The sequence below is a fragment of the Tenacibaculum sp. 190524A02b genome (genome assembly GCF_964036645.1).
GTDB classification, from domain to species: Bacteria; Bacteroidota; Bacteroidia; order Flavobacteriales; family Flavobacteriaceae; genus Polaribacter; species Polaribacter vairaonense.
This window is the reverse complement of the sequence record NZ_OZ038525.1, coordinates 1,323,530-1,381,200: the sequence shown is the minus strand read 5'-3', so window position 1 is coordinate 1,381,200 and position 57,671 is coordinate 1,323,530. Positions and strand designations below refer to the sequence as shown.

The following is a 57,671-nucleotide window of genomic DNA, read 5'->3' as shown; positions in this document are numbered from 1 at the left end:
CTTGATCGTCAATTCTACCATAATGTATTAACTCACCTTGCTCATTCCATCTTCCTAAATCTCCTGTATTAAACATAATGCTTCCATCATTTAAGAATGGATCAGTTGTATATTTCTTTGTGTTTAGTTCTTTGTTGTTGATATAACCTTTAGTAACACAGTCTCCACCAGCCCACATTATTCCTACTTCACCAATTTTAGTTGGTGATAGATCTTCGTTTAGTATGTATACAGTGTTGTTAGGAGTTGGTTTGCCAATAGAAAGTTCACTAGTGCCAGGTATACATTTTTTCATGGTGTTTACAATGGTAGTTTCTGTAGGACCACAACAGTTATAAAAATTGCAAGCTCTTGACCAAGTGTCTGCTAAAATAACTGGGCAAGGTTCACCAGCAACGGCTACAGTTTTAATTTGCTTACATTTAGTAACATCAATAGTTGTTAAAACAGTTGGAGTTGCAATAATTACATTTGCTTTTTGAGCTGTCTCAGCAATGTCTTTACCTCTTATAAGTAGTGTGCCACCATTTCCAAGACAACCTAAAATTTCCCATGCAGCCATATCAAATGAAATATTTAGAATTTGAGCTACTTTCAATCCAGGTTTTATGCCTAGATTTCCAGGAGAACTATATAGAATGTTGCATAGATTTTTGTGAGTAACTTGTACTCCATTGGGAATACCCGTAGTTCCTGATGTAAATAAGATAAAACAAGTTTTATTGGTATTACTATTTTTATAATTAATAAGTTTAATATTACCATATAGGTTCCTGTAAATTTTTCTGTTGAGTTCTTTATCAATTAATACGGTTTGTTTGCTTTGAAAGTATGTTACTTGCTCTTTGTAATCAGATAAGGTTAATATAAATTTTTGATTACTTAAATTACTAATTTCTTCTAGCATTTTCGGGGGAACAATTCTAGGATCTTGTGGTACATAAATGGTACCTAGTTTCAAAGAGGCAACAATACCTATTAATAAATGTAAAGATCGATGAGTGTAGAGGCCTATTGTGTCGCCAGATTTTACTCCTTTTTGTTTTAGTATCAAAGCTAAAATTGTAGCTTCATTATCTAACTCCCTATAAGTTATAGTTTCGTTAGCAAATTCTGCAGCTATTGAATTAGGAGTTTTTGATAACCAATATTCAAAAGCATTTAATACATTTTTAAACGATGGTGCTATTTTTTGAGCAAAACCATATTTAATGAAAAGATGCTGATCTCTAAGGGACAGTTTTTCAATAGAGTTAAAATTTATTTCACTTTTAACTACATCCTCTTCTTCATTGTTCTTGTATAGCTCTAAAGAGTTAGAGCTAGTTGTAAAAGCTGATTTTTTCATGAAATAGTTTTTAGGTTAATATTTATTTGTTACGTATTAAAATGCTGCAGCTAAATTTTAATGATGTAAAGAAATCTGATAAGTATCACAGAAGTGTCACGAAAAAATCATTTTTATATCACACCTAAATTTTATATGTTAGCAATAACCCGTCTTAGATATTTTGATAGATCAATTAATGAAGAAAGTACTTATTATAGAGGATGATGCTTCCATAGCACAATTATTAGAAATACACCTTAAAGATTTAGGTTATACTATTGTAAAAGCCTTTGAAGGAGATAAAGGATTAGACATTGCTTTAAAAGAAGAGTTTTCTTTAGTAGTTTTGGATATCACTTTACCTAAATTAGATGGAGTTGAAGTTTGTAAACAAATACGTTTAGTTAAACAAACACCTATTATTATGCTAACAGCTAAGACAGAAGAGTTAGATAAAGTTCTAAGTTTAGAGTTAGGAGCTGATGACTATATGACCAAACCTTTTAGTGTTAGAGAGTTTATAGCTAGGGTAAAAGCTGTTACTAGAAGGTTTGATAATGCAAGAAATAATAAAAAAATTGTACAAATAAACAATGAATTAACGTTTAAGGAGTTATTTATTAATAAAGAGAAACGGAAGGTTTTAATAAAGAATAAGGAAGTGAGTTTATCACCTAAGGAATTTGAGTTGCTTGTTTTAATGGCATCAAATCCAGGTAAAGTATACAGTAGGGAAAAACTTTTAGAGTTAGTATGGGGGTACGATTTTGAAGGGTATAGACATACTGTGAATTCACATATTAATAGATTACGAAGTAAGATCGAAGAAGATATGATAAATCCTAAGTTCATAAGAACTTCATGGGGGGTAGGGTATAAGTTTAATGAAGAACTAATAATTCCCACCTATGAAAAAACACAAAACGGTATCGAGTAAATTAATAGCTAAGTTAGGAACTTCTTTCCTATTAATAATCTTAGTAATTGGTATAGTGTATATGACGCTTACCTTTTTTTTGGTGAAAAAATTTTACAGTCAAACCACACAAAGACTTAATTCTAATATCGCAAGTCATTTAATTGAAGAAAAGTTTAAAGATAATTCTCCTTTTCTGGAAAATGGAGCTGTAAATAAGCCTTTATTTGGTGATATAATGCATGATATGATGGCGGTTAATAGAGCTATTGAAGTGTATTTATTAAATGAGACAGGAGAGATTTTGTACTCAGTAGTTTTAGATCATGATAACCCAAATAAACCATTAAAGAAAATAAGTTTAACACCAGTTAAAAAATTTATTAAAAATAAGGAATGTTATGTTTTAGGTGATGACCCTAGGATTGCTGGAAATAAAAAGATATTTTCAGCAGCATCATTTGAGAAAGATGGAAAAAAGGGTTATATCTATATTATTTTAGCAAGTCAAAAATTTGAAGAAATTTGTGAAGCACTTTTTTCAGAATATTTTGTGAAGTTAGGCGTTAGAGGAACTTTGTTAACCATGCTGTTCGCAGTTTTAATGGGGTGGTTAAGTATTTGGTATTTAACAAGGTGTCTTAGGTCAATAATATACTATGTAAATAAATTTAAAGAAGGGGAGTATTGTAGTAGAATACCAAACCCATATGAATCTGATTTATCTGTTTTAGCAGTCACTTATAACAATATGGCACAGACTATTGCTGAAAATATTAAAGAAATAGAAACGGTTAATAAGTTTAGAAAAGAGTTAATAGCTAACGTTTCTCATGATTTAAGAACTCCTTTAACGGCTATTAGAGGGTATGTAGAAACTTTGAAAATAAAAGAACATAATATTGATGCTAACGATAGAAAAGAGTTTATAAATATTATTGAAAAAAGTGCCTGCTATCTTTCTAATTTAGTTAATCAGTTATTTGAGTATTCTAAATTAGAAACTAAGCAAATAGAAGTGCATGAAGAACCTTTTTATATATCTGATTTAGTATGGGATTTAAAAGAACGTTATGAGATTTTGGCAAAAAAGAAGAATATTTGTTTGTTTATTGATGTAGAAAAACCTGTTCCTCCTGTAATTGCTGATAGTGGTTTAATAGAAAGAGCACTACAAAACATTCTAGATAACGCTATAAAATTTACCCCTAAAAATGGGCAGATAACTATAGGTTTATCAAATAATTTAGAAAAAGTAATTATTAGAATAAAGGATACGGGGCCAGGTATTGAAAAACATGATCAAGAATTAATATTTAATAGAAACACTCAAACGCAAACAACTTTAACTCATAAAGAAGAAGGAGTTGGTTTAGGTTTAGCTATTGTTAAAAAGATTATGGAATTACATAAAACAGATATAAAAGTAAATAGTTTTATTAATAAAGGAAGTGCTTTTGAGTTTAGTTTACCTAGCTATAAAATACAATAAAACCACTCTAAAGGTAATTAATTATCTTATAGTAAGTGGTTTTATTATCTTTTGTTTTTTATAAACTAGATAACTATAAAGTTGAGTAGTAACAGTTTTTATAGTATTAACAAATTAATATCTCTATAAGGTAAATCAAACCAGTCAGCTACAGTTTTATTAGTTAAAATTCCATGATAAAAATACATGCCATTTCTCAAGCTTTTATCAAATCTTGCAGCTTGTTCAAAGCCACCTTCTTCTGCTATTTGTAATAAATAAGGAGTGAATATGTTGCTTATTGAAACAGAGGCGGTTCTAGCATATCTTGAAGGGATGTTTGGTACGCAATAATGTATAACGCCATTATCATGTGTAAATGTAGGTTTACTATGAGTGGTTACTTGAGAAGTTTCAAAACATCCACCTCTATCAATACTTACGTCAACTATTACAGCACCTTTTTTCATTTGGTCAATCATTCCTTCAGTTACGACAACTGGAGAACGATCTTTACCTCTTAAAGCACCAATAGCAACATCACAGCGCATTAAAGCCTTGGCTAATGTTTTTGGTTGAATAGTAGAAGTATAAATAGGAGCATGTATACAGCTTTGAAGTTTTCGTAATTTTGTGATTGAATTATCAAAAACTTTAACTCTAGCTCCAAGTCCTACAGCTGATTTGGCAGCAAACTCTCCAACCGTTCCTGCACCAATAATAACCACATTACTAGGAGGGACTCCTCCAATGTTTCCTAATAATAAACCATTTCCTCCATTAGCAGTAGTCATAAATTCAGCAGCAATATGCATAGAAGCAATTCCTGCAATTTCACTTAAAGATTTAACTATAGGGTAAACACTATGTTCATCTTTTATATAATCAAAAGCAATAGCTGTAATTCGTTTTTTAGCTAAGGCTTCAAAATATTTTTTATCTTGAGTTTTTAACTGTAAAGCAGAAATTAATACAGCTTGAGGTACAAGCATTTTAATTTCATCAAGAGAAGGTGGTTCAACTTTTAAAACTATATTACAAGAAAACACTTCTTTTATGTTATATGAAATTTTAGCTCCTGCATCAGAGTATTCTTTGTCAGAATAATGAGCACCTTCACCAGCTCCAGCTTCAATAACTACCCTATGACCATGAGCAACCAAAGCAGAAACGGCATCTGGACTTAGACTAATACGTTTTTCTTCAAAATGTGTTTCCTTAGGTAAGCCGATAAATAATTCTCCCTTTTGCTTTTTAATCTCAAGCATTTCAGGTTGCGGCATTAGTTGTTCTTTAGTAAAAGGTAAAGAAATTGAGCTCATTAAAATTAGTTTGTTTTAGTTTGAATGTTACGACTGTTGTTTTCTAACAAAGTAAGATTGATAGTAACAGCTTCTAAAGGTAATAAATTTTTAATATTTTCAGGCCATTCAATTAAACACCAATGATTACTATATAAATAGTCTTCAATACCCATATCATATGCCTCTTCTTCATTATCTATTCTGTAAAAATCAAAATGATAAACAGTTTCATTATTTGAGGTTTTATATTCATTTACTAATGAAAAAGTAGGAGAATTGGCAATATCTTCTACGCCTAAAGTTTTGCATATTTCTTTAATTAGGGTTGTTTTACCAACTCCCATTTCTCCATTAAAAAGTAAAACTTTATGCTTAGCATGCTCAATTAGTTTTTGAGCAATAACAGGAAGCTCGTTTAAAGAGTAATTTTCATTCATAGTAGCAAAAATAAATAACTTTAAAAAGGTAAAGAAATTTTAGTTTTTATATGTATAATGACCGATTATTTTAAATTTAAATAAGCAGTCTTCTATAACCTGACCAGCTCCAATATTATGAGCTATTAAATAACGTTTGTTATCATTAGATTTTTGATCTACTACAATTCCAATATGTGTAACTCCTCCATGTAAATTCCAACAAACAATATCGCCTGGTTTATATTCATTTGGAATTAAGCTATTATTTTTTGTGAATCCTTTTCTTTTAAAAAAGGTCATTAAGTTCGGAACACGTCTATGATCTATATTTTTATCAGTAGTTTTTAATCCCCAAATTTTAGGGTACAAGGGAAAGTTTTTACGCATGTCTTCATGTACTTCCTTTTGTAAATCAATTCCAAGTTTTCTATATGCTCTAATAACAACATCAGTACAAACTCCTTTGTCTTTAGGGATATCACCATTGGGGTAAGAAATGGAAAAATAACTAGGGTCATAAGTAACCTTGTTTTTAGTTAAGGCAATAGCTGCACTACTAAGTTTTTTACCAAAATTTTGTGAGAAACCTAGTAATGTAACTGTAAAAAGAAGATAAAATGTAAAAAATATCTTCATACTTATTTTGGTAAATAAACACTACAAGGAATAATCATTTCTTCTAGTGAAATACCTCCATGTTGATAAGTGTTCTTATAGTATTTTACAAAATGATTGTAATTATTTGGATATGCAAAAAACATATCTTCTTTAGTAAAAATAAAAGGACTATTTATAGATACCGAAGGAAGAAAAATGTCCTTAGGATTTTTTACAGCATAAACATCTTTGTCTTCAAAACTTAAGCTTCTACCTGTTTTATAGCGTAGGTTGGCACTAATATTTTTATCACCTATAACTTTAGTAGGGGTTTTACAGTTAATAGTACCATGATCTGTTGTAATGATTAGCTTTTGACCTAATTTTTGTGCTTTTTGAATAATATCATATAGCGGTGAGTTCTTAAACCAACTAACAGTTAATGATCTGTAGGCTTTATCATCACCAGCCAATTCTTTTATAACCTCCATTTCTGTTTTAGCATGTGAAAGCATGTCTACAAAATTATATACCACAACAGTAAGGTCATTTTGCTTTGTGGCATTAAAGTTTTCGGCTAGATCTTTACCATTTTTTAAAGAAGTGATTTTGTAATATTCATGATTTATTTGGAGCCCTAAACGTTTTATTTGAGAAGCTAAAAAGTCAGCTTCATATAAATTTTTTCCACCTTCATCAGTATCATTCTTCCAAAATTTAGGATACATTTTTTCCATTTCAGAAGGCATTAATCCAGAGAAGATAGCATTTCTGGCATATTGAGTAGCTGTTGGTAAAATACTATAATAAGAATGTTCTTCCTCTTTCTTATAGTAGTTGTTTATAATTGGCTCTAGTACTCTGTATTGATCATATCTTAAATTATCAATTACAACCCATAAAACTCCTTGATTTTTGTTCAAATTAGGAATAACATAGTCTTTAAAAAGGGTGTGTGAAAACGTTGGTTTATCATCACTAGTTAGCCAATCTTGATAATTTTTCTTTACAAATTTAAAAAACTGAGTATTAGCTTCTATTTTTTGAGACTCTAAAATCTCTAACATCCCAGTATCGTTTATATTTTCTAATTCAAGCTCCCAATGAACAAGTTTTTTATACATATCTACCCAATCTTCATAAGAGTTTACCATAGCTAAATCCATGGCTATTTTTCTAAACTCTTGTTGGTAGTTTGAGGTAGTTTTTTCTGATACTAATCTAGAATGATCTAAGTTTTTCTTTAAACTTAGGAGTATTTGATTAGGGTTTACAGGCTTAATTAAATAATCAGCTATTTTGGAGCCTATAGCTTCTTCCATAATGTACTCCTCTTCACTTTTAGTAATCATTACAATAGGAAGGTTCGCATTTATTTGTTTTATTTCAGAAAGAGTTTCTAAACCAGTTATTCCAGGCATATTTTCATCAAGAAAAACAATATCAAAGTTTTTATCATTAACTAAGTCTATAGCATCCGCACCATTGGTACAAGAAGTAACGGTATAGTTTTTTTGTTCCAAAAATAAAATATGAGGCTTTAATAACTCTATTTCATCATCTACCCAAAGTATTTCCATATTTCGTATATAATTTTTTAATGTCTATGATAAAATTAACGTTAAAAAGATGTTTTGTTGCATTTATAAACGCTAAAAATACGTTAATTAAGTTATTTGTTATTTGGTTTTATTAATAAAATATGATTCTTTTGTTTAAAATTGAAGCTTTTGTATTTTGAAAAACATACCAACTAACAAACTTAAAATATTAAATGATCCTATTTATGGGTTTATTTCCATTCCTAATACTTTAATATTTGATATTATTGAGCACCCTTATTTTCAGAGATTAAGAAGGGTTACACAAATGGGCTTATCTAATTTAGTGTATCCTGGAGCTAACCACACACGTTTTCATCATGCTATTGGGTGTATGCACTTAATGCAAAAAGCCATACAGACTTTAAGAGTTAAAAATGTTGATATTTCCGAAGAAGAAGAAAATGCAGTATGTATTGCTATTTTATTACATGATATTGGGCACGGTGCTTTTTCTCATGCATTAGAACACAGTATTGTTAATGGAATAACCCATGAAGAAATCTCATTAAAATTTATGAAAGCGCTTAATGAAGAGTTTGAAGGGAAGTTAAACTTAGCCATTGAAGTTTTTGAAGGGAAATATCATAGGAAATTTTTATACCAATTAATTTCTAGTCAACTAGATATTGATAGGTTAGATTATTTAAAAAGAGATAGCTTTTATACGGGAGTAGCGGAAGGGAATATATCTTCAGATAGACTTATAGCTATGATGAATGTGATAAATGATGAATTGGTTATTGAACAAAAAGGTATCTATTCTGTTGAAAAGTTTATTATAGCAAGACGTTTAATGTATTGGCAAGTATATTTGCATAAAACAGGGTTAGTAGCAGAAAGTATTTTAGTAAATCTTTTAAAAAGAGCTAAAGAATTGGCATCAAATGAGGTAGAACTTTTTGCTAGTAAAGCATTAAAATATTTTTTATACAATACTATCACTACATCCAATTTTACTAATGAAACTCTAGAAACCTTTTCAAGATTAGATGATTATGATGTGTTATTGGCTATAAAAGAGTGGATAAACCATGAAGATTTTGTATTGTCAAATTTAGCAAAGATGATAATCAATAGAAAGTTGTTGAAAATTGAAATTCAAGATAAACCTTTTACTGATAAATACATTGCTAAGGTAACTAAGAAGGTAAAGAAAAAAATAAATTTAAAAGGAGAGTATTTGAACTATTTTATTTTCTCTGATAGCATTAAAAACCAAGCCTATTTTAAAGAAAAACCGATTATGATCTATACTAAAAAAGGTAAGCTTAAGGATGTTGCCAAAGCGTCAGATCAACTAAACGTGCAAACCTTAACAAAACCTGTAATAAAATATTATATATGTTACCCTAAAAACATGTTAGTGTAAAATGCAAATGGGTAATTGAACAAAAATAATTACTTTTGCGTTTAATGAAATTTAAAGCAGAGCAAATAGCCGAAATTTTAGAAGGAGAGATTGTTGGAAATCCGGAAGTAGAAGTATCTAAACTATCTAAAATAGAAGAAGGTGAGGAAGGATCGTTAACTTTTTTATCAAACCCGAAATACAATTCATATATATATTCAACAAAAGCAAGTATAGCTATTGTAAATAAGAGCTTTATACCAGATAAAGAAATTGAAACAACTTTAATAAAGGTAGATGATGCTTATAAATCTTTTTCAAAATTATTAGCTTTTTATAATGAAGTAAAGAATAATAAAACAGGAAGAGAAGAACCACACTTTTTAGCCAGTTCATCTAAAATAGGTGAAAATGAATATATAGGAGCTTATGTATATATAGGAGAAAATGTAACTATAGGAAATAATGTGAAAATTTATCCTAACTCTTATATTGGAGATAATGTGGTTATTGGTGATAACTGTGTTATTTTTTCAGGTGTAAAAATATATTCAGAATCAGTAATAGGAATAAATTGTAAAATTCATTCAGGCTGTGTAATTGGTTCTGATGGATTTGGTTTTGCTCCAGATGAAAGTGGAATTTATAAAGCGGTACCTCAAATAGGAAATGTTATTATTGAAGATAATGTTGATATAGGTGCAAATTCTACTATAGATAGAGCTACTTTAGGATCAACAATTATAAGGGAAGGTGTAAAGCTAGATAATCAAATCCAGATAGCTCATAATGTTGAAATAGGAAAACATACGGTTATTGCGTCTCAAACAGGAATAGCAGGATCTACAAAGATTGGAGAACATTGTATGATTGGAGGTCAAGTAGGAATTGTAGGTCATATAATAATAGGAAACAATGTTAAAATTCAAGCGCAATCAGGAATAGGTAGGAGTTTAAAAGATGGAGATGTAGTTCAAGGAACACCAGCTTTTAGTTACTCTGATTACAATAAATCCTATGTGCACTTTAAAAATTTACCAAACATAGCAACAACAATTCATAAACTTGAAAAAGAGTTGAATACTCAAAAGAAAAAAAATGAGTAAAAATCAAACAACAATAAAAAATGAAGTAACATTATCAGGTGTGGGTTTACATACTGGTAATGAAGTGAGTATGACTTTTAAACCAGCGCCAGTTAATAATGGTTATGCATTTGTACGAGTTGATTTAGAAGGTATGCCAACAATTGAAGCAAGAGCTGAATTTGTAACAAATACCCAAAGAGGAACAAACCTTGAAAAGAAAGGAGTTCAAATACAAACTTCTGAACATGTTTTAGCAGCTGCTGTTGGTCTTGGGATTGATAATTTAATTATAGAAGTAAATGCTTCTGAGCCACCAATAATGGATGGTTCATCAAAGTTTTTTGTAGAAGCTTTGGAAAAAGCTGAAATAGTAGAGCAAGAAGCAGAAGTAGAAGAGTATGTAGTAAAAGAAATAATTACTTATAAAGATGAATCTACAGGAAGTGAAATTATTTTAATGCCTTCTGATGAGTACCAAGTAACAACAATGGTTGATTTTGGAACGAAGATATTAGGAACTCAAAATGCAACATTAAATACAATATCAGACTTTAAAGAAGAGATTTCAGCTGCAAGAACTTTTAGTTTTTTGCATGAAATTGAAATGTTATTAGAGAATGATCTTATCAAAGGAGGAGATTTAAATAATGCTATAGTATATGTGGATAAAGAATTATCTGATGAAACTATGGTAAAATTAAAGAAGGCATTTAAGAAAGAAAATATAGCGGTTAAACCAAATGGTATTTTGGATAATTTAACTTTGCATTGGGCTAATGAAGCAGCAAGACATAAATTATTAGATGTAGTTGGTGATTTAGCGTTGGTAGGTACTAAAATAAGAGGGAAAGTAATAGCTAATAAACCAGGACATTTAGTTAACACACTTTTTGCAAAAAAACTGGCTAAAATTATTAAGCAAGAGAAGAGAAACAATGTTCCTGTTTATGATTTAAATGAGGAACCTTTGATGGATATACATAAAATAATGAGTATCCTACCTCATAGACCTCCTTTTTTGTTAGTTGATAGGATTTTGGAACTTAGCGATAAACATGTTGTAGGAATGAAGAATGTTACAATGAATGAAGATTTTTTTGTTGGGCATTTTCCAGGAGCACCAGTAATGCCAGGTGTGTTACAAGTTGAAGCTATGGCGCAATGTGGAGGAATTTTAGTATTAAGCACAGTGCCGGATCCTGAAAATTATTTAACTTACTTTATGAAAATAGATAATGTTAAATTTAAACAAAAGGTTTTACCAGGTGACACTTTAATTTTTAAAAGTGAGTTAATAACACCAATAAGAAGAGGAATTGCACACATGCAAGCTTATGCTTATGCTAATGGGAAGTTAGTTTGTGAAGCTGAGCTTATGGCGCAAATATCAAAAGTTAAATAATTATGAATCAACCTTTAGCTTACGTTCATCCACAAGCAAAAATAGCTAGAAATGTAGTTATTGAACCATTTACAACAATTCATGCGAACGTAGAAATAGGTTCAGGTACGTGGATAGGTTCTAATGTAACAATTATGGAAGGTGCTCGAATAGGGAAAAATTGTAGAATTTTTCCTGGCTCGGTAATTTCAGCGATACCACAAGACTTGAAGTTTAATGATGAAGAAACTACTGTTATTATAGGTGATAACGTTACAATAAGAGAATGTGTAACTATAAATAGAGGAACAGTAGATAGAATGAAAACAATTATAGGAGATAATTGTTTAGTAATGGCATATAGTCATATTGCACATGATTGTATTGTTGGAAATAATTGTATTTTTTCTAATAATACTACACTAGCAGGGCATGTAACTGTTGGTGATAATGTAGTATTGGCGGGTATGGTTGCTGTTCATCAATTTGCTTCTGTAGGTAATCATGCATTTGTTACAGGAGGGTCTTTAGTTCGTAAAGACGTACCTCCATATGTAAAAGCTGCACGTGAACCGTTATCATATGTTGGTATTAATTCTGTAGGATTAAGAAGAAGAGGTTTTTCAACAGAAAAAATTAGGGAAATTCAAAATGTTTATAGAATTTTATATCAAAAAAATTATAATAATACACAAGCTGTAGAAATAATTGAAGCTGAAATGGAAGCTACTCCAGAGAGAGATGAAATTCTACAGTTTATAAAAGATTCTCATAGAGGAATAATGAAAGGATATTTTAAAGCTAACTAAACCTTGAAATTAGGGAGTTTAATTATTAATAAAAACATTTAAATTAAAAATGGCAACAACTTCAGACATTAAAAAAGGATTATGTATTAAATACAACCACGATATATTTAAAATTATTGAATTTTTACATGTAAAACCTGGTAAAGGTCCAGCATTTGTTAGAACTAAATTAAAAAGTGTAACGTCAGGAAAAGTAATAGATAATACATTTTCTGCAGGGCATAAAATAGAAGATGTTCGTGTAGAAACTCATAAGTTTCAATACTTGTATCCAGAAGGGGATAGTTATCACTTCATGAATACTGAAGACTATAACCAAATAACATTACAAAGATCAGTATTAGATGCACCTGATTTAATGAAAGAAGGAGAGATAGTAACTGTATTAATTAATACAGAAGATGGATTACCTTTATCAGTAGAGATGCCTTCACATGTTATTTTAGAAGTAACACATACTGAACCTGGTGTAAAAGGTAATACAGCTACTAATGCTACCAAGCCAGCAACAGTTGAAACTGGAGCTAGAATTAATGTTCCTTTGTTCATTAATGAAGGAGATAAAATTAAAATAGATACAGAAAAAGGAGCTTATACAGAACGTATCAAGGAATAATAAAAAAGTAATTCCCGCACAAAGCGGGAATTTTGTTTTTACATGAAATTCAAACAACCGCAAACACTAAAAACCATTGCCTCCCTTCTAAATGTTGAATTTGTGGGAGCTGAAGACTTTCCAATAACTGGAATAAATGAAATACATGTAGTAGAAAAAGGTGATATTGTTTTTGTAGATCACCCTAAGTATTATGATAAAGCATTACAATCTAAAGCTACAACTGTACTCATAAATAAAAAAGTAGATTGTCCAGAAGGTAAGTCTTTGTTAATATCAGATGATCCTTTTAGAGATTTTAATACATTAACAAATCACTTTAATCCATTTATAGCATCAAAAGAAAGTATTTCAAATACAGCAATCATTGGAGAGAATACAATTATTCAACCTAATGTCTTTGTTGGAGAAAATGTAGTTATAGGTAAGAATTGTCTTATACATGCAAATGTTAGTATTAATAACAACTGTGTGATTGGAGATAATGTAATTATACACTCAAACTCTGTTTTAGGAAGTGATGCGTTTTATTATAAAAATAGAGCAGAAGGATTTGATAAGTTAATCTCGGGAGGAAGGGTTGTTCTTGAAGATGATGTAGAGCTTGGAGCTTCTTGTACAATAGATAGAGGAGTAACTGGAGATACTATTATAGGTAAAGGAACAAAAATAGATAATCAAGTTCATATAGGGCATGACACTTATATTGGAAAAAAATGTTTGGTAGCAGCTCAAACAGGAATTGCAGGATGTAATGTTATTGAAGATGAAGTAACAATTTGGGGGCAAGTTGGTATTATTAGTGGATTAACAATTGAAAAAGGTACCGTTTTGATGGCACAAACAGGTGTTACAAAGAACTTGAAAAAAGCTACTTACTTTGGAACTCCTCAAAGAGAATATAGACAAACATTAAGAGAGGTTGTTTATTTAAAAAATGCAACCAATAAAGATAAAAAGTAACATAAAATTAATTGTGAAAAGTCAATTAAAAGATTATTTTTGTCTGACTTTTTAAAAATATAAAAAACAAACCAATGAGTGTTTTAGTAAATAAAGATTCAAAAATTATAGTACAAGGCTTTACTGGTAGTGAAGGAACTTTCCATGCAGGTCAAATGATTGATTACGGAACTAACATAGTTGGAGGTGTTACACCAGGAAAAGGTGGACAAGAACATTTAGGAAAGCCAGTTTTTAATACAGTTGATGAGGCTGTAAATAAGGCTGGAGCAGATACTTCTATTATTTTCGTTCCACCAGCATTCGCAGCTGACGCTATTATGGAATCAGCAGAAGCAGGAATAAAAGTAATCATTTGTATTACAGAAGGAATTCCTACTGCTGATATGGTAAAAGTAAAAGCTTATATTGATGCGTTAGAAGATTGTACTTTAGTTGGTCCTAACTGTCCAGGAGTTATTACTCCAGATGAAGCAAAGGTTGGTATTATGCCAGGTTTTATTTTCAAAAAAGGAAAAGTAGGTATTGTATCTAAATCTGGAACTTTAACTTATGAAGCAGCTGATCAAGTTGTGAAACAAGGTTACGGAATTACTACAGCTATTGGTATTGGAGGAGATCCAATTATTGGAACTACTACTAAAGAGGCAGTTGAGTTATTAATGAATGACGATGAGACTGAAGCAATTGTTATGATCGGTGAAATAGGTGGAAACTTAGAAGCTGAAGCAGCTCGTTGGATCAAAGCAGATGGAAATCGTAAACCTGTTGTTGGATTTATTGCAGGTCAAACTGCACCAGCAGGAAGAACAATGGGACACGCTGGAGCAATTGTAGGTGGAGCTGATGATACTGCTCAAGCTAAAATGAAAATATTAGCAGAAAATGGAGTACATGTAGTTGATTCTCCAGCTAAAATTGGTGAAACTGTAGCTAAGGTTTTAGCATAAATAATACAAAGTATTGTTAAATTTTCATAATTTAACCTAATAAAATCCGTTGAATTCGTAAATTCAACGGATTTTTTATTTTAATCAAACATTACATATTATGATAAAGTATAAATTACTGCTTATTAGCATGTTATTTTTAACTGTAGTAAGCTGTAAAGAATCTTCTACTTCAAGTAAAAATGAAGTGAAGACCGAACAAAAAACAGACCCTAATGGGTTTTCTTATGAAATAGTTACTAATGATCCTACTGGACTTCGTTTATACACGTTAAAAAATGGATTAAAGGTGTATTTGAGTAAAAACACAGATGAGCCTAAAATTCAAACCTACATAGCGGTTAGAGCTGGTTCAAACTATGATCCTAAAAACTCTACAGGTTTAGCTCACTATTTAGAGCACATGGTATTTAAAGGAACTCATAAAATTGGAACTTTAGATTGGGAGAAAGAGAAGGAGTATTTAGATAAAATTACTGCATTGTATGAGCAACACAGAACAGAAGAAAACCCAGAGAAAAAGAAAGAACTATATAAAGAAATAGATAAGGTTTCTTTAGAAGCTTCAAATTTTTCTGTAGCTAATGAGTATGATAAAATGACGGCATCATTAGGAGCTACAGGAACCAATGCACATACTTGGTTTGAGGAAACAGTATATAAGAATAAAATACCAGCTAATGAGCTAAATAAATGGCTAGATTTAGAAGCTGAGCGTTTTAGTACTTTAGTGCTACGTCTTTTTCATACGGAATTAGAAGCTGTTTTTGAAGAGTTTAATAGAGGACAAGATAATGATTATAGAAAGCGTTATGCTGCTATGTTAGATGGATTATTTCCTAATCATCCTTATGGACAGCAAACAACTATTGGTACAGGGGAACATTTAAAAAACCCTTCAATGATAGATATTCATAATTACTTTAATAAGTATTATGTACCTAATAATATAGCAGTTGTTTTAGTTGGTGATATAGATTTTGAAGCTACTATTAAAAAAGTAGATGCTACTTTTGGTAAATTAGAAAAGAAAGAATTAGAACATCCGGTTTTACCAAAAGAGCAACCAATTACTGCACCTATTATTAAAGAAGTTTTTGGACCTACTGCAGAAAATATATCGTTAGCTTATAGATCTGGTGGAATTAATACAGAAGAAGAGAAGTATGTTACACTTTGTGATATGATTTTAACCAATGGGAATGCAGGATTAATAGATTTAAACCTAAACCAAAAACAAGCAGTTCAAAGAGCTGGTTGTTCTCCTACATTTTTAAATGATTACGGATACCATAATTTTTCGGGAAGCCCTAAATCTGGTCAAACTTTAGATGAAGTAAAAGATTTATTATTAGGGGAAATAGAAAAATTAAAGAAAGGAGAATTTGACGAATGGATGTTACAAGCTGTTATAAATGATTTAAAATTAAGTCAAACACGAGAGTATGAAAATAATACAGCATTAGCAGGAGCTTATTATAATGCTTTTATTCACCACAGAAAATGGGAAGATCAAGTAAGGTTTTTAGAAGACTTAAAAAAGATAACAAAGCAAGAATTGGTTAATTTTGCTAATAAGTTTTATAAAAACAATTATGTTGTTACTTATAAGAGAAAAGGAGAAGATAAAAGTATAGTTAAAGTTGAAAATCCTGAAATTACTCCAGTAAAACTAAATAGAGATAAAAGCTCAGAATATTTAAAAACTTTTAATAAAGTTGAATCCGAACCATTACAGCCAAAGTTTGTTGATTATAAGTCTGCTATTAAAAAGACAAAGACAGCAAATGATATCAATGTTTCTTATATTTTAAATGAGAAAAATGATCTTTTTGATTTAAATATCATTTTTGATATGGGGAAAGATAATAATAAAAAGTTAAGCTTAGCTGCTGGGTACTTAGAATATTTAGGAACAGAAAAGTACTCTGCGGAAGAAATAAAAAAAGAATTCTATAAGTTAGGTATTGATTACTATGTGAGTGCACAAGATGATAAAACATATGTAGGTTTAAGAGGGTTGAAAGATCATTTACCAAAAGGTTTAGAGCTATTAGAACACCTTTGGGATAATGCTAAGGCAGACCAAGGAGCGTATGATAAATATGTTGAGAAAATTTATAAAGGACGCCAAGATGGAAAAACACAAAAAGGAAATATTCTTTGGGGAGGTTTAATGGAGTATGGAAGATATGGAGAGAACTCTCGTTTAAGAGATATTATGCAAATTGATGAGTTGAAAGAGGTTAATCCAGAAGAGTTAGTGGCTATTGTAAAAGATATGAAAAATTACAAACAACGTGTTTTCTATTATGGAAAGGATGTAGATGGCGCAGTAAAAGCATTAAATCAACATCATAAAATTTACGGAGAATTAAAAGAATATCCTAAAGCTAAAGAATATACACGTACAGAAACAGGTGGTAATGTATTCTTTACAAATTATGATATGGTGCAAACAGAAATGCTATTTTTAGCTAAAGGAAAGCCTTTTGACCCAAAGAATTTAGCTACATCAAGATTGTTTAATACTTATTTTGGAAGTGGTTTATCTTCTATCGTTTTTCAAGAAATTAGAGAAAGTAAATCTTTAGCTTACTCAGCTTTTGCAGGCTATAGTAATGCGCGTAAAAAAGATGATCCAAATTATATTTATGCATATGTAGGCACACAAGCTAATAAATTATCACAAGCTGTTGATGCTATGATGGATTTAATGAATGATATGCCTGAGGCTGAAAAGCAATTTAATGCAGCAAAAGAGGCCACGTTAAAGAAAATAGCTGCGGAACGAATTACTAAATCTAATATTTTTTGGTCTTATGAAAGATTGAAAAAACTAGGTATTGAAAATGATAACCGTGAAGAAATGTATAATACGATTAAAGGTATGACTATTAAAGATTTAAAAGGTTTCTTTGATAATAATATTAAAGGAGAATCGTATAATGTAATGGTTATTGGTAATAAGAAGGATCTAGATGTAAAATCATTACAAAAATTAGGGAAAATAAAAGAAATGGATGTTGATTACTTGTTTAATTATATAGATAAAAAAGAAGTAAAACAATAAAGTAGTTAACACCTTTAAAAATTGAACTCGTGGAGATTAACTTCCCACGAGTTTTTTGTTTATAGTATTCTAGTGTTTATGAATTTTTTATAGTAAAATTTAAAGACTATTATACTATATTTGTCATCCATAAACAGCTAATAAATGAAACTTTTAGAGAATAAAACAGCGATTATAACAGGAGCTACCAGAGGAATTGGTAGAGGAATAGCTACAGAGTTTGCAAAGCAAGGTTGTAATGTAGCATTTACATACAATTCATCTGTAGAAGCAGCTAATGAATTAGAAAAAGAGTTAAAAGAGTTAGGTGTTCAAGCTAAAGGGTACCAATCAAATGCAGCTGAGTTTGATGCAGCGCAAGATTTGGCTAAGTCTGTATTAGAAGAATTTGGTACTATTGATGTTTTAATAAACAATGCAGGAATTACTAAAGATAACTTGTTAATGCGTATTTCTGAAGATGATTTTGACAAGGTTATTGAAGTAAATTTAAAGTCTGTATTCAATTTAACAAAAGCTGTAGTACGTCCGATGATGAAACAAAGAGCAGGTTCAATTATTAATATGAGTTCTGTTGTTGGTTTAAAAGGAAATGCAGGGCAAGCTAATTATGCAGCTTCTAAAGCTGGAATTTTAGGTTTTTCTAAATCAGTAGCATTAGAGTTAGGATCAAGAAATATTCGTAGTAATGTAGTTGCTCCAGGTTTTATTGAAACTGAAATGACAGCTAAATTAGATGAAAAAGTAGTTGAAGGATGGAGAAATGAAATTCCTTTAAAAAGAGGAGGGAGTCCTAAAGATATTGCAGATGCATGTGTATTCTTAGCATCAGATATGAGTTCTTACATTACAGGACAAACTTTGTCTGTTGATGGAGGAATGTTAACGTAAAATTGAAAATATTATTCAAGAATAAAACAAAAACTGTGTAATTGAACCACAGTTTTTGTTTTTTTATAATCTATTATCTTCTATATAATCAAGTACATGTTTAGGAATAGCTACATCTTTTGATAATTTACCATCAGAGATTGCAGGTAAACTAACTTGTTTAATAGGTACTAATCCGGCCCAAATAGGTAAGCTTTCGTCTTCAGGCTCATCATTAACTCCTTCAGCTCTAACTTTAGCAGATGCCGTTTCAATAGTGATTTCAACAACTAAAGTTCTATTTAACTCTTTTTCGTTCATAACTCTTAAAGCTTCCCATCTTCCTTTCATCATATGATCCATAATGAGTTTTAATATAGAAGTTTTCTCATTATCATTTTCTATATTCTTTACAGAACCAAAAACTGTAGTAGAGCGATAATTTACTGAGTGATGAAAACCGGACTTAGCTAATACCAAGGCATCTAAATGCATAACTGTCATACTAGCTTTTCCTGATTTTAATAATGATAAAAGCATTCTATTGGCTTGTGAACCATGAAGATATATTTTATTCCCTTTTCTACCATAGGCCATAGGTACAGTAATAGGCATGTTTTCATAGGTGTAACTTACATAACCTATAAAACCAGTGTCTAAAATTTGATTAATTTCTTCTTTGTTGTACACAGCCCTATTGGCACCTCTTTTAACTCTATTTAGTTTTGATTTGTTAAATTCTTCCATATTATATTATAATTTTTTTGCTAATACATGATTTTCGTATCCAGTTTCATCAACTTGAAAGGTTAAACTTCCAATATTGATAAATTCATTTTTTGTATAAAATTTTATAGCTCTATCGTTTTTTATATAAACAGAAAGCCATAGGGTTTCATATTCTAATTTTTTTGCCTTTGATACCACTTTATTAAATAATAGTTTACCCAGTTTTAAAGGAAGAAATTCTTGTAAAATGTATAATCTTTCTAATCTACAATTTCTAGCGGTTTTCATAGTCTTAAAATTGCATTCTAATACTAATTTAGAATAACCAGCAGGGAAGCCATTAACGTAAATAATATAAAAAATGTTGTTGGCATCATCCAGTTGCTTTTTAATTTTTTCTATATCAAAAGCATTATTATTATAGGTAAATAGGTGGTTTTTATTTTCAATATATTCACCATGCGATTCTGTATAGGTAATTCGACCTAATAAAGCCAAAATTTCACTATCAGTTATGCTAGCCAATTTTATTGTAATCATTTTATCTGTTTTCAGGTTTTATCATTAAATATTTGTTCAACATCGTTTGAAATTCATCTAGCTTTTTAGGAAAGAAAATTCTTTTTGTTGAAGCTGGATATTTTTTTATCATCTCATAAGGTCTAATTGGTCTTTTTACAAAATTACCGCCACAGCTAGGACAAATATTTTTGAATAATTCTAAGGCACATTCTTGGCAATAAGTACATTCAAAAGAACAAATCATCGCTTCAGAAGAAGCATTAGGTAAATCTTTATTACAATGTTCACAATTAGGTCTTATTTCTAACATGTTAAATACTTATCTTTAATAACTTCCATATGCCATAAATCATGACCAATAATTGTATAAGCTGCAGCTCTTGCAGACATTTTTCCACCATTAGAATTTCCAATAAACTTTAAATCCTCATCAGTAAAACTTTTTAATAGATTAATACTGTGTTCTCTATTTAGGGTAAATTCTTCTAATAGACTTTCTATTGATTTTTCATTAGCTCTTGAAGGAATTATATATATGTTTTGGTCAAATCCAGATAATGAAGTAGTGTCTCTTCTAGCTATTCTAAAACAACGATGCATAAATATTCTTTCCGTATCTATTATATGTTGAAAAACCTCTTTAATAGTCCATTTATCTATTTTGTATTTAAAGAGTAGTTTATCTTTAGGAATAGTATTAAAAAAGCGGATAACATTTGTTTTACCTTCAATAAAACCATTGATTAATGAAGTTTTAGCATCAACTTTATCAATATATCTTTGGTAATAGCTATCAAATTCTGCGGATGTTAATTCTTGTTGTGTCATCTTTTTATTTTTTGCTCATCACAAATTTATTAGTTTTATGGTCTATCTTTATAGTCCAGAATAAAAACAAATAGTAGTCCAGATGTTTCCTTATAAAACAAGTTTTAATTTAAATAGACAAAGTAACCAAGCACTATATTTACAATTAGCTAATCAGTTTATACAGTATATAACTGATGGTAAGTTACCTAAAGGAACAAAGCTAATTGGAAGTAGGGCTTTAGCTGATTTATTGAGTGTGCATAGAAAAACGGTGGTTGCTTGTTATGAAGAGTTAGATATACAAGGTTGGGTAGAAAGTGTTCCTAAAAAAGGAACCTTTGTACACTCAAATTTACCAGTTTTAAAAAAACAAGACTTTAAAGAAGTTAATTTTAAAGATGAAAATTATACTAGTTTTTCTTTTTATCAAGAAGAGATATTAGGAGAGACATTTACTAAATCAAAAAAAGGATGGACTTATTTAAATGATGGAATATCAGATTCTAGGTTGACACCAATTGAAGAAATTGGTAGAACTTATAGAAAAATTGCAGCTAAAAAGTCAATTTTTGAACACCTTTCTTATGGAACTACTTATGGAAATGAAACCTTAAGAAAAGAGCTAGTAGCGTATTTAAATAAAACTAGAGGTCTTAATATTACTATAGATAATTTATTAATTACCAGAGGAAGTCAAATGGGGATTTATTTAACTTCTCAATTGTTATTAAAAGAAGATGAATGTATAGTTATTGGTGAAACCAATTACCCTTCTGCAACTATAACCTTTAAACATACAGGAGCTAAAGTATTAACGGTAAAAGTAGATGAAAACGGTATTGATACCAATGAAGTAGAGAGATTATGTAAAAACTATAAAATAAAAGCATTATATATTACTTCACATCACCATCATCCAACTACAGTAACACTTTCAGCAGAAAGAAGAATTCACTTGTTAAACATAGCAAAAACATACAATTTTGCCATATTAGAAGATGATTACGACTATGATTTTAATTATAATCAAGCACCTATTTTGCCTTTATCTAGTCATGATGTTAATGGAAATGTAATATATATAGGCTCAGTTTGTAAAACAGTAGCCCCAGTATTTAGAATAGGATATTTAATAGCTACAAAAGCCTTTGTAGATGAAGCTGCAAAATTAAGAAGATTTATAGATAGGCAAGGAGATGCTTTGCTTGAACTTACTTTTGCAGAATATATTAAATCTGGTGATTTAGATAGACATATAAGAAAAGTAATAAGGATTTATAAAAAGAGAAGAGATTTATTCTGTCAACTTTTACAAGAACAATGTGGAGCATTTTTTAGTTTTACAATTCCTAAGGGAGGAATGGCAGTATGGGTTACCTTACATAAAGATTACAAATGGAGTAGTTTTATAGAAGCAGCTAAAGATTTTGAGTTAACCATTCCTAATTATGAACGATATGATATGTTCTATACAGGGCATAATAGTGTAAGAATTGGATTTGCAACTTATAATTTAGATGAGATAAAACAATTAATAAGAAAACTACAATTAGTATGTAAAAGTATGAAGTTAATATCCTAAAGCAGTATCATCACCTCTTGGGTCAGCACCAGCTTCTAATTTACCATTAGGGAGTACCAATATAGCATCTACCTTTCCTATTATTGGTGATTTTGTTTCATCAATAATATATCCTTTTTGTTTTAATTTTTGTTTTAGGTTTTTAGAAAAACCATCAGGTTCTATACGAATAGCATCAGGTAACCATTGATGATGAAATCTAGGTTTATTTACGGCTTCTTGCATTCCCATATTATATTCGTGAACATTTAAAATAGTTTGTAATACAGAAGTAATAATAGTAGAGCCCCCAGGAGTTCCTAATACCATAAAAAGTTTACCTTCTTTCTCCACAATAGTAGGCGTCATAGAACTTAACATACGTTTTTCAGGAGCTATTTCATTAGCTTTAGCACCAACTAAACCAAACATATTTGGGACACCAGGTTTACTACTAAAATCGTCCATTTCGTTGTTTAAAAAGAAACCTAATTCAGAACAGTATAGTTTTGATCCAAAAGCACCATTGATAGTGGTTGTTACGGAAACAGCGTTTCCTGAAGCATCAATAATGGAGTAGTGGGTAGTTTCATCGCTTTCTATCACCTCAATGTTACCATAAGAAACTTCCGAAGATTTGGTAGCTTTGTCAAAGGAAAAGGTTTGCATTCTATAAGTAGCATATTCTTTACTTAGTAGTTTTTGAGTAGGAATGGTAACAAAATCAGGATCTCCTAAAAAATAACCTCTATCTGCATAAGCTCTTCTTTCTGCCTCCGTAATAATTTGTATTGTTTTTAAAGAGTTATGACCTAATTGATGTAAGTTGTATGGTTCGATAGCATTCATTATTTCCGCTAAACAGATTCCGCCACTTGATGGAGGTGCCATTGAAACCACTTTTAAATTATCATACGTAAACGTCACGGGAGTTCTCCATTTAGTTTGATACTTAACTAGATCTTCTTCAGTTACATACCCGCCGTTTTGTTGAATGAATTTAGCTAGTTTTTTAGCAGTTTCTCCTTTGTAAAATTCGTTTTTACCATTTTGCTGTATTCGTGTTAAGGTTTTAGCTAAGGCAGAATATTTTATAGTGTCTCCTTTTTTCCATGGTTTCATAAAGAGAATACTATCTTTATTAGCTTTGGCAAAAAGAGGTTGGTACTCTTTAATTTTTTTAGCCTGTTTTTCAGTCACTACAACTCCTCGTTTAGCCAAATTAATAACAGGTTGTAAAATATCTTTTATAGGAAGTAATCCAAACTTCTCATGAGTATCAAAAATTCCAGCAATACTTCCTGGAACACCAACAGCAGTAGCGCCCAAAGTACTTTTATTTTCAATAACATTGCCTAAAGAGTCTAAATACATATCACGATGCGCACTAAGAGGTGCTTTTTCACGAAAATCTATTGATCCAATTTCTCCGCTCTCTTTTCTATACACCATAAAGCCACCACCACCTATGTTACCAGCATAAGGGTAAGCAACAGCTAAAGCTAAATGTGTAGCAACCATTGCATCAAAAGCATTTCCTCCTTGTTTTAATATTTGTACTCCAATTTTAGAAGCTTCTTTTCTAGCAGAAACAACCATAGCTTTATCAGCGATTAATCCAGTAGTATCTTGAACTTGAGGTTTACAACAAAAAAAGAATAAAATAAAACATAACAGGTAATATTTCATAAAAGAGAATTTTAAAGGTAATTATTATAAGTTGTTACTATTTATAGAATTACAGTAATCACAAAGTTCTTTGAAAAATAAAAAGAAATCTTCCTGAAAAACATCGTAATGTATTAATAAGTCTTCTGTAGCAAGATTCATTTGAGATTTTCCTTGTGTTCTATTATTCATTCCATTAAGAACTTCTTGTATTCCTTTAGCAAACTGATAATTATATAACCAATTGTATTTAATCATGTAAGGAAGTAAATGCTGAGTTTTTTCAGGTAGAATACTAAAATTATTTTCAAGTAACTGGTATATAGATTTTACATAAATACTTAAAGGAATCTGTGAATATCTTTTCCAATTAATGGCTAAAAAATGATCGTAAAAAATATCTATAATAACACCGTCATAATGACCATAGCGTTCATGCAATCTACGTTTACTTTTTCTAACAATTTCATGAGCATCGGTAAAGGTATCTATCTTTCTATGTAAAAGAATTCCTTTTTGAATACCTTCAGAATAATGAGAAAATTTATTTCCTTTTATATGATCAGCAATAAAATTACCAATCATAATTTCTTTATTATTTTTAGAAAGATATAAGTGAGCCAAAAAGTTCATTTAGTAAATGTAGCTAAAAAAAACCACAACTAAGGTTGTGGCTTATTATACTTTTATATATGTTATTTTAGTTTTTAGAAGGCGTATTCTTTAAAATCTCTAATAAAAACTTCCAAAATTTTTGTGTAGAAGAAATTTGTGCACGTTCATCAGGTGAATGTGCTCCTCTAATATTTGGGCCAAAAGATACCATATCCATAGTAGGATAATTTTGACCTAAAATACCACATTCTAATCCAGCATGACAAGCAGCTACATGAGGTTTTTCATTATGTAACTCCTCGTATAAAGTAGTTACTACTTTTAATATTTCTGAATTAATATTTGGTAACCAACCTGGATATGCTCCAGAAAATTCAACTTCAAAACCAGCTAATTCAAAAGCTGCTCGTAATGAATTAGCTAAATCCCATTTGTTAGTTTCAGAAGAAGAACGTGTTAAGCACCCAATTTTAATACTTCCTTCTTTTACTATAACTCGTGCAATGTTATTTGAAGTTTCTACTAAACCTTCAATATCAGGACTCATTCTATATACTCCATTTAAAGCAGTATATATTGCTTTAATAAGTCCTTCTTGTACTCCTAAATCCATAACATTTTCAGGAGTTTCAATTTCTTTTAAGTCTATAGATAAGCTAGGTTCTAAGCTAGCAAATTCAGCTTTAATATTATTTATTTGTTCATTTAATTCAAATAAGAAAGGCTCTTTTGAAATACTATCAATAACTACATTAGCAAAGCTTTCTCTAGGAATAGCATTGCGTAAGCTACCTCCATTAATTTCTGAAATACGTAAACCATAATTAGTAAAACCATCAAATAACAAACGATTCATGATTTTGTTAGCATTTCCTAACCCTTTATGAATGTCCATTCCTGAATGCCCACCATTTAAACCAGTAATAGAAATTTCAAATGCAGTTGTACTTTCTGGAGTTGTTTCTAAAGTATAAGTTCTTGCAGCAGTAATATCAACACCACCAGCACAGCCCATACCTATTTCATCATCTTCTTCGGTATCTAAGTTTAATAATATATCACCTTGTAAAAGACCTCCTTCTAAGCCCATTGCACCAGTCATTCCAGTTTCTTCATCTATGGTAAATAAAGCTTCAATAGCAGGATGAGCTATATCTGTAGAAGATAATACAGCCATAATAGCTGCAACTCCTAAACCATTATCTGCACCTAAAGTAGTTCCTTCAGCTTTTACCCAGTCACCATCTACAATCATTTTAATGCCTTCAGTATCAAAGTCAAAATCAGTATCTGCATTTTTTTGATGAACCATATCTAAATGACTTTGCATCACAACTGTTTTTTTGTCTTCCATTCCCTTTGTAGCAGGTTTACGGATAATAACATTACCAACTTTGTCTACAGAAGTTTCAAGATTAAGTTTTTTACCAAAATCTACCATGAATTGAATAACTCTTTCTTCTTTTTTTGATGGACGAGGTACAGCATTTAAATCTGCAAAATGTTCCCAAACAACCTTAGGTTCTAGGTTTCTTATTTCTGAACTCATTATAAATGATTACTTTTTAGTTTTTGATAGCTCAAAGGTAGGGATTACTAGATTAAAATTGAAAATTGGGTTATTAAAATTATGGAAGTAATTTTTTGAAATTATAGATAGATAATTACAAATTATTTTAAGTTCAATTATATTGATTTAAAATAAATCCAGCTCTTTATCAAAAGAGCTGGTTATGAGTAGTTAATAATTTTACTCATTGTTTCTAATCCCTTTTCAATTATTTTTTATATTTAAAAACCTTCACCTGGGCTTTCTGGACTTTGTGCTTGTGCTTTTTTAGGAGTTAATAAAAGGTAAGTTCCCAAAGCAGTTAGCGCTGTATATTTTCCATAATTACTTATTTTTTTTATAGCTTCTTTTCGAGATATATTTGAATTAGTTTTAGGCTTATTATTATCCATTATTCAAGGTTTTTATATGTTATTATAAAACTTATTTATTTAATAATTATTTTTTTACTGGTTTTTACATTGTTGCTTACTAGTTTCACCATGTAAATCCCGTTGGTAAATTTTGATAAATTAAATGTCAATGTATTGGTTATTTTATTATTGAAAGATGTATTTGTAATTTCTTGACCTATAGTGTTATATATGGATAGCTGAATGTTTTCATTGGTTCCTAAATTTTTAATAACTAATTCTTTTTGCAAATTAACAAACATGTTAATTGGTTTGGTAGTTGCATTTTCAAGAGTAGATAGGGTATTATAACTGGTATGTAAAAAAAAGCGATTTGAAGAGTTGTAATTTGACGGAAGCGTAACTTTATAAGAGTCTTTTTCTTGATTTAGTTGTACAAAAGTGTTGTTTACAGTATCTTCTATGAATACATTGAGACCAGAAGGAAAATTTATTAAATTAGCAGCTATAGCAATATTACCTTGTTTTTTTGTTTGAACTCCTATTGGGATAACCATATTCTCATAGTTTTGATTTGGAAGTGATTGTATAGCCAATTTTTTTTCAGAGTTCCCATTTACTGCTGTAGTATAAATATTTAAATGATCTGTTCTATTGCCACTAAAAATAGGACCGTCAAATCCGTTGTCAAATCCTTCAGTAGCTCCTTCAATGTAATATATTTTTGCTTGCATTTTATTTGTATTGTCAGATATATTCAAATGAATTTCTGATTTAGGATTGGTATTTCTGGAAAAAGTATCTGTTCCTTGGTGACTAAGGAAACTCTCGTTAACATAATATAATCCTATATTTCCATTTGATTGCACAAAATATCCTTGTCCAGGAGCTATTTGAAAATTATCTGCGGCTACTTTTGTAATATAAGCACCATTTCCAGCATTTGCTGATTGATCCCAAATCCATAATGTTTGACTATCTAAAATTGCATCATTAATGGTAAATAAAGTATTACTATTAATATATGAAGTAAAAGGATTTCCTAATAAATTAAAGCCGTTACCATTAGTATCTAAGTTGAATGATAAATCAGTAGTACGTAATGTTCCTGTAAAAGAAACTTCTCCCGAAGCTCCAGAAAGATTAACAGAATACCCTAAACCGCTAGTTAGTGTATTACTGCTGGCTGAACCATTTTGATAATAACTCCACATGTCAGTGTCAGTATTATAACTCCCTAGCCCTAGGTTATTTCCTGTACCGGTTTCTAAACCAATTTCAGAAACAAGATCATCTTCATCTTGCCCAATTACTGGAGATGAAATTAAATACCAATTAGAACTAGTTAATGTTCTATTATAAGTTACAGATCCCGAAAAACCAGATTGAGCAATAAAGCTTGCTCCTGAGTTTATAGTTATAGTATTTACAAAGGCATTTGAGCTTGCTGTTGGGTAATTGGTTACTGTGTTAGGAACTAAAACAGTGTTGCTGCTTGTTGGGATTGTGTTAGAGCTCCAATTACTTGTAGTATGCCAATCATTATCTGTATTACCTGTCCATGTAATTATTGGAGTTGTGTTTGAAGAGTCGTAGGTATCATTGGTTATTTGCGCACCATCTCCAGCAAAGGGAGTAGATGAGGCATTATAAGTTAAATCTTGAGATAGTACATTATCTAAACTAATTGTAGGGTCTTGATTGGTATCCACAAATCTAATTTTTAAATGACAAAATTTATGAGGAGAACCTGAGGCAGTAATAGTAGGGTAAAAAGCTATGTTTTGTGCCTGTGTCCAAGCTACAGAAAGTTTTGTATTTGTATTATTAGCTAGATTAACATTGTAAAGAGATATTGCATCTAAATAATCTTGATCTAGTATGTAGGTAGCTTCCCCAATAGCTGCAGCTGCAGGATGCGCAAAACTTAAGCTACCTCCATTAATATTTGTTCCAAACGCAGCTGAGTTATAATCAATATAAAATTGTCCCAATCCTAATTGGAAGTCAGTGTCTGTAGAAATCATAATATCAGCTTCATAAAAAGTATCAGTTCCATCATTAGTAATTGTTGCATTAGCAAAACTATAACTGATATTTTGTGCCCTACTTTCATTAACAATTGCTAGTAAAAGTGCTATTGCGTAGAAAAAAATCTTCGTATTCATGTATTTTTCTTTCATTTTTGAGAATGTTTTTATTTAATATTTAAGTTAAAATTGTTTGCCGCTTCCAATTAGTGATATGATTAATGGTATATCGGTTGTTTGTATTTGACCATTCATATTTACATCACTTGTTGAGTATCCTGATTGTCCAATATTAGAAATCATCGTAGTAATATCAGGAGTCTGTATTTGATTATTACCGTCTACATTGCCAGCAAATAAAGCATATTTACCAGTTTGAATTTCTGTTACAGCATTAGTATTACCTAAAATATTAGATACGTTTGTAAAATCTATATTTGTAGGAATATTACTTAAGGAAATACTTGTGTTTGTAGTAATTGGTATATGATTTCTATGAAAAATAGCAACATGATATTTTTGGGCTTGCATAAAAAAGCTAATAGTTGAAATACCGTCTACATTTACAATATTGCCATTTCTTTGTAGTAATGCTGATTGCTCATACATTACTGTACTTAAATCAGAAGGTTTTATAAGCTTAATTAATACCCAATCTACTATGGCATTATCTCCTGTAATTGTAAGTATGGATGGTTTACAATTTAGTTGATCACTATAAGGGCTTGTAGTTGGAATTACCCCATTTATTCTTAAATCATCACGCATTAAAAGTTCTTCATCAAAGCTAGCAGCCCCTTTTAAATAAACTTTGGCTGTTAAACTAATATTACAAGAGGTGTTAAAATGATTAGTACTATTAATTAAAGTCCAGTTCGTTTTAGAATAGGTAGGAGCATCTACTTTAATACAGTGTAAACTCTCAGTATTTTGAGTATTAAAGGTTGTAATAATTGTGTTACTACCATTTTGTACATTTAAAGCTTTAAGTGCTCTAGCATTTCTTAAGTTAATATAAAAAAGTTTATTATTATTAGATAAATCTAGTTCTTGTATTAGCGAGCTTGTAAAATCGATTATCTGTAAAGAGGTATTAGCACTTAAGTTGATTTCTCTAATAGGGTTTAAACCAAGTTGTAATTCTGTTAATTTTATTGAAGATTCAACATTTACCTCTACTAGGTTATTAGATCTAGCATTAAGAATTTGTAAGCTAGCATTATTATCGGTATTTAGATATGTTAGTTCGTTATCACTAACATTTAAATTTTTTAATGATGTATTTTTGCTTAGATCGATATAAGTAAGTTGATTTTCATTACAATTTAAAACTGATAAATCCTGAAAAGCACTTATCCCAGTTAAGTCAGTAATTCCCGAAGTACTTACATTTAAAGAAGTAATACCATTAGTATCTGAATGATAAATTAGATTGTCTAATCCGCTTGTATCAATACTGTTATCAATTAGTTTTTGCTCAAATGCAGTATCCGCAATAAAAGAAGAAGGTTCTAATAGCGAACAATCTTCAGTATATGTTGTATGTGAATCTTTATTAGTTAAGTTTAAATCAGACCAAGAAGCACTGCTTACACAAACGAAATTTAATAGTGGATTATTGGTAATGTCATAAGCAGAAGGATTTGGAGCAGATCCTGTTAGGTTTAAAGATGTTAAATTGTTGTTTTGAGCGTGTAACCCACTAATTATATTGTTACTTAGATCTAGTATATTAATAGTATTGTCATTACAATGCAAGCTAAACAATGACGTTGCAGTAGTTGTATCTAATATTCGTAATGAATTAAAAGCTACTTTCAAAGACCTTAAGGAAGTATTTGAAGTTATATCTAATGAACTAATTTGGTTATTATTAAGATTAAGTTCAATTAAGGAAGAATTGGAAGCTAAGTTTATCTCTGAAATATTATTGTTAGATGCATCTAAAACTCTAATACTTGTATTATTAGTAATGTTTATTTCCGTAAGGTTATTGTTAGCAACTTCTAAGCGATCTAAATTCGATGTATCTGTTAAATCTAATGAGTTTAATTGGTTATTTGAAGTAAACAAATCTGTAATAACAGTATTAGTCCCTATAGTCAAATTAGTAAGAACATTGTTTGAAGAACAGTCTAATGTGTTTAAATTATTACTATTTGATACATCAAGTGTTTCTATACGGTTATTACTACAGTTTAATTCAGTAAGTAGGGTATTGTTTGATACCTCTAGAATTGATAGAAAATTGCTTTGACATTTTAATTCTCTTAAAAAAGAATTGTTGGTAATATTTAAATTATGTATAAAATTTCCTTGGCATTCTAAAATTTCTATTAAAGGACAATTACTTATTTTTAAGTCAATAATATCTGAATCAGAGCAATCAATAATTCTTAACCTAGGATTAGATCTAAGGTCAAGAGTTCTAGCAAAGTTTCCTTTAGTGTATAATTCTTCTAAGTTGGCAAAAGCTTCAATACCTGAATAATCTCGAATCATTTTATTATTTAGGTTTAATATTAATACACTAACAGCATCGGTATTTAAAATGTTTCCATTTAAGCCATTGGTATCTATCCCTTTATCTATTAGAGCTTGTTCAAAATTGGAATCAGGAATAGTAGTTGTTTGTCCATTTAAGAAGCTAACGAACATTAATAAGAATATAATTATATAATTTTTCATTGATTTTATATTTGACTTTTTTAAAACTGAATTCCACTACCTATAAAAGAAATGATTAAAGGTAAATCTGTAGTTTGAATCTGTCCATTCATATTAATATCACTAGTAGAATAACCAGACTGGCCTATGTTTGAAATAGCAGTATTAATGTCAGATGTTTGTATCTGATTATTAGTATCTGCATTACCAGGAAATAAAGCATATACTCCAGTTTGTATTTCCGTAACAGCATTAGTAGTTCCCATTACATTTGCTACATCTGTTAAATTAATAGTAACAGGAGTACTGCTCATAGAAATATCTGTATTTGTAGTTATTGGTATATGGTTTCTATGAAAAACGGCGAATTGATATTCTCCAGCTTTCATAAAGAAAGAAATATCTGATATCCCATCAATATCTACAATATCTCCATCTCGCTGTAGTAATGCAGAACGTTCATATAATACAGTAGATAGATTAGTTGGGTCTAAAAGTTTAATGAATACCCAATCTACAATTGCATTTTCATCTGAAGTATTAAATACAGAAGGGTTGCAGGTTAATTCATCATTATAAGGACTTGTAGTTGGAATTAATCCACTTATCCTTAAGTCATCTCGCATTAATGTTTCTTCACCTATATTTGGATTGGTAGCTGCTCCTTTTAAATAAATTTTAGAAGTAACATTAATCGTACAGTGTATATCAAAACTGTTAGTGTTATTAACATCAGGCCATTCTTTTTCAGAATACATTGGATCATCCACTTTTATACAGTAGAGTTTATCAGTATTGTTTGTATTAAATGTTTTAATAAGTGGATTGTTTCCGTTTTTAACATTTAAAGCCTTTAGTTCACCTGCATTTTGTAGGTTTATAGATACAAGTTTGTTATTGTTTGATAAATCAAGTTCCTGTAATTGAAATGCAGAGGATAAATCTATTTTTTTTAAAGCAGTATTATTTGACACATCAATAGTTCTAAAAAAGCCTCCTGAAGCATATAACTCTTCCAAGTTATTACATTCCCCTACATAAATACTAGATAAATTATTAAAATTTGCATTTACAATTTTTAGCTTGGTATTAAAATATAAATCTAAACTAATTAGCAGGTTTGAGTTAATATTTAAATTTGTAAGCTCTTTATTATGTTTTAAGTCAATGCTGGTTATAGCATTATCATTACAATCTAAAATAATTAAATCTTTAAAAGCTTCAATACCAGATAAGTTTGCGATACCAACTGAACTTAAATTTAACTTTATAATACCATGACTATCTGAATGATAAATTAAATTATCTAAATTGTTGTCAATACCCATATCAATTAATTTTTGTTCAAAAAAAGAATCAGGAATATAGGAGCTAGGTTCTAATTCATTACAGTTTTCGGTATATGTTGTGCTAATATCTTTATTGGTTAGGTTTATATCTGCCCAGTCAGCGTTATCAACACAAACATAATTTAAGAGCGGATTATTAGTTATGTTGTAGCAGAAGTCTAATCCGCCTAATCCTCCTCCGATATCTGTATTTCCGTTTTTAAGATTTAGTGAAGTAAGGTTATTCCCTTGAGCTGTTAAACAATTTAAATTAGATTGATTACTAGTATCTAATGTAGTGATATTATTGGTGTGACAATAAAGTATGTTTAAAAGAGGTGCGTTGTTAATATCTAAAGCAGATAATTGATTGTTGTTTACTTCTAAAAGCTGAAGTTGTGTATTAAACGTTAAATCTAGTTTAGCTATATTATTATAGCCAAGGCGAACTTTTTCAATAACATCATTCAAACTAAGATCAATTTCCGATAAATTATTTCCAGATAAATTAAGTTCTATAAGATTTTGACATCTGGTTAGGTTAATATTTGATAAAAAGTTATTAGTAGCTACTAATGTTTGTAAACTAGAATTATTAGTAATATCAATATTTGGTAATTGATTACCACTACAAATTAGGTTGTTTAAATTAATACAGTTATAAATATTCAATGATGATATCATGTTTGTATTACACTCTAATGAAGTTAACGCTGTATTTGTTGATAAATCTAAATTTGAAATTGCGTTTGCCCCACAGTGTAATTCTTGAAGTAATGTATTATTTGATAGTTCTAAACTAACAATTTGATTGCTGCTACAATTTAGTTCATGAAGTTGAGTATTATTTGAAAGGTCAATGTTAACAAGTGAGTTATTATGACAATTTAAAAATTGTAATTGAGGGCAACCATTAATATTCAAGGCTGAAATCTGATTTGTAAAGCAGTCTAGCTTTTCTAAATTTGGTTGATTATTAAGATCTAAACTCGTTAATAAATTACTAGAACAATTTAAAAAAATTAAAAGGTTGTTGTTATTTAAATCTAAATCAGTAATTTGATTATTACTACAGTTTAAACTACTTATTAAAGGGTTATTACTTAAATTTAATGTAGAAAATTGATTGCCTTTACAATTTAAATTTTCTAAAGCACTATTATTAGTAGTATTTAAAGAAGTTAAATTATTATTGTTGCAAGTAATTCGTATTAAGTTCGTGTTAGCAGATACATTTAATGTAGATAATTCATTATTACTACAATCTAAAATTTCAAGATTAAGATTATTAGAAATATTAATATTTGTTAATGAATTTGAGCTACAAACTATAGAGGTCAAATTTGTATTTTGAGATAAATCTAAGCTAGTTAAATTATTATCACTACATATTAAGGTATTTATATTAGTAAAGGCTTCTATTCCTGTTAAATCTGAAATATTAGAATTTCTTATTATTAAAGTTACTCTAATGGCAGCATCAGAATTTAAAATATCACCAGTAACACCATTAGTGTCTATACCTTGGTCTACTAATGCTTGCTCAAAATTTGGATCAGGGATTTCCGTAGTTTGAGAAAAAGTGAGTTGAATACATAGCATAATAAATACTATGTAAAATCTGCTAGGGTATGTCATCTTGTTTTCTTTTTTACAAACGTATTTTATGTAACGAATAAAAAAAGATCAATCAACGTCACTATTGACTCGTTTTAATAATCAAACGTCATAAATGATTCAAGTAACGTCACAAAGCATTCAATAATTAATGATTTGATTCATAGATGTGTGCAATAAACTATTTTTATTTTTAGTAAATTAAAGGTATGAGAAATATGAACTTTTTACAACGTTTTTTGTTAATAGGAAATTATGATAGAATGCCATCAAAAGAATTAAAACGTATTCAGTTTTTCAATGGGTTTTGCTTGTTGTGGTATGTTATTTCTACGTCTTTAATAATACGAAGACTTTTTAAGAAAACTATTGAATATCCTACCATTATAGTACATGCTACTATGATTACTTTGTTAATTGTAGCACAATATTTTTTATATAAACAAAGAAGTATTATATCGTATTCTATTTATGTGTTTTGTTTAATAGTAACAGCTTTTGTGTTTTCTAATTTTATATATCCAGGAAGATTTACAGAATTTTATTATTTATTAGTGACTCCTGTTTGTTTGATTTTTATAGATAATAAAACATTGAATTATGTAGTACTATTTGTTTCTTTCTTATTCTTTTTTATACCCAACTTATTTCTTGAAAACTACCCAATACATTATTACAATGATCTTGTATTAGTCTTTTTATTTTTTAGCGTATTTATTGTAATTAATTATTTTAAGGTTTTAAACAATAAAAATGAAAAAAGGTTAGAAGCAAAGAAAAATGAGGTAGAACAAATAAACCAATTTCAATCTCAATTTTTTATTAATATCAGCCATGAAATTAGAACTCCTTTAACTTTAATAAAGGGACAAATAGCCAAATTAGAAAATTATGAAAATAAGATTGGAGGCGAAGATTATAAAATGATAAGGTTGAATTTAAATAAACAAGTTCAGAAAATAAAAAATATGGTTGATGATGTTTTAGATTTAGCTAAAATGGAAGACACGAACTTTAATTTACATTGTAAACCGATAAAAATTAATGAATTAATTAATAAGATTTATATCTCTTTTATTCCCTTGTATGATTTAAAAAAAATTAAATTCAATTATATACACAATCATATAAATAGCACTATAAAAGTAGACCCTATTTTTTTAGAGAGAGCTATTAATAATATTATAATTAATGCAACAAAATATACTGATGAAAATGGAGAAGTAACAATAACACTTTCTGAAAAAAATAATATGCTTTTTATAGCAATAAAAGATACAGGGATAGGGATTTCAGCTAAAGATTTACCCAATATTTGCAATAGATTCTATCAAGTAAATAATGATATTAATAGAGCAGGGGGTAGTGGAGTAGGTTTATCATTTACTAAGCAGGTGGTTGATTTACACAAAGGAAAACTTTTAATTAACAGTGTTTTAGGAGAAGGAAGTGTTTTTACAATAAGGTTGCCTGTAAGCACAGAGGTAGCTAAATACACTTTTGATGAAAATGAATCATTTATCAATAAAATACCGTTGCAAAAGTCAGATACTATTAAAGATATTTCGGTAAAGTATAAAACAATACTTATTGTTGATGATTCATATGAAATGCTTGATTATTTAGAAGAAATATTATCTACTACTTATAATTGTATTACTTGTAGTAATGGTGCTGAAGCAATTGTAAAAATGAATAACCATAAGGTAGATTATATTATTACAGACTATATGATGCCCAAAATGAATGGGTTAGAGTTTATAAAAGCTTTAAAAGAACGTAAAAATAATCACCCTCCAATTTTAATGTTAACAGCTGTAGGAGATAGAAATACAAGATTGGAAGTTTTACGTTTAGGAATTGATGATTATTTACAAAAACCTTTTGAAAAAGAAGAATTATTAATTAGAATATCAAATAGTTTAAAAAACTATCTAAAACAACAAAACTATATCGAAACAGAAAAAATATCAGTAATAGCAACAGAGCAAGATGATTTATTAAAGGAAATACAAATTTATATAATCAAAGAAAGCTCTAAGAGAAAAATAACACAACTAGACATCGCAGAAAAGTTTAATTTATCTAAAAGCTCACTTTATAGAAGACTTAAAGCAGAAACAGGTTTGAGCCCTAATGACTTTATAGTAGAAATAAAGTTAAACCATGCTAGAAATATATTAGAGTTACAGCCTAATATTTCACTTAAAAGACTTTCTTTGGAAGTAGGGTATTCTCATGTTTCTTATTTCTCTAAAATATTTAAAGAACGTTTCGGATTTAAACCGTGTAAATAAATTTAATAAGATTGTAAAAAAGGTTGCCCAAAGGCAACCTTTAAATTACTTCTCTTTAGCGATTTGCTCAATGAAATCAAGCATTTCTTTTCGCTTTTCAGGTCTAGAATTTAACAATGCTTTCTTTGCTATTTGTAACATTCTGTCTTTTACAGTATTTACGTAAGTTTTTTTACGTTTGGTTATTAAATATACTGCAATTACTACAAATAAAGCAGTAAGCAAAGTCATTAATAAATACGTTACTTTACTAAAGTTTTGAAACTTTTGGAATATCCAGAAAAAGTTAAATACACATACCGATATAATTATTCCATGAATAATTAAATTTCCTATATTTTTTTGTTCGTAATACAAACTTTTAATAAGATTATGCATGGCATATAAGAAAATCAATAAAATTAGACTGAACCTTTCTAAAAAAACTTTCAAAGAAATAAAGCCGTTAACTTCATTATTTTTTTGTTCTTTTTTATAATTCTTAAATGCTAAATTTTTTTCTTTATTGACATCTAAATAATCTTGGTATAGTTGGGTGTTTTTTGAATATTCTTTGAGTTTGGTTAAAGCTTTGGTATTTTTTTTCTTAGTTACATCATATACTTCCTTCGCTTTAAAATATTCCTTATTATACTTAGGGATAAAATCACTTCCAAAGTATAAAATAATACAGATAAGAAAAGTAAAGTATTTTAAAAAACTAATCTTCATCATTCTCTTCTCCCGGATTATCGTTATCTCGGGTGTCTGCGTCGCTTTTGTCGATTGCGTTGATTTCTTGGATAAGTTTTTCATGTTCTTCAGTGTTGTCAGTACATGAGGTTAATACTACGTTTACACTTACTAATGCGATTGCTAATAATAATTTTTTCATAATTTCTATGGATTTAAGTTAATCCATGAAATTACAAAAACCTCTATTTACTCACTTTTAGCTTTTCAAGGTAAGAAATCTTACTATATATTTAGCAAAACCAGCATTAGTTTTTAAACCCAATTTATTTCTAATCTTATTAGTATGTGAACGTAACGTACTAGATGATATACCTAATTCTTGTGTAACTTCTTTATAATCGTAGTTTTTAGACAACAAACTCATAACCTCTCTTTCTCTTGAAGACAAAGCATCCATAGCTACAATTCTATCTTCTATAGCTAAAACTCTATCATTTATTTCTTTAGAAAAATATGTTTTTCCATTATAAACATCCTTTAAAGCATCTAATAATGTTAAATGCGCTTCCTCTTTTAAAATATATCCTTTAACACCATATTTAATTACAGCTTCAATAATTACGTCATTATTATAAGCCGATAAAACAATTACTTTAGGAGTAATATCATGTTCTTTAAAGTATTTAAGAACTTCTATACCATTAACCTTTGGCATAGAAATATCTAAAAGTAATATATCAGCAGTGTTTTTTGCAAACCACTCTATGGTTTCCTCTCCATTATACGTAACACCAGCTATGTTAATACTTTCTCCCTGAAATAAAAGTTGTAAACCTTTAACGGTTAGCTCGTGGTTTTCTGCAATATGAACTGTCATTAGTAGTTTTGTTAGTGTCTTAACAAAAATAAAAGATTATCTTAACTTTTTGTGGACGTTTCCCTTAATAAATTTAACAAAATGACAAATAATATAAAAAAATATGTTAAAAATATTTTTAATATTTCTTTTTAGAAGCTATAAACTATAAGAAAAAGGAAAGGTAAAATAGTATTAAAAATAAGAAGAGCTATAGGTTAAGTTATAATCTATAGCTCTTTTGTATTATTGAGTTTTAAAATTAATAGTTAACGTAATCAACAATCTCTAATCCATATCCAATCATACCAACTCTTTTAGTATGTTGCGTATTTGAAACTAAGCGAAGTTTATGAATATGTAAATCATGTAATATTTGTGCTCCAATACCAAAATCTTTATTATCCATAACAACATTTGGGGCTTTCATAACTCCATTAGCTTGATTATCTTTTAACATGCGTAATCTATTTAATAGATTAAAAGATTGTGCTTGTTGATTGATAAATAAAATAGCGCCTTTGCCTTCATCATTAATAACTTTAAACATTTGATCTAACTTTTTATCAGCATTATTGGTTAAAGTTCCTAAAATGTCATTATTTACTAAAGTAGAATTAATTCTAGTTAGCACAGCTTCATCTTTTGTCCAACTACCTTTAGTAAGCGCAATATGTATTTGTTTATTGGTAGTTTGTTGATATGCTCGTAAACGAAAATCTCCAAACCTAGTTTGAATATTAAAATCTTCTTTCTTTTCAATTAAAGAATCATGCTCCATTCTATAGGCAACTAAATCTTCGATAGAAACAACTTTTAAATCGAATTTTTTAGCAACTTCAACAAGTTGAGGAAGTCTAGCCATTGTACCATCTTCATTCATGATTTCTACAATAACTCCAGCAGCTTTTAGTCCGGCCAAACGAGCAAAATCAATGGCTGCTTCTGTATGACCAGTTCTTCTTAATACACCTCCATTTTTAGCCTTTAAAGGAAAAATGTGCCCTGGTCTGGCTAAATCAAAAGGTTTAGTTTCTGTATTTACTAAAGCTTGTACCGTTTTTGCCCTATCAGAAGCAGAAATACCAGTAGTAACTCCATTACCTCTTAAATCTACTGAAATTGTAAAAGCAGTTTCCATAGGGTCGGTATTATTACTTACCATCATACCTAATTCTAATTCTTTACATCTACTTTCGGTTAAAGGAGTACAAATTAAACCTCTTCCATGTGTAGCCATAAAGTTTATCATTTCAGGAGTTATTTTTTCTGCTGCTGCAACAAAATCGCCTTCATTCTCACGATCTTCGTCATCTACAACAATAATAACTTTTCCATTTTTAATGTCTTCAATAGCCTCTTCAATAGAGTTTAATTGAATTTTGGTAGGTGTGTGTGTTGCCATTTAAGTTATGTTGTTTTCTCTTTTTTAGAGAATAAATTTTTTATAAATGTAGTTATTGGTGAAAAAATAGTATTAATGTTAAACAAACCTTTGTCTTTGGTTGCTCTAACTGTTAATGTTATGGCCAAAGGTAGCATTAAAATTACAGCTATCCAAGATCCTGTTATAGCAGTTACAGAACTTTCTTCAGCCATATTTCGACCAAAAGTATTGGTGAAAAAATACAAAACATATACAGCAATAGCTAAAATCATAGGTAAGCCCATACCACCTTTTCTAATAATAGAACCAAGTGGAGCACCTATAAAAAATAATAATAGACAGGATAAAGAAAATGCCATACGGTTATAGTATTCTATATCATGTAAATTCAGCCACTTACGTCTGTTCTTTAAAGGTTCTTTGTATGATTTGTTGTTATTAAGTGTTCTATCTACTTTTGATAAAGCTGTACTAAGTATACTATTTTGTTCTCTAACCTCAAAATTAGTTATGATATCTAAAGATAGTTGTTTGTCTATTAATGAATCAGGGTATTGATGTAAATCTTCAACATCAACGGTAAGAAATAAGTTTTTTGACCTACTGGTAATGTATTCATCATATCCTTTTTTTAAGAAAGGAATGGTATCTTTTAATTGCCCAAGACTAAGCATATTAAAGTTTTTGGTATACTTTAACTCGTCTAAATCAGTATCATCTATTGAAGAAATATCAATATTAATGGTATATTCATCAAAATCTGCATGAGAGGCTGGCATTTTTTTTCTTTCATTATAGGTCGCTCCATTTTTTTTATGGTGTTCAAAATAATAACCATCCTTTAAAACTAGTGTCATATAACGACTACCTTCTTCAGAAATTAATTCGCCTTTTTTGGCTGTAATGATTTTATTATTTCCTTTTCTAGAAGATAAATCATAGATAAGTACTTTTTTCAATAAGTTATTCTCCTCACCATATTTTTCCTCAAACTTTATTTGATAGTTTGGTATTTCAGTATTAAAACTTCCAGGAACTAAAGCTAAAGCAGGCTGCTTCTTTTTTATGTTTGCTTTTAAATTCAATTGTTTTAACACAGCATACGGGTACACATGATTAAGAAATAGAAAATTTATAAAACTTAAAAAAAGTGCTAGAAATACTAAAGATCTAACCATCCTTGGAAGTGAAACACCTGCTGATTTTGCAGCAGCAAATTCATAATTTTCAGATAATCCACCAAGAGTCATTATTGAGGAAAGTAATACACCAATAGGTAGTGCTTGTGGAGCAGCCATTAAAGCAGAGTACCATAGAAATTTTAAAATGATAACAACTCCTATTCCTTTTCCTGCAAAGTTGTCAAAAGCTAACCAAAGCATTTGCATTATTAATACAAATAAAATGATTAAAAAGGTAGTAAAGAAAGGAATTAAAAAGCTTTTAAGTATGTATTTGTCTAATGTTTTCACAGAAACAAAGGTAGGAGGTTAGTTTTATAAAAACATAAAAGTTTTGTTAATGATTAAAGATTAACAAAACTTTTATTAAATTTTAGTCTATAATATATCCTTGACTCTTATATTTTTCTTGATTGAAAGTAAATAATTTTTCAGATATAGGTTGATTGCTTTTAAACTCTGAAATGGTAAAAGTAGTTTCAGCTCCATTAGAACCTATCTGAATTAATTTATAAATATGTTTCGTTTTAGCATCAATACCAAGTTTAACCATAACAATATCAGAATTGCTATCAATAGGGGTTAGATCAATGTATTGAACTTTTCGACCTTTACTATTTTTAAGGGCTCCCATTTTATAATTATAGCCTTCTTTGTAAAAGGTTAAGAGTTTAGATGGGTATATGAATCCGTCTTCTTCTTCTAAATCACCTTTGGTAAGATTAACTTCTTTATCTTCATGGTTAATTACAGCTAATAATTTTCCATCAAATAAAAAGTTATTTCCAAGGTATTCTAGGTTATATTTTTCTCCAGCAATTGTTATATTACCTCTAATTGGAGGGTCATTGGTAATACCAGCTTCTTTATTAACTAGAGTAGAGGTAAAGCCTATCACCATGTTTTTGTATGCTCCCATTTTGGTAGATACTTCATCTAATAAGTGTTTAGCTTTACTTGATGAATTCTGAGCTACAATGTTTAAGCTGAATATTATTCCTACTAATACAAATGCTATTTTTTTCATTTTATTTATGTATTTCTTTTTTTGAAATTCTGTTTCTATTTTTTCTCGTTTTCTAATAATTGTTCTAATGCAATTAAATCAGGAACTAATACTTGACGGGCTTTACTACCTTCAAAAGGACCTACAATTCCAGCGGCTTCAAGCTGATCTATCAATCTACCAGCCCTGTTGTAGCCAAGCTTTAACTTTCTTTGCAATAAAGAAGCAGAACCTTGTTGTGCAGTTACTATAATTTCAGCGGCATCTTTAAACAATTTATCACGATCTGCTATATCTATATCAAGATTTGTGCCACCTTCTTCACCTACATATTCTGGTAATAAGTGTGCATCAGGATAAGCACGTTGAGAACCAATAAAGTCTGTTATTTTTTCAACTTCAGGCGTATCTACAAAAGCACATTGTATACGGGTAATATCATTACCACCAGAATATAATAAATCACCACGTCCTATTAATTGATCAGCTCCAGGAGCATCTAAAATAGTTCTACTATCAATTTTAGAAGTTACTCTAAAAGCAATACGAGAAGGGAAATTGGCTTTTATTATACCTGTAATTACATTTACAGAAGGACGCTGTGTGGCTACAATTAAGTGGATTCCAATAGCACGAGCTAATTGAGCTAAACGGGCAATTGGTGTTTCTACTTCTTTCCCTGCTGTCATAATTAAATCTGCAAATTCATCAATAACTAAAACAATGTAAGGTAAGAATTGATGTCCATTTTCAGGATTTAATTTTCTAGCTTTAAACTTAGCATTGTATTCTTTAATATTACGAACCATTGCATTTTTGAGCAAATCATAACGTGCATCCATTTCAATACACAAAGAGTTTAATGTATTTACCACTTTTGTAGTATCTGTAATAATTGCTTCTTCTTCATCAGGAAGTTTAGCTAAATAATGACGTTCTATTTTATTAAAAAGAGTTAGTTCTACTTTTTTAGGGTCTACTAATACAAATTTTACTTCAGCTGGGTGTTTTTTATATAAAAGAGAAGTAAGAATAGCATTTAATCCAACAGATTTACCTTGACCTGTTGCTCCTGCCATTAATAAGTGAGGCATCTTAGCTAAATCTACTACGAAGGTTTCATTTGAGATTGTTTTTCCTAAAGCAATAGGTAGTTCCATTGGTGATTCTTGAAATTTCTTTGAAGAAATTACAGAATGCATGGATACAATGGTTGCTTTTTTATTGGGAACTTCAATACCAATAGTTCCTTTACCAGGTATTGGAGCTATAATACGAATTCCTAACGCTGATAATGATAATGCTATATCGTCTTCTAAATTTTTAATTTTTGAGATTCTTACACCAGCTTCGGGTACAATTTCGTATAAAGTAATAGTTGGTCCAACAGTAGCTTTTATCTGTTCGATTCCTATTTTATAATTCTTTAAAGTTTCAACAATTTGATTTTTATTAGCTTCAAGTTCTGTAGGGTCAACAGAAATACTCTCGTTATATTCTTTTAAAAGATTAAAAGTTGGAAATTTAAAGTTGGCTAATTCTAGTTTAGGATCAAATTCACCAAAATCTTTAACTAATTGATCGGATAAGTTTTCAGTAACACTTTTTTCTTCTGCTACTTTTTCAATGGCTACTTCAACCTCTTTTTTACTTTGTTCTTCAGTATTTAAAGTTGAATTGTTTGTTAGTGTAATGTCTAATGGAATTTGAGTTTCTTCTTTAGCTTCTACTTCTACATCAGAATGTTTTGTAATAGTTGGTTGTAGGTTTTCTACAGAAAGTTCAAAATCAGATTTTAATTCGTTTACGGTATTTTCTTCCTCATTTATAGTTTCGTTTATTTCTAATTCATTTTCAGATTGGAGTTCTTTTTTAGCTAATTTTTTCTCTTCTTTTATCTTTTTCTTGGTTTCCATATTTTCCACTATGGTATCTGGATCAATACTAAACCTTATGATCAAGTATGATATGAAAAAGAAAAGCAGTACTATAATAAGTCCTGTTTTACCAATAAAAGTTTGTAAGTACTCATTAAGTTCAAAGCCAATTACTCCTGATAATACTGCGTATTTATGACTTACAAAACCTAAAGCAATAGAAGCCCATAGCATAGTTAATAAGCCCCAATTCCATGAAGTAACAATTTTTTTTAAGTTTGTTTGTAGTAATATGCGAGCACCTGTAAAAAAGAAAAGACTATTTAAGATAAAAGCACCTAAACCGAATCCATTATAAATAAATAGATTACTTAGCTTTGCGCCAACTTTACCTAATAAGTTTTCTGTTGGTAAACTTCTGTTATAAAATTCATTAAGGGAGCTTTGATCTTCTTGCCAAGAGTAAAAGAAAGATATAAAAGCAACAGTTAAAAATATAGAAAATAGTATAAGAAAGGCTCCAAAAATGGTTTGGTTTTGTCTATTGTTTACAAAGCTTTTTATTTTTGGTAATAAAGGTGCCTTTGTTTTAGTTTTTTTGACTGTTGTTTTCTTTTTTGCCATAAATTGAAATTAACTGTAATAAAAACGTTAGAATAAAGCTATAATTTTAGGGGCATAAATTATTCCTGCAATTATTAGCGAAATAAACGCAGCAAAAGCCGGAGCTCCTGCTGCTATATCTTTAATAAACCCTATTTTTTCATCGTAGTTAGGATGTATAAAATCAGCTATTTTTTCTATAGCTGTATTTAGAGCCTCAGCTATAAGAACTAATCCAATAACTAATAATTGAATCATCCATTCAATAGCAGTTATGGAAAAATAAAAACCCAAACAAGATGCAAAAACAGCTATTATTGTTTGTACTTTAATACTATCTTCTGTGGTTATAAGTAACCACATGCCTTTTAAAGCAAAACCAATACTTCGCAACCTACCTTTTACAAATCCATCATTAGGGTTTTTCATATAGAATTATAAGGCTTTTAATGCAGCTTCATAATTAGGTTCGTCAACAATTTCAGAAACTTGTTCTGTGTGTGTTACATTTCCCGTTTCATCAATTACTACTATACAACGAGAGTGTAATCCTTTTAAAGGTCCATTAGAAATTTCTAAACCATAATCTTTTCCAAAGTTACCCTCTGCAAAGTCAGATAACATTACTACATTCTCAATCCCTTCAGCACCACAAAAACGACCTTGAGCAAATGGTAAATCTCTTGAAATACAAAGTACTTTTGTATTGTCTAAGCTAGCCGCTTTTTTGTTAAACTCTCTAACTGAGGTTGCACAAGTACCAGTATCAACACTAGGGAATATATTTAATATTAATTTATTTCCAGAAAAATCACTTAATTTTTTTTCAGATAAATCTCCTGCAACTAGTGTGAAATCAGGGGCTTTTTGATTGTTGTTAGGTAGGTTTCCAAGTGTTTCAACAGGGTTGCCTTGTAAAGTTATTTTGGCCATTTTTTTTAGTTTTTAATTCGGTTTCAAAGGTAACTAAATAATTTAAAAAATGAAGAAAGATAAAATATTGTGAGTTTTAAAAGAGCTATCTTCGCACCTCCAAAACTTAGAAAAATAAATTGAATTTAAAAGCATATACATCAGAATTTAAATATAATTTAAAATTGGCAACTCCAGTAATGCTGGGTATGTTAGGTCATACTTTTGTAAGTTTTATAGATAATATAATGGTAGGACAATTAGGTACAGCTGAGTTAGCAGCAGTGTCTTTAGGTAATAGTTTTATTTTTATAGCAATGTCTATAGGTATTGGGTTTTCTACAGCAATAACACCATTAATAGCTGAAGCAGATGCTGCTAATAGCTTTAGACAAGCTAAGTTGGCTTTTAAGCATGGTTTATTTTTATGTACTGTAATAGGGGTATTAATGTTTTTAGGAGTGTATTTTTCTAAATCAATGTTATATTTAATGGGGCAACCAGAAGAAGTTGTTTTATTAGCAATGCCATATTTAGATTTAGTAGCATTTTCATTAATTCCAATGATTATTTTTCAAGCTTTTAAGCAATTTAGCGATGGTATGTCTATTACAAAATACCCTATGTACGCAACTTTAATAGCAAACATTTCTAATGTTATATTAAACTACCTTTTGATTTTTGGAAAATTTGGTTTTCCTAAATTAGGTATAGTTGGAGCTGCTTATGGTACTTTATTATCAAGGTTTATCATGGTTTTATTTTTATGGTGGTTGTTAACAAAGAAAAAAAGGACAAGAAGATTAGTTACTAAAATTAAGTTTTTTGTACTTGATGTATTCATGCTAAGAAAAATAATTAGTTTAGGTGCTCCAAGCGCTATGCAAATGTTGTTTGAAGTGGCCATTTTTACATCTGCTATATGGTTAAGTGGTTTGTTAGGGAAAAATCCACAAGCAGCTAACCAAATAGCTTTAAACTTATCGTCTATGACTTTTATGGTTGCTATGGGATTAGGAGTAACTTCAATGATTAGAGTAGGGAACCAAAAAGGCTTACACAACTTTAAAGAATTACGTAGAATTGCTTTTTCTATCTTTTTACTAGGTACTTTTTTAGCTACAGTATTTTGTGTATTATTTTTTGCTTTACATGAATATTTACCATTATTGTATTTAGATATGAATGATGTAAAAAATTATGTAGATAATTTAGAGGTTTTAAATTTAGCTTCTAGTTTATTAATAGCTGCAGCAATATTTCAGGTTAGTGATAGTATTCAAGTAATGGTATTGGGGGCGTTAAGGGGACTACAAGATGTTAAAATACCAACAATTATTACTTTTATTTCTTATTGGATTATAGGGTTTCCTATCAGTTTTTTTCTAGGAAAACAAGAAAATTATGGAAGTTTTGGAATTTGGCTTGGTTTAATTGCTGGTTTAACTACTGCATCAATTCTATTATATTTGCGATTTAATTATTTAACTTTAAAATTGATTAATACTGAAAATAATGAACTTACCTAAATTTTTACTTGCGGATAATAGTAATAACCCAGAAGATATTTTTGTTTTACATACTGAATATCCTAGGTTTTTAATCAATTTAAAAGATGATGAGATAGAATGGTTTGAAGATTTATCCGGAGAAAATGAACAAGATTTAGCAAATGAATTAGGAAATTTAATAGAAGAAGCCAGCTCATTTTATGACAAAGAAATGGAACAGTATGAGTAAGTACTACTTTAACAAGAAGAACTGAAGTTATTCTTCAGGTTCTTCCTCTTTTATGTTTTCTTTGTTTAATAATTGTTTAGCTTGACCTTTCCAATCATCTCTTACTATTCTACCTGGAAAAAATTGAATTAAATCTGTAATTGTGTCAATATTTTCTTTATCAAGTTTACTAATCTGATCTAAATTGTAAATACCTATTTGGTTTAATTTTTTTTCAATAAACTCTCCTATACCTTTTATTAGTGTTAAATCATCTTTGTTTTCTTCATTAGCGCTTCCAATTACATCAAAATTTAGGTTTTTGGGCTGTTTAATTTCTATACCACCTCGTTCTACAGTTTTTCTTGCACGTATTGTAGATTGCATTTCATTTTTTAATTCAACAATAGTTTCTTCATTATCTTCTAATTTTGTTTGGAATTTATTTTTGAAGTATTGCCAAGCAAAAAAGTAGCCAATTAAAAATGCGCCAAGCATCCAGAAAAAGAGTTCTAAGAGGTGCGAGGTTTTAGTAGTTAAGTATAAGTACATAATAGTCAAGGGAATGGTTTTAGTTAATTATAATTTCTATACGTCGGTTTTTTGCTCGATTTTGTTGTGTATTATTGTCTACTATAGGAGAGGTTTCTCCTTTAGATATGGAAGTTATTTTTGTAGAATCAATGCCTTGTTCAAAAAAATAGTCAGCCACACTTTTAGCTCTTTGTAAGCCTATTAATTTATTGGTTGATTCTTCTCCTACATTGTCAGTATGACCTATGATAGTAATTTTTTTTGAGGGATATTTATTCAAATAATTTTTTATCTCATTTGTATAGGTATATAGGGTTCTATCTGGCTTAAAACTATTATTACCAAAATACGCATTAAGCGTTTTATTAGTAATATCTTTCTCTATATTTTGAATTTTTTCTTTTGATAGATTTTGGTATTCAATTAAGATGCCTTCAGCATAATACCCTTCAGCATCATAGATGTAATCTTTTTTGGCTGATTTTTCATGTATTTTTTTAGAGTTAACTCCAAAGTTAATTAACTTCTTCTTTAGGTAATTGGCTCTTTGAATACCTAAGTTTAGGCTGTCGTTAATAGCTTCTTTTGGAAGATAATAGCCAGTTATAATAATTTCCTTATCAGGATTATTATTTAAAAAATTAAAAATAGAATCTTTAAAGTAAAAAAACTTTTTAGGTAGTAAAACTCTTGAATGGCTGGAGTTTGTAATAAACTTTTCTTTAAACTTTAGTGGAGTAGGTTTCGTTTTGTTGTCCAGTAAAGGAACTTCTTTTGGTTTACTATTTTGATGTTTAGATACTTTAGAGTTTTCTTTTAGAGAATCCTTTGACTCTTCAGTTTGAATAGTTTCGGAGTTCGTTTCAATTTTTTTGGTAGCGGGTGTTGTAGATACTGTTTCAGTATTATTATAATGGCGACCATAAACAAAAATAGCAATAGTACTCCAACACAAAAAAGCTAGAAAAGCTTTTAAAAAGTTACTCATAATTTAAGGGATAAAAAGAGTTTGGTTTAAAGCTTAAAAATAGGGAAAACTTTTATAAAAACAAATAACGCATTGATAGTTTGAATTTTGAAGTATAATATATATTTCTAAAAGTATAAAAAAATCGCTCAAAAACTTGAGCGATTTTTTTAAATTGATTTACATTTATCTTCTAGCCATTCCGATTCTTGTTTGTTTAATAAGGGAGAGAGTTTGTTAAATACTAATTTATGATAACTGTTTAGCCAATCTTTTTCTTGAGATGTTAGCATACTTTTGTCTATTAGATTGGTGTCTATATAACACAAAGTTAGAGCTTCAAATCCAAGAAAAGTACCAAAATCTGTTTGGTTAACTTTTTTAGATAAAACAATATTTTCAGTTCTTATTCCAAACTCATTAGTTACGTAACAACCAGGTTCTATAGTTGTGAATTGGTTAGCCAAATGTGGAGTAGTACCTCTTGCTGTTGTAGCTCCAGTAGCAAAACCTTGTGCAGGTTCATGCACCATACCATAGCTTCCAATACCATGCCCTGTACCATGAGGGAAGTTTAATCCATTCTTCCATAAATGAATACGAGCAAAAGCATCTATTTGTGCTCCAGTTGTACCTTCAGGGAATTGTAATTGTTCTAATTCAATATAACCTTTTAAAACTCCTGTATAGGCTTTCTTAATTTCATTATTAGGTTCACCTCCTAACCAAATGGTTCTAGTAATATCTGTAGTTCCATTTTTATACTGAGCTCCACTGTCTACTAACAGTATACCTTCATTACTAACCATGGCTGAATCTTTTTCAGGTGCTGTATAATGTATAATAGCTCCATTGCCTTTATACCCAATAATAGCAGCGAATGATTCACCAGTATAATATTCTTGCTGCTCTCTATAGCTTTCTAGTTTTTTACCAATTTCATATTCTGAAATAGGCCTTTTAGTTAATTCTGTTTCTAACCAAATAAAGAATTTTGTTAATGCCACTCCGTCTTTAAGCATACAGTTTTTGGCACCAGCTATTTCAACTTCGTTTTTAATAGCTTTTAATTCTTTTACTAATGAATTGTTATAAATAAAACTTCCTAAAGTAGCTTCAAAACAAGCATAGTTTAGGCTAGAAGCATCCGTTATTATTTTTTTATTGCGAGTAAGTTCAGGGAGTAGCGTAGCAATATTATCATAGTTCTCAACCTTTATATTAAGTTTAGTAAAAGCTTTAATAGCGCTTTCGGTAAAACGATTAGTATTACAGAAGAGTGTTGTTTGTTGCTTTCCTACCAGAGCATATGCAGTTACTAATGGTGTAAAATCTACATCTTTAGAACGAATGTTAAATAACCAAGCAATTTCATCTAAGGATGAAAATAAATAGTAGTCAGCATTTAATTGTTCTATTTTGCCTTGTACTTTCGTTAGTTTAGAAGCTGTAGTTTCCCCTGAGAATTCTAAAGGATGTATATCTACAGAAGAATTAGGTAAATCAGGTCTGTTTTCCCATATTTCTTTAACAAAATGAGGCTCGTTTTGTAACCTAATATTTTTAGAACCTGTATAACTTACTATATAATCGATTTGTGATTTTGAAAATTGTCTATAATCAACACCTATACTATTATTTTCACTAAGTAAATCACATAACCAAGCAACATGCTCAGGTGCGTGTGGTATAGATTGTTTGCATAGTTGAATCTCAGTGTTTTTACAATCATCTTCAAATTGTAAAAAGTAACGAGAGTCGGTCCATAAACCAGCAATATTTTTTGTTACAACTAAAGTACCAGCAGAACCAGTAAAACCAGAAAAATATTCACGTAGTTTCCAGTGAGCAGCAACATATTCTGATTGATGTGGATCGGTTGAAGGTATAATAAAAGCATCTAAGTTTTTAGATGTCATATAATTTCTTAAAGCTTGTAATCTTTTAGCGATCATAATTATTTGTAATTTTTAAGAAAACATTTTAGCTACTTTCTCTGCTTTTCTACTCTCACTATAATCATAGAAACCTTCGCCAGATTTAACACCTAATTTACCAGCTGTAACCATATTTACTAATAATGGGCAAGGAGCATATTTTGGGTTTTTAAATCCATCATACATAACATTTAAGATAGATAAACAAACATCTAATCCTATAAAATCAGCTAACTGAAGAGGTCCCATTGGATGAGCCATTCCTAGTTTCATAACCGTGTCAATTTCGGAAACACCAGCTACACCATTGTATAATGTTTCAATAGATTCATTAATCATTGGCATTAAAATACGATTAGCAACAAAACCAGGATAATCATTAACTTCTACAGGTACCTTATTAATTTTTTTAGTTAAATCCACAATAGTTTCCATTACCTCATCAGAAGTATTATAACCTCTAATAATTTCAACTAATTTCATAATTGGTACTGGATTCATAAAATGCATACCAATTACTTTTTCAGGTCTATTAGTAGCTGCGGCAATTTGAGTGATTGAAATAGAAGAAGTATTGGTCGCTAAAATTGTACTTTCATCAGAAAACTGATCTAAATCTTTAAAAATTTTTAACTTTAAATCTACGTTTTCTGTAGCAGCTTCAACAATTAGTTCCGTATTTTGAATACCTTCTTTTAAATTGGTGAAAGAAGTTATATTGTTTAAAGTATTATTTTTTTCACTTTCTGTAATTTTTTCTTTAGCAAGCATTCTATCTAAATTTTTGGTGATAGTTGCTATACCTTTATCTAGTGCGGTTTGAGAAATATCAATTAAATGTACATTATATCCAAATTGAGCAAATGTATGAGCAATACCATTCCCCATAGTTCCCGCTCCAATTACAGCTATATTTTTCATGTTTATTAGTTTATTTAATTTTTAAGTATATAATTAGAGGTAAGATTAAAAACAATCAATGATTTGTTGAGCAACCCTAAGAGCTTCAGTTCCTTGAGATAATGATACAACAGGAGTAGTGTTATTATGAATTGCTTCAGCAAAAGATTCTAACTCATCTAAAATAGCATTATTAAGAGTTACTTTAGGATTGTCAAAGTAAATTTGTTTTTTTATACCTTCTGCATTTTGTAAAATCATAGCAAATTCATCTGGTTTTTCAGGAGCATCTTTCATTTTAACAACTTCAGATTTTTTTTCTAGGAAATCAACAGAAATGTAAGCATCTTTTTGAAAAAAACGTGATTTACGCATGTTTTTCATAGATATTCTACTAGAAGTAAGATTGGCAACACATCCATTTTCAAATTCAATTCTTGCGTTTGCAATATCTGGCGTTTCAGAAATAACAGAAACACCACTAGCATGAATGTTCTTAACTTTTGATTTTACAACAGATAAAATAATATCAATATCATGAATCATTAAATCCAACACTACAGGTACATCAGTTCCTCTAGGGTTAAATTCAGCTAACCTATGTGTTTCGATAAACATAGGAGTGTCAATTGTGTCTTTAACAGCGGTAAACGCAGGGTTAAAACGTTCTACATGCCCAACTTGACCACGAACATGATTTTGACTAGCTAATGTTCTAAGAGCTTCAGCTTCTTGAACAGTATTTGTAATAGGTTTTTCTATAAAAATATGCTTTCCTTTTTCTATAGCTTGCTTGGCACATTCAAAATGAGAAAGGGTAGGAGTTACAATATCTACAACATCAACAGCATCAATTAATTCTTCTATAGTGTTGAATAATTTATAACCAAATTCTTTGGCTACCTTTTCAGCAGTTTCAGTAAAAGGGTCATAAAAACCAACTAATTCAAATTTTTCTGATTGTTGTAATAAACGCAGATGTATTTTCCCCAAATGACCTGCTCCTAAAACTCCAGCTTTTAACATGTTTTTCTATTTATTTTGCTACGAAAGGAACTATAAAAAATACTTGTTTAGAAATTAGATTTTATTGTATCCTCGTAATGAAAGTGTTACTATCTAGTTATTGATTTTACTAAAATCAACGCTAACAAAGATACACTTTTAAACAGATTAATTGCTATTTTTGGCACGTCGAAATTAGCTTACCAGTGAGAGATACAACCAAACACCAAGGACTTAGAAATCAACTAGCAAATACATTACAAGCAAAAGGGATATTTGATGAAAAGGTATTGAAGGCAATACGAAAAATTCCAAGACATTTATTTATAGATAGTAGTTTTGAAGAACATGCTTATCAAGACAAGGCATTTCCTATTGCTGCTGAGCAAACGATTTCACATCCATATACGGTTGCATTTCAATCACAAGTTTTAGAGGTAAAAGAAGGGGATAAAATTTTAGAAATTGGTACAGGTTCTGGATACCAAACAGCAGTTCTTTTAGAGTTAAAAGCGAATGTTTTTACTATTGAACGTCAACATGAATTGTTTAAAAAAACCTCTTTGTTTTTACCAAAATTAGGTTACAGACCTAAACGTTTTATCTTTGGAGATGGCTATAAAGGGTTGCCTATTGAAGCTCCTTTTGACAAAATAATAGTAACAGCAGGCGCTCCATTTGTACCTAAAGCTTTATTAGGGCAAGTTAAAGTAGGAGGTAAGTTGTTAATACCTGTTGGTGAAGGAGAGCAAGTGATGACACTTTTTATAAGAAAATCTCCTTTAGAATTTGAAAAACATGAATTAGGTGATTTTAAGTTTGTACCAATGTTAAAAAAGAAGAATTAACAAAAAAAATCCGCCTTAAAAGCGGATTTATTGAATTTGAATAAAGAAATCATCAACTTATTCAGTTACTGTTGCATCTGCAACAACAACTTCTTGTTGATGTAAGTTTTGTTTTGTTTGATCAGTTTTAGCTAAACCACAAGGACTAGTACTTCCACAAGAAGAAAACCCTAATAAACTAACTATACAAATTGCAATAAATACTACTTTTTTCATCATAAAAAATTTAAAAAATCAAATATACATATTTCTGATTAATTTATCAGAATCTTCTTTGCTTTCAATAACGTTGAAAGCTACCATTTTATTTTGTATTTCAGAAATTAAATCTGCATCAATAGGTTTTCCATTATTCCATTCAGTAATTGATAACCACTCTCTAATATCTTCAAGCTGTTGCTCATATCTAATTGAAAGTGTTTGATCTATATTTTGAATATTCTTAAAATCCTTTGTACAGTTATTTATAATATCTAAAACTGTTTTAATCTCTTCAGTATTACTTTTTAAAATATCTTCTCTAACAGCAACTACAAAGCATGGCCATGGAGTTGGGCAATCTCCAAGTCTTCTAAAAGTTCCGTTATCTACCAAAGGTTTCGTGGTAAAATGCTCCCACATAAAGTAATCAGCTTCTCCATTTGTTAAAGCATCAATACCACCTTGTAAGTTTCCAACTACTTGAAATTTAAGTTTTTTAATATCCCACCCATTATTGTGCGCATTAACAATAGCCATTAAGTGAGAACCAGATCCATATCGACTAATAGCTACAGTAGCATTTTCTAAATCTTCAATTTTTTGAAAATTAGATTTAGCACCTACATGAATTCCCCAGATTAATGGGCTTTTAACAAATGTTTGCGTAATTTTTGAAGGGTTACCATTTATAATATCTTTGATAATACCTTCTGTTAATACAATTGCGATGTCAATTTCTCCTGATCGTAGAGCTTTACACATAGCACCTGTTCCTCCAGGGAAATCTTTCCATCTGAGGTTTATATTATGATTGGTATATTCCTTATTTTTTAAAGTAATGTACCAAGGGTAGTTAAAATGTTCTGGTACACCACCTACTTTTAAATTTAACATTTATTCAACTAGTTTATTTAATGTGTAGCTGATTAAGTTTTCAACAGTATTACTTGGGTTTTCACTGAATGTACCATTTGCCCTATTTGCAATAATAGCATTCATAGAAACAGCATTATGTCCTAATAATTTAGATAAACCATATATGGCAGAAGTTTCCATTTCAAGATTCGTTATCTTATGTCCGTTATGGTTAAAACTATCTATTTTATTATTTAATTCTGAATCCTGAAGCTCTAACCTTAAAACTCTTCCTTGTGGCCCATAAAATCCGCCAGCAGTAGCAGTTATTCCTTTATATGTTTTGTCTGATGAAAGTCTTTTTGCTAGCTCAGTACCATTTTGTATAACTATAGGAGTTGCTTTTTTATTGTTCCAATTGGTATGGTTAATAAAGGCATTTTCTAATTCAGGGTTGGTTATACTATCAACTTGGTAAGAGTGTAACATACCGTTTAAATCCAATGCGTGAGAACTCAATAAAAAGCTATCTACAGGAATATCTGCTTGTAAAGAACCAGATGTACCAATTCTTGTAATATTTAAGGAAGTATGTTGTTTTTTAACTTCTCTAGCTTCTAAATCGATATTGACAACCGCATCTAGTTCATTTAAAACAATGTCAATATTATCAGGGCCAATTCCTGTTGAAATGACAGATATTCTTTTCCCTTTGTAAGTCCCAGTAGTAGTTTTGAATTCACGTTTTTGGGTAGTAAACTCAATAGTATCAAAATGTTTTGTTACTTTATCAACTCTGTATTGGTCTCCCACAAAAATAATATCGGTAGCAACATGCTCAGGTTTTAAATTTAAGTGGTAAATACTTCCGTCTGAATTTAAAATTAGCTCAGATTGTTTTATACTCATTTACGATGTAATTTTTAACAGCTTGTCGGTATTATTAAGATACAGGTAGCTGTATTTTTTAGAACCGCCAAGATACGAAAAATCAGAACGTAATTGTGCATAGTAGTTAACTTGGTTTTGAAGTACCTTTTTACCTTGCTTACTTAATTTAACAGGGTTTAAGGAAGTAAATAGTTTTTTTAATTGTTGAAGTTTATTAATGTATTGAGTATCACCAAATCCATAAAGGTTGTCATTGGTTAAAATTGCACGAATAAATTCCTTGTCAGAATTAAATTGTTGTTGGTTAGCTAAATTTAAAATGTCATTTTCAACTTTATTCAATCCATTTTGAATGGAAGGGAATCTTTGTAAATGTGCCTTAATAGCGTCTTCTAAATAAGCAAAAGGAGACATTGGATTAAATTTATGTACAGTTTCTAAACGTAGAGGACTATCAGAACAATATAGTTGCCAAATATAGTCTGCATACTCAATGTCATCTTTTGAAAGTTCTGCTCTATTCTTATAATGATTTAATAATTCTTCTTTTGATAATTGACTAAGTCCGAATAAACCCTTTCTATTTTCAAGAGTTCCGCTACAAACTAGTGATATTTTTCTTCCATTTCTATAGCGTTTTAGCCAACTGATAACAGCTAACATGTTTATTTGACAGAATAAATCGTATTCAAACCATAAAACAATTTCATCTTGTTGTTTTTGATTACAAAGATTTCTGTATTCTTTTAAAGTAAAGTCAATAAATGTTTTCTTGGTAACTTTGTATGATGACTTTAAAAAGTCAAATCTAGTTTTCCAAAAGTCTTCACTTCCTACATCAATAGTAGTTTTACCTTCACAAAGCATTTCACGCCATGTAATTATAGGTTCATTGATGTTTAATCTTCGTAAAATTTCTGTAGTACTGTCTCCGTTTGTAATGTGTAGTATAGAAGCCATAATAATAGGGGGTAATTTGAAAATTTCTTAATAGTGTCTAAACAATAAACGTTATTTTTTATTAGTTAGTATTAATGTTTTAGTTTTTAACACGTTGTAATATTAAAACAAAAAAATTAAAAAGAAAAATGCTAAGAAACTTTTTCTTAGCATTTAACATTTTTTAGCCTCCAACTCTTTTTACTTTGAAGCCTTTATTTTTTAGTATTTCCATTATTTTGTCTCTATAATCTCCTTGAATAATAATGGTGTCATCCTTAAAGGAACCTCCAACACTTAATTGAGTTTTTATTTCTTTCGCTAACTTTTTAAAGTCACTAGTAGCTCCATTATAGCCATCAATAATTGTAACTGGTTTTCCTTTTCTTTTTTCATATTTACAAAGAATAGGCTCATCTTGTAACCAAATATCAGGCTTTTGTTCTACAGGTTTTTCCTCAAATTTATGGTCAGGAAAAAGATTTTTTAATTGATCTTGTAAGTCCATTTTATTTTATTAATCCCAATTCACGTAAACGCTCATTTAAGAATTCACCAGCAGTAATATCTTCAAATTGCTTCGGGTTATTTTCATCTATACAGTTTTCTAAAACATCTAATTTCATTTCTGAAATAGGATGCATAAAGAAAGGGATTGAAAAACGAGAAGTTCCCCAAGATTCTTTTGGAGGGTTTACAACACGGTGTATTGTTGATTTTAATTTATTATTACTATGACGAGAAAGCATATCGCCTACATTAATCATTAATTCATCTGGTTGAGCAATAGCGTCAATCCATTCACCTTTATGATTTTGTACTTGTAAGCCTTTTCCGTGTGATCCCATTAGTAAAGTGATTAAATTAATGTCTCCATGAGCGGCAGCTCTTACAGCTCCTTTAGGTTCTTCAGTAATTGGAGGGTAGTGGATAGGACGTAAAATACTATTACCATTTTTAATATACTTATCAAAATATGTTTCCTCTAAACCTAAATGTAAAGCTAGTGAACGCAATACATATTGAGCTGTTTTTTCTAACATTTGATAGGTTTTTTTTCCTACTTCATTAAATTTAGGTAATTCAGTAACCTCAACATTAGCAGGGTATTCAGCTTCTAATACAGGATTGTTATCTACATATTGTCCAAAATGCCAAAACTCTTTTAAATCTCCTTCTTTTTTTCCTTTTGCAGATTCTTTTCCAAATGAAACATAGCCTCTTTGGCCTCCAATACCCGGAATCTCATATTTTTGTTTTACCTCAAGAGGTAGATTGAAAAAGTTTTTAATTTCTGTATATAAGTCTTCAACTAATTGATCATCTAAGAAGTGTCCTTTTAAAGCAACAAAACCTATGTTTTCGTAAGCGTTCCCTATTTCATTGATGAATTTTTGTTTACGTGTTTCATCGTTAGATAAAAAGTCTTGTAAATTTACGCTTGGAATTCTATTCATTGTTAATAAGTTTTATTTTTTACGCAGTAAAGGTAGTGAAATCAAGCGTAAGCAACTAAATTACTTATTAACAAAAGGAATTAAGTAAGAAATTGTATAGTTAAACCCAAATCCAGTACCATTTTCAAAAACTCTATTAAATCCAGGAACGTAAAGTGTTTTAAAATTAGTTTGATCTTGTATGTTAATACCAATTTTATAAGCAAAACTAGCACCTAAAAATAAATTTTTAAAGGTTTCCACTTTAATCCCTAATTGTATTTCTGCCCAATGAGCGTTTAAACCTGTTTCAGTTCTAGGTTCATTTATTTCTGTGGTAGGGAAATATGGAGGTGTATTATTTACTCCTGTAGTTACATTAGGTGTATAACTATCTAAAGAGTGATCAAAAATGGCTAAGCCGTAACGACCACCT

At 29.7% G+C, this 57,671-nt stretch carries 53 protein-coding genes (2 of these 53 running past the window's edge); 16 read left to right on the top strand and 37 right to left on the bottom strand.

Annotation, left to right across the window (positions count from 1 at the left end; translation table 11 throughout):
* Window positions 1-1,348, bottom strand: the 5' portion of a protein-coding gene (locus ABNT65_RS05435) for an AMP-binding protein (protein WP_348747372.1). Its footprint begins 287 nt before the window's first position; only the first 1,348 of its 1,635 coding nucleotides appear in the window; its start codon is at window positions 1,346-1,348; its stop codon lies beyond the left edge, outside the window.
* Between the two features lie 178 nt (window positions 1,349-1,526).
* On the opposite strand from ABNT65_RS05435, the gene ABNT65_RS05430 reads away from it, so the two are divergent.
* Together ABNT65_RS05430 and ABNT65_RS05425 are read left to right on the top strand one after the other, a co-directional pair.
* Complete coding sequence (locus ABNT65_RS05430) at window positions 1,527-2,267, top strand: response regulator transcription factor (RefSeq protein ID WP_348706266.1); 741 nt, start codon at window positions 1,527-1,529, stop codon at window positions 2,265-2,267.
* Window positions 2,239-3,738, top strand: a complete 1,500-nt coding sequence (locus ABNT65_RS05425) for a HAMP domain-containing sensor histidine kinase (protein ID WP_348747371.1) — start codon at window positions 2,239-2,241, stop codon at window positions 3,736-3,738. Before ABNT65_RS05430 ends, ABNT65_RS05425 begins: the two co-directional genes overlap by 29 nt.
* A gap of 98 nt (window positions 3,739-3,836) precedes the next feature.
* Here the strand turns inward: ABNT65_RS05425 and ABNT65_RS05420 are convergent, their stop codons facing one another.
* From ABNT65_RS05420 to ABNT65_RS05405, 4 genes are read right to left on the bottom strand one after another with little or no spacing between them, the layout of a single operon-like run.
* Window positions 3,837-5,039 (bottom strand): alanine dehydrogenase, encoded by a 1,203-nt coding sequence (locus ABNT65_RS05420; protein ID WP_348706272.1) that lies wholly within the window; start codon window positions 5,037-5,039, stop codon window positions 3,837-3,839.
* 5 nt (window positions 5,040-5,044) lie between these two features.
* Entirely contained in the window at window positions 5,045-5,458 is a 414-nt protein-coding gene (gene tsaE, locus ABNT65_RS05415) for a tRNA (adenosine(37)-N6)-threonylcarbamoyltransferase complex ATPase subunit type 1 TsaE (protein ID WP_348706274.1), read from the bottom strand.
* A 39-nt stretch (window positions 5,459-5,497) separates the two neighbouring features.
* A complete protein-coding gene (locus ABNT65_RS05410; RefSeq protein WP_348747370.1) occupies window positions 5,498-6,076 on the bottom strand; it encodes a DUF1287 domain-containing protein in 579 nt (192 codons plus the stop codon).
* Window positions 6,077-6,078: 2 nt separating this feature from the next.
* Window positions 6,079-7,617, bottom strand: coding sequence for a response regulator (locus tag ABNT65_RS05405; protein WP_412766841.1), 1,539 nt, complete (start codon window positions 7,615-7,617; stop codon window positions 6,079-6,081).
* 157 nt (window positions 7,618-7,774) lie between these two features.
* Here ABNT65_RS05405 and ABNT65_RS05400 point away from each other — a divergent pair, with 157 nt between their 5' ends.
* From ABNT65_RS05400 to fabG, 9 genes are all read left to right on the top strand, one after another.
* Window positions 7,775-9,010, top strand: a complete 1,236-nt coding sequence (locus ABNT65_RS05400) for an HD domain-containing protein (RefSeq protein ID WP_348747369.1) — start codon at window positions 7,775-7,777, stop codon at window positions 9,008-9,010.
* A 44-nt stretch (window positions 9,011-9,054) separates the two neighbouring features.
* Window positions 9,055-10,095, top strand: a complete 1,041-nt coding sequence (gene lpxD, locus ABNT65_RS05395) for a UDP-3-O-(3-hydroxymyristoyl)glucosamine N-acyltransferase (RefSeq protein WP_348739191.1) — start codon at window positions 9,055-9,057, stop codon at window positions 10,093-10,095.
* A complete protein-coding gene (locus ABNT65_RS05390) occupies window positions 10,088-11,479 on the top strand; it encodes a bifunctional UDP-3-O-[3-hydroxymyristoyl] N-acetylglucosamine deacetylase/3-hydroxyacyl-ACP dehydratase (RefSeq protein WP_348706280.1) in 1,392 nt (463 codons plus the stop codon). The genes lpxD and ABNT65_RS05390 overlap by 8 nt, the downstream gene beginning before the upstream one ends.
* Window positions 11,480-11,481: 2 nt before the next feature.
* On the top strand, window positions 11,482-12,267 hold the full coding sequence (gene lpxA, locus ABNT65_RS05385; RefSeq protein WP_348706282.1) for an acyl-ACP--UDP-N-acetylglucosamine O-acyltransferase: 786 nt from the start codon (window positions 11,482-11,484) through the stop codon (window positions 12,265-12,267).
* A gap of 49 nt (window positions 12,268-12,316) precedes the next feature.
* The gene (efp, locus tag ABNT65_RS05380) at window positions 12,317-12,883 is read left to right on the top strand and encodes an elongation factor P (RefSeq protein WP_348706285.1); all 567 of its coding nucleotides are present in this window, start codon (window positions 12,317-12,319) and stop codon (window positions 12,881-12,883) included.
* A 42-nt stretch (window positions 12,884-12,925) separates the two neighbouring features.
* Window positions 12,926-13,846 (top strand): UDP-3-O-(3-hydroxymyristoyl)glucosamine N-acyltransferase, encoded by a 921-nt coding sequence (locus ABNT65_RS05375; protein WP_348747368.1) that lies wholly within the window; start codon window positions 12,926-12,928, stop codon window positions 13,844-13,846.
* Window positions 13,847-13,920: 74 nt separating this feature from the next.
* Window positions 13,921-14,796, top strand: a complete 876-nt coding sequence (gene sucD, locus ABNT65_RS05370; RefSeq protein WP_348706289.1) for a succinate--CoA ligase subunit alpha — start codon at window positions 13,921-13,923, stop codon at window positions 14,794-14,796.
* Window positions 14,797-14,896: 100 nt separating this feature from the next.
* Complete coding sequence (locus ABNT65_RS05365; protein ID WP_348739189.1) at window positions 14,897-17,869, top strand: M16 family metallopeptidase; 2,973 nt, start codon at window positions 14,897-14,899, stop codon at window positions 17,867-17,869.
* A 144-nt stretch (window positions 17,870-18,013) separates the two neighbouring features.
* Window positions 18,014-18,760: a 3-oxoacyl-[acyl-carrier-protein] reductase gene (fabG, locus tag ABNT65_RS05360; protein ID WP_348706293.1), complete on the top strand. Its 747-nt coding sequence runs from the start codon at window positions 18,014-18,016 to the stop codon at window positions 18,758-18,760.
* A gap of 63 nt (window positions 18,761-18,823) precedes the next feature.
* Here the strand turns inward: fabG and ABNT65_RS05355 are convergent, their stop codons facing one another.
* The 4 genes from ABNT65_RS05355 to ABNT65_RS05340 are packed head-to-tail and all read right to left on the bottom strand — an operon-like array spanning window position 18,824 to window position 20,818.
* Entirely contained in the window at window positions 18,824-19,486 is a 663-nt protein-coding gene (locus ABNT65_RS05355) for a pyridoxamine 5'-phosphate oxidase family protein (RefSeq protein ID WP_348706296.1), read from the bottom strand.
* Between the two features lie 6 nt (window positions 19,487-19,492).
* The gene (locus ABNT65_RS05350) at window positions 19,493-20,008 is read right to left on the bottom strand and encodes a GNAT family N-acetyltransferase (RefSeq protein ID WP_348706298.1); all 516 of its coding nucleotides are present in this window, start codon (window positions 20,006-20,008) and stop codon (window positions 19,493-19,495) included.
* A 1-nt stretch (window position 20,009) separates the two neighbouring features.
* Window positions 20,010-20,300 carry a DUF1272 domain-containing protein gene (locus ABNT65_RS05345; protein ID WP_348706301.1) on the bottom strand — a complete coding sequence of 97 codons (291 nt, stop codon included), beginning with the start codon at window positions 20,298-20,300 and terminating at the stop codon, window positions 20,010-20,012.
* Window positions 20,294-20,818: a DinB family protein gene (locus tag ABNT65_RS05340; protein ID WP_348747367.1), complete on the bottom strand. Its 525-nt coding sequence runs from the start codon at window positions 20,816-20,818 to the stop codon at window positions 20,294-20,296. The genes ABNT65_RS05345 and ABNT65_RS05340 overlap by 7 nt, the downstream gene beginning before the upstream one ends.
* Before the next feature lie 82 nt (window positions 20,819-20,900).
* Here ABNT65_RS05340 and ABNT65_RS05335 point away from each other — a divergent pair, with 82 nt between their 5' ends.
* Window positions 20,901-22,382 (top strand): PLP-dependent aminotransferase family protein, encoded by a 1,482-nt coding sequence (locus tag ABNT65_RS05335; protein ID WP_348747366.1) that lies wholly within the window; start codon window positions 20,901-20,903, stop codon window positions 22,380-22,382.
* Here ABNT65_RS05335 and ggt read toward each other — a convergent pair.
* The 7 genes from ggt to ABNT65_RS05300 form a co-directional block, all read right to left on the bottom strand.
* Window positions 22,371-24,050 (bottom strand): gamma-glutamyltransferase, encoded by a 1,680-nt coding sequence (gene ggt / locus ABNT65_RS05330; protein ID WP_348747365.1) that lies wholly within the window; start codon window positions 24,048-24,050, stop codon window positions 22,371-22,373. The genes ABNT65_RS05335 and ggt overlap by 12 nt on opposite strands.
* A gap of 24 nt (window positions 24,051-24,074) precedes the next feature.
* The gene (locus ABNT65_RS05325; protein ID WP_348747364.1) at window positions 24,075-24,614 is read right to left on the bottom strand and encodes an acyl carrier protein phosphodiesterase; all 540 of its coding nucleotides are present in this window, start codon (window positions 24,612-24,614) and stop codon (window positions 24,075-24,077) included.
* 115 nt (window positions 24,615-24,729) lie between these two features.
* Entirely contained in the window at window positions 24,730-26,193 is a 1,464-nt protein-coding gene (locus tag ABNT65_RS05320; protein WP_348747363.1) for an aminoacyl-histidine dipeptidase, read from the bottom strand.
* Window positions 26,194-26,435: 242 nt separating this feature from the next.
* The gene (locus ABNT65_RS05315) at window positions 26,436-26,606 is read right to left on the bottom strand and encodes a hypothetical protein (protein WP_348706313.1); all 171 of its coding nucleotides are present in this window, start codon (window positions 26,604-26,606) and stop codon (window positions 26,436-26,438) included.
* 35 nt (window positions 26,607-26,641) lie between these two features.
* A complete protein-coding gene (locus ABNT65_RS05310) occupies window positions 26,642-28,750 on the bottom strand; it encodes a T9SS type A sorting domain-containing protein (RefSeq protein WP_348747362.1) in 2,109 nt (702 codons plus the stop codon).
* Between the two features lie 30 nt (window positions 28,751-28,780).
* Complete coding sequence (locus ABNT65_RS05305; RefSeq protein ID WP_348747361.1) at window positions 28,781-31,285, bottom strand: hypothetical protein; 2,505 nt, start codon at window positions 31,283-31,285, stop codon at window positions 28,781-28,783.
* Window positions 31,286-31,305: 20 nt separating this feature from the next.
* On the bottom strand, window positions 31,306-34,230 hold the full coding sequence (locus ABNT65_RS05300) for a hypothetical protein (RefSeq protein WP_348747360.1): 2,925 nt from the start codon (window positions 34,228-34,230) through the stop codon (window positions 31,306-31,308).
* 197 nt (window positions 34,231-34,427) lie between these two features.
* Here ABNT65_RS05300 and ABNT65_RS05295 point away from each other — a divergent pair, with 197 nt between their 5' ends.
* Window positions 34,428-36,506, top strand: coding sequence for a response regulator (locus tag ABNT65_RS05295; protein WP_348747359.1), 2,079 nt, complete (start codon window positions 34,428-34,430; stop codon window positions 36,504-36,506).
* Between the two features lie 45 nt (window positions 36,507-36,551).
* On the opposite strand, the gene ABNT65_RS05290 is transcribed toward ABNT65_RS05295, so the two are convergent.
* The 9 genes from ABNT65_RS05290 to tpx all read right to left on the bottom strand — a co-directional run bounded on the left by ABNT65_RS05290 (window position 36,552) and on the right by tpx (window position 45,024).
* Complete coding sequence (locus ABNT65_RS05290) at window positions 36,552-37,220, bottom strand: hypothetical protein (RefSeq protein WP_348706323.1); 669 nt, start codon at window positions 37,218-37,220, stop codon at window positions 36,552-36,554.
* Window positions 37,207-37,380, bottom strand: coding sequence for a hypothetical protein (locus tag ABNT65_RS05285; protein ID WP_348706326.1), 174 nt, complete (start codon window positions 37,378-37,380; stop codon window positions 37,207-37,209). The genes ABNT65_RS05290 and ABNT65_RS05285 overlap by 14 nt, the downstream gene beginning before the upstream one ends.
* Window positions 37,381-37,437: 57 nt before the next feature.
* A complete protein-coding gene (locus tag ABNT65_RS05280; RefSeq protein WP_348706329.1) occupies window positions 37,438-38,058 on the bottom strand; it encodes a response regulator transcription factor in 621 nt (206 codons plus the stop codon).
* 241 nt (window positions 38,059-38,299) lie between these two features.
* Complete coding sequence (ribB, locus tag ABNT65_RS05275) at window positions 38,300-39,442, bottom strand: 3,4-dihydroxy-2-butanone-4-phosphate synthase (RefSeq protein WP_348747358.1); 1,143 nt, start codon at window positions 39,440-39,442, stop codon at window positions 38,300-38,302.
* Between the two features lie 5 nt (window positions 39,443-39,447).
* The gene (locus ABNT65_RS05270) at window positions 39,448-40,896 is read right to left on the bottom strand and encodes an LptF/LptG family permease (RefSeq protein WP_348706334.1); all 1,449 of its coding nucleotides are present in this window, start codon (window positions 40,894-40,896) and stop codon (window positions 39,448-39,450) included.
* 82 nt (window positions 40,897-40,978) lie between these two features.
* Window positions 40,979-41,632 (bottom strand): outer membrane lipoprotein carrier protein LolA, encoded by a 654-nt coding sequence (locus ABNT65_RS05265; RefSeq protein WP_348706337.1) that lies wholly within the window; start codon window positions 41,630-41,632, stop codon window positions 40,979-40,981.
* Window positions 41,633-41,667: 35 nt separating this feature from the next.
* Window positions 41,668-44,112: a DNA translocase FtsK gene (locus ABNT65_RS05260; RefSeq protein WP_348706339.1), complete on the bottom strand. Its 2,445-nt coding sequence runs from the start codon at window positions 44,110-44,112 to the stop codon at window positions 41,668-41,670.
* Window positions 44,113-44,139: 27 nt separating this feature from the next.
* Complete coding sequence (locus ABNT65_RS05255) at window positions 44,140-44,520, bottom strand: diacylglycerol kinase family protein (protein WP_348739178.1); 381 nt, start codon at window positions 44,518-44,520, stop codon at window positions 44,140-44,142.
* A gap of 6 nt (window positions 44,521-44,526) precedes the next feature.
* Complete coding sequence (gene tpx, locus ABNT65_RS05250; protein WP_348706344.1) at window positions 44,527-45,024, bottom strand: thiol peroxidase; 498 nt, start codon at window positions 45,022-45,024, stop codon at window positions 44,527-44,529.
* Window positions 45,025-45,143: 119 nt separating this feature from the next.
* Between tpx and ABNT65_RS05245 the strand changes: the two genes are divergently transcribed.
* Together ABNT65_RS05245 and ABNT65_RS05240 are read left to right on the top strand one after the other, a co-directional pair.
* Window positions 45,144-46,532, top strand: coding sequence for an MATE family efflux transporter (locus ABNT65_RS05245; protein ID WP_348747357.1), 1,389 nt, complete (start codon window positions 45,144-45,146; stop codon window positions 46,530-46,532).
* On the top strand, window positions 46,519-46,743 hold the full coding sequence (locus tag ABNT65_RS05240) for a hypothetical protein (protein WP_348739175.1): 225 nt from the start codon (window positions 46,519-46,521) through the stop codon (window positions 46,741-46,743). The genes ABNT65_RS05245 and ABNT65_RS05240 overlap by 14 nt, the downstream gene beginning before the upstream one ends.
* Before the next feature lie 27 nt (window positions 46,744-46,770).
* On the opposite strand, the gene ABNT65_RS05235 is transcribed toward ABNT65_RS05240, so the two are convergent.
* The 5 genes from ABNT65_RS05235 to ABNT65_RS05215 all read right to left on the bottom strand — a co-directional run bounded on the left by ABNT65_RS05235 (window position 46,771) and on the right by ABNT65_RS05215 (window position 52,086).
* Window positions 46,771-47,220: a hypothetical protein gene (locus ABNT65_RS05235; RefSeq protein ID WP_348706350.1), complete on the bottom strand. Its 450-nt coding sequence runs from the start codon at window positions 47,218-47,220 to the stop codon at window positions 46,771-46,773.
* 73 nt (window positions 47,221-47,293) lie between these two features.
* A complete protein-coding gene (locus ABNT65_RS05230) occupies window positions 47,294-48,244 on the bottom strand; it encodes an OmpA family protein (protein ID WP_348706353.1) in 951 nt (316 codons plus the stop codon).
* A gap of 149 nt (window positions 48,245-48,393) precedes the next feature.
* The gene (locus ABNT65_RS05225) at window positions 48,394-50,178 is read right to left on the bottom strand and encodes an aminopeptidase P family protein (RefSeq protein WP_348747356.1); all 1,785 of its coding nucleotides are present in this window, start codon (window positions 50,176-50,178) and stop codon (window positions 48,394-48,396) included.
* Between the two features lie 15 nt (window positions 50,179-50,193).
* Window positions 50,194-51,081, bottom strand: coding sequence for a 3-hydroxybutyryl-CoA dehydrogenase (locus ABNT65_RS05220; protein ID WP_348739170.1), 888 nt, complete (start codon window positions 51,079-51,081; stop codon window positions 50,194-50,196).
* Between the two features lie 45 nt (window positions 51,082-51,126).
* Window positions 51,127-52,086, bottom strand: a complete 960-nt coding sequence (locus tag ABNT65_RS05215) for a Gfo/Idh/MocA family oxidoreductase (protein WP_348706361.1) — start codon at window positions 52,084-52,086, stop codon at window positions 51,127-51,129.
* Between the two features lie 185 nt (window positions 52,087-52,271).
* Between ABNT65_RS05215 and ABNT65_RS05210 the strand changes: the two genes are divergently transcribed.
* Entirely contained in the window at window positions 52,272-52,913 is a 642-nt protein-coding gene (locus tag ABNT65_RS05210) for a protein-L-isoaspartate(D-aspartate) O-methyltransferase (protein ID WP_348706363.1), read from the top strand.
* 57 nt (window positions 52,914-52,970) lie between these two features.
* Here ABNT65_RS05210 and ABNT65_RS05205 read toward each other — a convergent pair whose 3' ends face one another.
* The 7 genes from ABNT65_RS05205 to ABNT65_RS05175 form a co-directional block, all read right to left on the bottom strand.
* Window positions 52,971-53,129, bottom strand: coding sequence for a hypothetical protein (locus tag ABNT65_RS05205; RefSeq protein WP_348706365.1), 159 nt, complete (start codon window positions 53,127-53,129; stop codon window positions 52,971-52,973).
* A gap of 18 nt (window positions 53,130-53,147) precedes the next feature.
* Complete coding sequence (locus tag ABNT65_RS05200) at window positions 53,148-54,008, bottom strand: substrate-binding domain-containing protein (RefSeq protein ID WP_348706367.1); 861 nt, start codon at window positions 54,006-54,008, stop codon at window positions 53,148-53,150.
* Complete coding sequence (locus tag ABNT65_RS05195) at window positions 54,009-54,878, bottom strand: nucleoside phosphorylase (RefSeq protein ID WP_348706370.1); 870 nt, start codon at window positions 54,876-54,878, stop codon at window positions 54,009-54,011.
* The gene (locus tag ABNT65_RS05190; RefSeq protein WP_348706373.1) at window positions 54,879-55,820 is read right to left on the bottom strand and encodes a DUF1835 domain-containing protein; all 942 of its coding nucleotides are present in this window, start codon (window positions 55,818-55,820) and stop codon (window positions 54,879-54,881) included.
* 163 nt (window positions 55,821-55,983) lie between these two features.
* Entirely contained in the window at window positions 55,984-56,307 is a 324-nt protein-coding gene (locus tag ABNT65_RS05185; RefSeq protein ID WP_348706376.1) for a translation initiation factor, read from the bottom strand.
* Window position 56,308: 1 nt separating this feature from the next.
* Window positions 56,309-57,256, bottom strand: coding sequence for an isopenicillin N synthase family dioxygenase (locus tag ABNT65_RS05180; RefSeq protein ID WP_348706379.1), 948 nt, complete (start codon window positions 57,254-57,256; stop codon window positions 56,309-56,311).
* Window positions 57,257-57,316: 60 nt separating this feature from the next.
* Window positions 57,317-57,671, bottom strand: partial view of a DUF6048 family protein gene (locus tag ABNT65_RS05175; protein WP_348739164.1) — the 3' end only. 362 nt of this gene lie beyond the right edge of the window; only the last 355 of its 717 coding nucleotides appear in the window; the start codon falls outside the window, past its right edge — the gene reads right to left on this strand; its stop codon occupies window positions 57,317-57,319.

Bases quoted from the DNA above. Each gene is read 5' to 3' on its own strand.
- ABNT65_RS05430 (WP_348706266.1), top strand. From the start codon at position 1,527: ATGAAGAAAGTACTTATTATAGAGGATGATGCTTCCATAGCACAATTA.
- ABNT65_RS05425 (WP_348747371.1), top strand. From the start codon at position 2,239: ATGAAAAAACACAAAACGGTATCGAGTAAATTAATAGCTAAGTTAGGA.
- ABNT65_RS05420 (WP_348706272.1), bottom strand. From the start codon at position 5,039: ATGAGCTCAATTTCTTTACCTTTTACTAAAGAACAACTAATGCCGCAA.
- tsaE (WP_348706274.1), bottom strand. From the start codon at position 5,458: ATGAATGAAAATTACTCTTTAAACGAGCTTCCTGTTATTGCTCAAAAA.
- ABNT65_RS05410 (WP_348747370.1), bottom strand. From the start codon at position 6,076: ATGAAGATATTTTTTACATTTTATCTTCTTTTTACAGTTACATTACTA.
- ABNT65_RS05405 (WP_412766841.1), bottom strand. From the start codon at position 7,617: ATGGAAATACTTTGGGTAGATGATGAAATAGAGTTATTAAAGCCTCAT.
- lpxD (WP_348739191.1), top strand. From the start codon at position 9,055: ATGAAATTTAAAGCAGAGCAAATAGCCGAAATTTTAGAAGGAGAGATT.
- ABNT65_RS05390 (WP_348706280.1), top strand. From the start codon at position 10,088: ATGAGTAAAAATCAAACAACAATAAAAAATGAAGTAACATTATCAGGT.
- lpxA (WP_348706282.1), top strand. From the start codon at position 11,482: ATGAATCAACCTTTAGCTTACGTTCATCCACAAGCAAAAATAGCTAGA.
- efp (WP_348706285.1), top strand. From the start codon at position 12,317: ATGGCAACAACTTCAGACATTAAAAAAGGATTATGTATTAAATACAAC.
- ABNT65_RS05375 (WP_348747368.1), top strand. From the start codon at position 12,926: ATGAAATTCAAACAACCGCAAACACTAAAAACCATTGCCTCCCTTCTA.
- sucD (WP_348706289.1), top strand. From the start codon at position 13,921: ATGAGTGTTTTAGTAAATAAAGATTCAAAAATTATAGTACAAGGCTTT.
- ABNT65_RS05365 (WP_348739189.1), top strand. From the start codon at position 14,897: ATGATAAAGTATAAATTACTGCTTATTAGCATGTTATTTTTAACTGTA.
- fabG (WP_348706293.1), top strand. From the start codon at position 18,014: ATGAAACTTTTAGAGAATAAAACAGCGATTATAACAGGAGCTACCAGA.
- ABNT65_RS05355 (WP_348706296.1), bottom strand. From the start codon at position 19,486: ATGGAAGAATTTAACAAATCAAAACTAAATAGAGTTAAAAGAGGTGCC.
- ABNT65_RS05350 (WP_348706298.1), bottom strand. From the start codon at position 20,008: ATGATTACAATAAAATTGGCTAGCATAACTGATAGTGAAATTTTGGCT.
- ABNT65_RS05345 (WP_348706301.1), bottom strand. From the start codon at position 20,300: ATGTTAGAAATAAGACCTAATTGTGAACATTGTAATAAAGATTTACCT.
- ABNT65_RS05340 (WP_348747367.1), bottom strand. From the start codon at position 20,818: ATGACACAACAAGAATTAACATCCGCAGAATTTGATAGCTATTACCAA.
- ABNT65_RS05335 (WP_348747366.1), top strand. From the start codon at position 20,901: ATGTTTCCTTATAAAACAAGTTTTAATTTAAATAGACAAAGTAACCAA.
- ggt (WP_348747365.1), bottom strand. From the start codon at position 24,050: ATGAAATATTACCTGTTATGTTTTATTTTATTCTTTTTTTGTTGTAAA.
- ABNT65_RS05325 (WP_348747364.1), bottom strand. From the start codon at position 24,614: ATGATTGGTAATTTTATTGCTGATCATATAAAAGGAAATAAATTTTCT.
- ABNT65_RS05320 (WP_348747363.1), bottom strand. From the start codon at position 26,193: ATGAGTTCAGAAATAAGAAACCTAGAACCTAAGGTTGTTTGGGAACAT.
- ABNT65_RS05315 (WP_348706313.1), bottom strand. From the start codon at position 26,606: ATGGATAATAATAAGCCTAAAACTAATTCAAATATATCTCGAAAAGAA.
- ABNT65_RS05310 (WP_348747362.1), bottom strand. From the start codon at position 28,750: ATGAAAGAAAAATACATGAATACGAAGATTTTTTTCTACGCAATAGCA.
- ABNT65_RS05305 (WP_348747361.1), bottom strand. From the start codon at position 31,285: ATGAAAAATTATATAATTATATTCTTATTAATGTTCGTTAGCTTCTTA.
- ABNT65_RS05300 (WP_348747360.1), bottom strand. From the start codon at position 34,230: ATGACATACCCTAGCAGATTTTACATAGTATTTATTATGCTATGTATT.
- ABNT65_RS05295 (WP_348747359.1), top strand. From the start codon at position 34,428: ATGAACTTTTTACAACGTTTTTTGTTAATAGGAAATTATGATAGAATG.
- ABNT65_RS05290 (WP_348706323.1), bottom strand. From the start codon at position 37,220: ATGATGAAGATTAGTTTTTTAAAATACTTTACTTTTCTTATCTGTATT.
- ABNT65_RS05285 (WP_348706326.1), bottom strand. From the start codon at position 37,380: ATGAAAAAATTATTATTAGCAATCGCATTAGTAAGTGTAAACGTAGTA.
- ABNT65_RS05280 (WP_348706329.1), bottom strand. From the start codon at position 38,058: ATGACAGTTCATATTGCAGAAAACCACGAGCTAACCGTTAAAGGTTTA.
- ribB (WP_348747358.1), bottom strand. From the start codon at position 39,442: ATGGCAACACACACACCTACCAAAATTCAATTAAACTCTATTGAAGAG.
- ABNT65_RS05265 (WP_348706337.1), bottom strand. From the start codon at position 41,632: ATGAAAAAAATAGCATTTGTATTAGTAGGAATAATATTCAGCTTAAAC.
- ABNT65_RS05260 (WP_348706339.1), bottom strand. From the start codon at position 44,112: ATGGCAAAAAAGAAAACAACAGTCAAAAAAACTAAAACAAAGGCACCT.
- ABNT65_RS05255 (WP_348739178.1), bottom strand. From the start codon at position 44,520: ATGAAAAACCCTAATGATGGATTTGTAAAAGGTAGGTTGCGAAGTATT.
- tpx (WP_348706344.1), bottom strand. From the start codon at position 45,024: ATGGCCAAAATAACTTTACAAGGCAACCCTGTTGAAACACTTGGAAAC.
- ABNT65_RS05240 (WP_348739175.1), top strand. From the start codon at position 46,519: ATGAACTTACCTAAATTTTTACTTGCGGATAATAGTAATAACCCAGAA.
- ABNT65_RS05235 (WP_348706350.1), bottom strand. From the start codon at position 47,220: ATGCTTGGCGCATTTTTAATTGGCTACTTTTTTGCTTGGCAATACTTC.
- ABNT65_RS05230 (WP_348706353.1), bottom strand. From the start codon at position 48,244: ATGAGTAACTTTTTAAAAGCTTTTCTAGCTTTTTTGTGTTGGAGTACT.
- ABNT65_RS05225 (WP_348747356.1), bottom strand. From the start codon at position 50,178: ATGATCGCTAAAAGATTACAAGCTTTAAGAAATTATATGACATCTAAA.
- ABNT65_RS05220 (WP_348739170.1), bottom strand. From the start codon at position 51,081: ATGAAAAATATAGCTGTAATTGGAGCGGGAACTATGGGGAATGGTATT.
- ABNT65_RS05215 (WP_348706361.1), bottom strand. From the start codon at position 52,086: ATGTTAAAAGCTGGAGTTTTAGGAGCAGGTCATTTGGGGAAAATACAT.
- ABNT65_RS05205 (WP_348706365.1), bottom strand. From the start codon at position 53,129: ATGAAAAAAGTAGTATTTATTGCAATTTGTATAGTTAGTTTATTAGGG.
- ABNT65_RS05200 (WP_348706367.1), bottom strand. From the start codon at position 54,008: ATGTTAAATTTAAAAGTAGGTGGTGTACCAGAACATTTTAACTACCCT.
- ABNT65_RS05195 (WP_348706370.1), bottom strand. From the start codon at position 54,878: ATGAGTATAAAACAATCTGAGCTAATTTTAAATTCAGACGGAAGTATT.
- ABNT65_RS05190 (WP_348706373.1), bottom strand. From the start codon at position 55,820: ATGGCTTCTATACTACACATTACAAACGGAGACAGTACTACAGAAATT.
- ABNT65_RS05185 (WP_348706376.1), bottom strand. From the start codon at position 56,307: ATGGACTTACAAGATCAATTAAAAAATCTTTTTCCTGACCATAAATTT.
- ABNT65_RS05180 (WP_348706379.1), bottom strand. From the start codon at position 57,256: ATGAATAGAATTCCAAGCGTAAATTTACAAGACTTTTTATCTAACGAT.